This is a genomic window from Saccharibacillus sp. JS10 (assembly GCF_024436065.1).
Classification (GTDB): domain Bacteria; phylum Bacillota; class Bacilli; order Paenibacillales; family Paenibacillaceae; genus Saccharibacillus.
Window position 1 is genome coordinate 865,073 of sequence record NZ_JANFNS010000001.1, and the last position, 57,671, is coordinate 922,743.

The 57,671-nt window shown below is 46.4% G+C and carries 53 protein-coding genes and 1 tRNA gene (2 of these 54 running past the window's edge); 18 read left to right on the forward strand and 36 right to left on the reverse strand.

From position 1 onward, the window contains the following. From priA to NOM90_RS03960, 6 genes are all read right to left on the reverse strand, one after another. Nucleotides 1–2,332, reverse strand: partial view of a primosomal protein N' gene (gene priA, locus NOM90_RS03935; RefSeq protein ID WP_255940140.1) — the 5' portion only. It extends 242 nt beyond the left edge of the window; the window shows 2,332 of its 2,574 coding nt (coding positions 1–2,332); its start codon is at nt 2,330–2,332; the stop codon falls past the left edge of the window. After that, complete coding sequence (gene coaBC / locus NOM90_RS03940) at nt 2,329–3,702, reverse strand: bifunctional phosphopantothenoylcysteine decarboxylase/phosphopantothenate--cysteine ligase CoaBC (RefSeq protein ID WP_255940141.1); 1,374 nt, start codon at nt 3,700–3,702, stop codon at nt 2,329–2,331. The genes priA and coaBC overlap by 4 nt, the downstream gene beginning before the upstream one ends. A 106-nt stretch (nt 3,703–3,808) precedes the next feature. After that, entirely contained in the window at nt 3,809–4,048 is a 240-nt protein-coding gene (gene rpoZ / locus NOM90_RS03945; RefSeq protein WP_255940142.1) for a DNA-directed RNA polymerase subunit omega, read from the reverse strand. A 97-nt stretch (nt 4,049–4,145) separates the two neighbouring features. Beyond that, nucleotides 4,146–4,718, reverse strand: coding sequence for a guanylate kinase (gmk, locus tag NOM90_RS03950; protein WP_255940143.1), 573 nt, complete (start codon nt 4,716–4,718; stop codon nt 4,146–4,148). A gap of 11 nt (nt 4,719–4,729) precedes the next feature. Continuing rightward, nucleotides 4,730–4,990 (reverse strand): extracellular matrix/biofilm regulator RemA, encoded by a 261-nt coding sequence (gene remA, locus NOM90_RS03955; RefSeq protein WP_005548256.1) that lies wholly within the window; start codon nt 4,988–4,990, stop codon nt 4,730–4,732. Nucleotides 4,991–5,051: 61 nt separating this feature from the next. After that, on the reverse strand, nt 5,052–5,939 hold the full coding sequence (locus tag NOM90_RS03960; protein WP_255940144.1) for a YicC/YloC family endoribonuclease: 888 nt from the start codon (nt 5,937–5,939) through the stop codon (nt 5,052–5,054). 200 nt (nt 5,940–6,139) lie between these two features. Between NOM90_RS03960 and NOM90_RS03965 the strand changes: the two genes are divergently transcribed. Then, nucleotides 6,140–7,105 carry a ring-cleaving dioxygenase gene (locus tag NOM90_RS03965; protein WP_255940145.1) on the forward strand — a complete coding sequence of 322 codons (966 nt, stop codon included), beginning with the start codon at nt 6,140–6,142 and terminating at the stop codon, nt 7,103–7,105. Between the two features lie 182 nt (nt 7,106–7,287). Here NOM90_RS03965 and dapF read toward each other — a convergent pair whose 3' ends face one another. Continuing rightward, entirely contained in the window at nt 7,288–8,124 is an 837-nt protein-coding gene (gene dapF, locus NOM90_RS03970) for a diaminopimelate epimerase (protein ID WP_255940146.1), read from the reverse strand. Nucleotides 8,125–8,384: 260 nt separating this feature from the next. On the opposite strand from dapF, the gene NOM90_RS03975 reads away from it, so the two are divergent. Continuing rightward, nucleotides 8,385–10,139: an Rqc2 family fibronectin-binding protein gene (locus NOM90_RS03975; RefSeq protein WP_255940147.1), complete on the forward strand. Its 1,755-nt coding sequence runs from the start codon at nt 8,385–8,387 to the stop codon at nt 10,137–10,139. 59 nt (nt 10,140–10,198) lie between these two features. Here NOM90_RS03975 and NOM90_RS03980 read toward each other — a convergent pair whose 3' ends face one another. The 6 genes from NOM90_RS03980 to NOM90_RS04005 form a co-directional block, all read right to left on the reverse strand. After that, nucleotides 10,199–11,026 (reverse strand): PHP domain-containing protein, encoded by an 828-nt coding sequence (locus tag NOM90_RS03980; RefSeq protein WP_255940549.1) that lies wholly within the window; start codon nt 11,024–11,026, stop codon nt 10,199–10,201. Nucleotides 11,027–11,052: 26 nt separating this feature from the next. Continuing rightward, a complete protein-coding gene (locus tag NOM90_RS03985; protein WP_255940148.1) occupies nt 11,053–11,985 on the reverse strand; it encodes a LysR family transcriptional regulator in 933 nt (310 codons plus the stop codon). Between the two features lie 122 nt (nt 11,986–12,107). Beyond that, a complete protein-coding gene (locus NOM90_RS03990) occupies nt 12,108–12,545 on the reverse strand; it encodes a hypothetical protein (RefSeq protein WP_255940551.1) in 438 nt (145 codons plus the stop codon). A gap of 288 nt (nt 12,546–12,833) precedes the next feature. After that, nucleotides 12,834–13,124, reverse strand: a complete 291-nt coding sequence (locus NOM90_RS03995) for a YlbG family protein (protein WP_255940149.1) — start codon at nt 13,122–13,124, stop codon at nt 12,834–12,836. A gap of 40 nt (nt 13,125–13,164) precedes the next feature. Beyond that, entirely contained in the window at nt 13,165–13,602 is a 438-nt protein-coding gene (locus NOM90_RS04000) for a YlbF/YmcA family competence regulator (RefSeq protein ID WP_255940150.1), read from the reverse strand. Nucleotides 13,603–13,755: 153 nt separating this feature from the next. Continuing rightward, complete coding sequence (locus tag NOM90_RS04005; RefSeq protein ID WP_255940151.1) at nt 13,756–14,931, reverse strand: M20 family metallopeptidase; 1,176 nt, start codon at nt 14,929–14,931, stop codon at nt 13,756–13,758. Nucleotides 14,932–15,154: 223 nt separating this feature from the next. On the opposite strand from NOM90_RS04005, the gene ftsW reads away from it, so the two are divergent. After that, nucleotides 15,155–16,438, forward strand: a complete 1,284-nt coding sequence (gene ftsW / locus NOM90_RS04010) for a putative lipid II flippase FtsW (protein ID WP_255940152.1) — start codon at nt 15,155–15,157, stop codon at nt 16,436–16,438. Nucleotides 16,439–16,521: 83 nt separating this feature from the next. Here ftsW and NOM90_RS04015 read toward each other — a convergent pair whose 3' ends face one another. Then, nucleotides 16,522–16,908, reverse strand: coding sequence for an Asp23/Gls24 family envelope stress response protein (locus tag NOM90_RS04015; protein ID WP_255940153.1), 387 nt, complete (start codon nt 16,906–16,908; stop codon nt 16,522–16,524). 193 nt (nt 16,909–17,101) lie between these two features. Between NOM90_RS04015 and cax the strand changes: the two genes are divergently transcribed. Further along, nucleotides 17,102–18,253: a calcium/proton exchanger gene (gene cax, locus NOM90_RS04020; protein WP_255940154.1), complete on the forward strand. Its 1,152-nt coding sequence runs from the start codon at nt 17,102–17,104 to the stop codon at nt 18,251–18,253. Nucleotides 18,254–18,354: 101 nt separating this feature from the next. Here cax and NOM90_RS04025 read toward each other — a convergent pair whose 3' ends face one another. From NOM90_RS04025 to NOM90_RS04040, 4 genes are all read right to left on the reverse strand, one after another. Further along, the gene (locus NOM90_RS04025) at nt 18,355–18,642 is read right to left on the reverse strand and encodes an Fpa/YlaN family protein (RefSeq protein WP_255940155.1); all 288 of its coding nucleotides are present in this window, start codon (nt 18,640–18,642) and stop codon (nt 18,355–18,357) included. A gap of 162 nt (nt 18,643–18,804) precedes the next feature. Then, nucleotides 18,805–19,050 carry an HPr family phosphocarrier protein gene (locus NOM90_RS04030; protein ID WP_255940156.1) on the reverse strand — a complete coding sequence of 82 codons (246 nt, stop codon included), beginning with the start codon at nt 19,048–19,050 and terminating at the stop codon, nt 18,805–18,807. A 119-nt stretch (nt 19,051–19,169) separates the two neighbouring features. Then, a complete protein-coding gene (locus NOM90_RS04035) occupies nt 19,170–20,285 on the reverse strand; it encodes an aminopeptidase (RefSeq protein ID WP_255940157.1) in 1,116 nt (371 codons plus the stop codon). A gap of 238 nt (nt 20,286–20,523) precedes the next feature. Further along, the gene (locus NOM90_RS04040; RefSeq protein ID WP_255940158.1) at nt 20,524–22,509 is read right to left on the reverse strand and encodes a sensor domain-containing diguanylate cyclase; all 1,986 of its coding nucleotides are present in this window, start codon (nt 22,507–22,509) and stop codon (nt 20,524–20,526) included. Between the two features lie 552 nt (nt 22,510–23,061). On the opposite strand from NOM90_RS04040, the gene rpsD reads away from it, so the two are divergent. Together rpsD and NOM90_RS04050 are read left to right on the forward strand one after the other, a co-directional pair. Then, complete coding sequence (rpsD, locus tag NOM90_RS04045; protein ID WP_255940159.1) at nt 23,062–23,661, forward strand: 30S ribosomal protein S4; 600 nt, start codon at nt 23,062–23,064, stop codon at nt 23,659–23,661. A gap of 188 nt (nt 23,662–23,849) precedes the next feature. After that, entirely contained in the window at nt 23,850–27,008 is a 3,159-nt protein-coding gene (locus tag NOM90_RS04050) for a transglycosylase domain-containing protein (RefSeq protein WP_255940160.1), read from the forward strand. A 96-nt stretch (nt 27,009–27,104) separates the two neighbouring features. On the opposite strand, the gene NOM90_RS04055 is transcribed toward NOM90_RS04050, so the two are convergent. The 4 genes from NOM90_RS04055 to NOM90_RS04070 form a co-directional block, all read right to left on the reverse strand. Then, nucleotides 27,105–27,824: a 5'-methylthioadenosine/adenosylhomocysteine nucleosidase gene (locus NOM90_RS04055; RefSeq protein ID WP_370866559.1), complete on the reverse strand. Its 720-nt coding sequence runs from the start codon at nt 27,822–27,824 to the stop codon at nt 27,105–27,107. 26 nt (nt 27,825–27,850) lie between these two features. Next, nucleotides 27,851–28,861 carry a catabolite control protein A gene (gene ccpA / locus NOM90_RS04060; protein ID WP_255940162.1) on the reverse strand — a complete coding sequence of 337 codons (1,011 nt, stop codon included), beginning with the start codon at nt 28,859–28,861 and terminating at the stop codon, nt 27,851–27,853. A 139-nt stretch (nt 28,862–29,000) separates the two neighbouring features. Beyond that, nucleotides 29,001–29,342 (reverse strand): bacillithiol system redox-active protein YtxJ, encoded by a 342-nt coding sequence (gene ytxJ, locus NOM90_RS04065; RefSeq protein ID WP_255940552.1) that lies wholly within the window; start codon nt 29,340–29,342, stop codon nt 29,001–29,003. Between the two features lie 93 nt (nt 29,343–29,435). Next, entirely contained in the window at nt 29,436–29,888 is a 453-nt protein-coding gene (locus tag NOM90_RS04070; protein WP_255940163.1) for a hypothetical protein, read from the reverse strand. Nucleotides 29,889–30,167: 279 nt separating this feature from the next. Between NOM90_RS04070 and NOM90_RS04075 the strand changes: the two genes are divergently transcribed. Beyond that, nucleotides 30,168–30,692 carry a type 1 glutamine amidotransferase domain-containing protein gene (locus NOM90_RS04075; RefSeq protein ID WP_255940164.1) on the forward strand — a complete coding sequence of 175 codons (525 nt, stop codon included), beginning with the start codon at nt 30,168–30,170 and terminating at the stop codon, nt 30,690–30,692. 294 nt (nt 30,693–30,986) lie between these two features. Here NOM90_RS04075 and ptsP read toward each other — a convergent pair whose 3' ends face one another. From ptsP to aroA, 4 genes are all read right to left on the reverse strand, one after another. Further along, nucleotides 30,987–32,714: a phosphoenolpyruvate--protein phosphotransferase gene (gene ptsP, locus NOM90_RS04080; protein ID WP_255940553.1), complete on the reverse strand. Its 1,728-nt coding sequence runs from the start codon at nt 32,712–32,714 to the stop codon at nt 30,987–30,989. Nucleotides 32,715–32,767: 53 nt separating this feature from the next. Next, on the reverse strand, nt 32,768–34,645 hold the full coding sequence (locus NOM90_RS04085; protein WP_255940165.1) for a glucose PTS transporter subunit IIA: 1,878 nt from the start codon (nt 34,643–34,645) through the stop codon (nt 32,768–32,770). A gap of 154 nt (nt 34,646–34,799) precedes the next feature. Further along, a complete protein-coding gene (locus tag NOM90_RS04090; RefSeq protein ID WP_255940166.1) occupies nt 34,800–35,234 on the reverse strand; it encodes a CoA-binding protein in 435 nt (144 codons plus the stop codon). Between the two features lie 60 nt (nt 35,235–35,294). Further along, on the reverse strand, nt 35,295–36,587 hold the full coding sequence (aroA, locus tag NOM90_RS04095; RefSeq protein WP_255940167.1) for a 3-phosphoshikimate 1-carboxyvinyltransferase: 1,293 nt from the start codon (nt 36,585–36,587) through the stop codon (nt 35,295–35,297). 97 nt (nt 36,588–36,684) lie between these two features. Here aroA and NOM90_RS04100 point away from each other — a divergent pair, with 97 nt between their 5' ends. Beyond that, nucleotides 36,685–36,993 carry a rhodanese-like domain-containing protein gene (locus NOM90_RS04100; RefSeq protein WP_255940168.1) on the forward strand — a complete coding sequence of 103 codons (309 nt, stop codon included), beginning with the start codon at nt 36,685–36,687 and terminating at the stop codon, nt 36,991–36,993. A gap of 438 nt (nt 36,994–37,431) precedes the next feature. On the opposite strand, the gene gndA is transcribed toward NOM90_RS04100, so the two are convergent. Beyond that, nucleotides 37,432–38,850, reverse strand: a complete 1,419-nt coding sequence (gndA, locus tag NOM90_RS04105) for an NADP-dependent phosphogluconate dehydrogenase (RefSeq protein WP_370866560.1) — start codon at nt 38,848–38,850, stop codon at nt 37,432–37,434. A gap of 253 nt (nt 38,851–39,103) precedes the next feature. Between gndA and NOM90_RS04110 the strand changes: the two genes are divergently transcribed. Next, nucleotides 39,104–39,739, forward strand: coding sequence for a YktB family protein (locus tag NOM90_RS04110; protein ID WP_255940170.1), 636 nt, complete (start codon nt 39,104–39,106; stop codon nt 39,737–39,739). A 79-nt stretch (nt 39,740–39,818) separates the two neighbouring features. Here the strand turns inward: NOM90_RS04110 and NOM90_RS04115 are convergent, their stop codons facing one another. Both NOM90_RS04115 and NOM90_RS04120 read right to left on the reverse strand, forming a co-directional pair. Next, complete coding sequence (locus NOM90_RS04115) at nt 39,819–40,613, reverse strand: SDR family NAD(P)-dependent oxidoreductase (RefSeq protein WP_255940171.1); 795 nt, start codon at nt 40,611–40,613, stop codon at nt 39,819–39,821. Between the two features lie 186 nt (nt 40,614–40,799). After that, nucleotides 40,800–42,083 carry an MFS transporter gene (locus NOM90_RS04120; protein WP_255940172.1) on the reverse strand — a complete coding sequence of 428 codons (1,284 nt, stop codon included), beginning with the start codon at nt 42,081–42,083 and terminating at the stop codon, nt 40,800–40,802. Between the two features lie 223 nt (nt 42,084–42,306). On the opposite strand from NOM90_RS04120, the gene NOM90_RS04125 reads away from it, so the two are divergent. Beyond that, nucleotides 42,307–43,785: an aminotransferase class I/II-fold pyridoxal phosphate-dependent enzyme gene (locus tag NOM90_RS04125; protein WP_255940173.1), complete on the forward strand. Its 1,479-nt coding sequence runs from the start codon at nt 42,307–42,309 to the stop codon at nt 43,783–43,785. Between the two features lie 144 nt (nt 43,786–43,929). Here the strand turns inward: NOM90_RS04125 and NOM90_RS04130 are convergent, their stop codons facing one another. Both NOM90_RS04130 and NOM90_RS04135 read right to left on the reverse strand, forming a co-directional pair. Next, nucleotides 43,930–44,262 (reverse strand): DUF1292 domain-containing protein, encoded by a 333-nt coding sequence (locus NOM90_RS04130; protein ID WP_255940174.1) that lies wholly within the window; start codon nt 44,260–44,262, stop codon nt 43,930–43,932. A gap of 121 nt (nt 44,263–44,383) precedes the next feature. Continuing rightward, nucleotides 44,384–44,932 carry a copper amine oxidase N-terminal domain-containing protein gene (locus NOM90_RS04135; RefSeq protein WP_255940175.1) on the reverse strand — a complete coding sequence of 183 codons (549 nt, stop codon included), beginning with the start codon at nt 44,930–44,932 and terminating at the stop codon, nt 44,384–44,386. Between the two features lie 211 nt (nt 44,933–45,143). On the opposite strand from NOM90_RS04135, the gene NOM90_RS04140 reads away from it, so the two are divergent. Continuing rightward, entirely contained in the window at nt 45,144–45,872 is a 729-nt protein-coding gene (locus NOM90_RS04140; protein WP_255940189.1) for an MBL fold metallo-hydrolase, read from the forward strand. A gap of 436 nt (nt 45,873–46,308) precedes the next feature. Here NOM90_RS04140 and NOM90_RS04145 read toward each other — a convergent pair whose 3' ends face one another. Beyond that, entirely contained in the window at nt 46,309–46,683 is a 375-nt protein-coding gene (locus NOM90_RS04145; RefSeq protein WP_255940190.1) for a winged helix-turn-helix transcriptional regulator, read from the reverse strand. 282 nt (nt 46,684–46,965) lie between these two features. Here NOM90_RS04145 and hxlA point away from each other — a divergent pair, with 282 nt between their 5' ends. The 3 genes from hxlA (at nt 46,966) to NOM90_RS04160 (ending at nt 49,109) form a co-directional block, all read left to right on the forward strand. After that, nucleotides 46,966–47,616, forward strand: a complete 651-nt coding sequence (gene hxlA / locus NOM90_RS04150) for a 3-hexulose-6-phosphate synthase (RefSeq protein ID WP_255940191.1) — start codon at nt 46,966–46,968, stop codon at nt 47,614–47,616. Between the two features lie 4 nt (nt 47,617–47,620). Then, entirely contained in the window at nt 47,621–48,202 is a 582-nt protein-coding gene (gene hxlB, locus NOM90_RS04155) for a 6-phospho-3-hexuloisomerase (RefSeq protein WP_255940193.1), read from the forward strand. A 211-nt stretch (nt 48,203–48,413) separates the two neighbouring features. Next, a complete protein-coding gene (locus tag NOM90_RS04160) occupies nt 48,414–49,109 on the forward strand; it encodes a Na-translocating system protein MpsC family protein (protein WP_255940195.1) in 696 nt (231 codons plus the stop codon). A gap of 88 nt (nt 49,110–49,197) precedes the next feature. Here NOM90_RS04160 and NOM90_RS04165 read toward each other — a convergent pair whose 3' ends face one another. Then, a complete protein-coding gene (locus NOM90_RS04165; protein ID WP_255940196.1) occupies nt 49,198–49,464 on the reverse strand; it encodes a hypothetical protein in 267 nt (88 codons plus the stop codon). A 160-nt stretch (nt 49,465–49,624) separates the two neighbouring features. Beyond that, nucleotides 49,625–51,961 carry a beta-glucosidase gene (locus NOM90_RS04170; RefSeq protein ID WP_255940197.1) on the reverse strand — a complete coding sequence of 779 codons (2,337 nt, stop codon included), beginning with the start codon at nt 51,959–51,961 and terminating at the stop codon, nt 49,625–49,627. Nucleotides 51,962–52,175: 214 nt separating this feature from the next. Here NOM90_RS04170 and NOM90_RS04175 point away from each other — a divergent pair. Further along, a tRNA-Val gene (locus NOM90_RS04175) sits at nt 52,176–52,247 on the forward strand. Nucleotides 52,248–52,309: 62 nt separating this feature from the next. On the opposite strand, the gene NOM90_RS04180 is transcribed toward NOM90_RS04175, so the two are convergent. Next, nucleotides 52,310–52,519: a hypothetical protein gene (locus NOM90_RS04180; RefSeq protein ID WP_255940199.1), complete on the reverse strand. Its 210-nt coding sequence runs from the start codon at nt 52,517–52,519 to the stop codon at nt 52,310–52,312. Nucleotides 52,520–52,636: 117 nt separating this feature from the next. Between NOM90_RS04180 and NOM90_RS04185 the strand changes: the two genes are divergently transcribed. The 3 genes from NOM90_RS04185 to NOM90_RS04195 all read left to right on the forward strand — a co-directional run bounded on the left by NOM90_RS04185 (nt 52,637) and on the right by NOM90_RS04195 (nt 55,731). Further along, nucleotides 52,637–52,957 carry a hypothetical protein gene (locus NOM90_RS04185; protein WP_255940201.1) on the forward strand — a complete coding sequence of 107 codons (321 nt, stop codon included), beginning with the start codon at nt 52,637–52,639 and terminating at the stop codon, nt 52,955–52,957. 15 nt (nt 52,958–52,972) lie between these two features. Next, on the forward strand, nt 52,973–54,526 hold the full coding sequence (locus NOM90_RS04190) for a glycoside hydrolase family 32 protein (RefSeq protein WP_255940202.1): 1,554 nt from the start codon (nt 52,973–52,975) through the stop codon (nt 54,524–54,526). Between the two features lie 98 nt (nt 54,527–54,624). Further along, a complete protein-coding gene (locus NOM90_RS04195; RefSeq protein ID WP_255940204.1) occupies nt 54,625–55,731 on the forward strand; it encodes a glycerol dehydrogenase in 1,107 nt (368 codons plus the stop codon). 99 nt (nt 55,732–55,830) lie between these two features. On the opposite strand, the gene NOM90_RS04200 is transcribed toward NOM90_RS04195, so the two are convergent. After that, nucleotides 55,831–57,671, reverse strand: the 3' portion of a protein-coding gene (locus NOM90_RS04200; protein ID WP_255940206.1) for a putative bifunctional diguanylate cyclase/phosphodiesterase. 469 nt of this gene lie beyond the right edge of the window; only the last 1,841 of its 2,310 coding nucleotides appear in the window; the start codon falls outside the window, past its right edge; the stop codon is at nt 55,831–55,833.

Below are 57,671 nucleotides of genomic sequence, written 5' to 3' on the forward strand. Positions count from 1 at the left end.
GTGCTTTTTCTTTGATCATCGCCGCATAGTTTTCTGCCATACGCACGACAACCGGAAGCTGCTCATGCGAAAACGTAACTAGAATCAAACGGCAATAAGGCGGGTAGCCAAGTTTGCGTCGATGTCCCAATTCTTCACGCACGAATGAATGATAATCATGCTTCGAGGCGTGCTGGATCGAATAATGATCGGGATTGTACGACTGGATAAACACTTCGCCGGGCAAATGATGTCGCCCCGCTCGACCCGCGACTTGCGTCAGCAATTGGAACGTTTTTTCGCCCGCTCGAAAATCCGGTAAATTCAGTGCGGAATCGGCGGCAATGACGCCGACCAGTGTAACGTCGGGGAAATCCAGCCCTTTGGCAACCATTTGCGTACCGAGCAAAATATCGGCTTTTTTATCGCGGAATTGCTGCAACAACTTTTCATGCGAACCTTTTTCGCTGGTGGTATCGACGTCCATACGCACAACGCGCACACCGGGAAACAACTTCGCCAATTCTTCTTCGACGCGCTGCGTACCTGTACCGAAATATCGAATATGCTCGCTCGTACATTCCGGGCAAGTCTCGGGAAGCGGCTCGGCATGCCCGCAATAATGGCAGCGCAAATTGTTCGAACGTTGATGGAACGTCAATGAAATATCGCAGTTCGGACACTCTGCCACATACCCGCATGTTCGGCACATGACAAAGGTGGAATACCCGCGCCGATTAAGGAGCAGTACGGTCTGCTCGCCGCGTTCCAAACGTTGTTCAATCCCAAGGTGTAATTCTCGGCTGAACATCGAACGATTGCCTTCTTTTAACTCTTCGCGCATATCGACGATCTTGACGCCGGGCAACTCGCTGCCAAGCGCGCGAAGCGAAATTTCTGCAAGAACCGGCGAAAAATGCGGATCGCTTTGCGAGCGTGCCGCGTGATAAGTTTCTAACGAAGGGGTTGCCGAACCTAAAATTACGACCGCATTATGCTGTTCGGCGCGCTTTACCGCGACGTTACGCGCGTGGTATCTCGGACTTTCTTCTTGTTTGTACGAAGATTCGTGTTCTTCATCCATCACGATCAGACCAATGTCTTTAAAAGGAGCAAAAATGGCTGATCGTGCGCCAATCGCAACTTGCACTCTGCCTTCGCGAATTTTGCGCCATTCGTCATACCGTTCTCCGCCGGACAATCGGCTGTGCATGACCGCGACTTTAGAACCGAACCGGCTTTTGAATCGTTCGACCATTTGCGGAGTCAACGAAATTTCGGGAACGAGTACGATCGCTTGCCGACCTTGCGCGATGCAGCGTTGGATCGTTTGTAGATAGACTTCCGTTTTACCGCTACCGGTAATCCCGTGCAGTAAAAAGACGCCTTCTCGACGTGCATCGACTCTTGCCACGACCGAATCATAGACGCTTTGCTGCTCGCCTGTTAGCTTCGGCGGTTCGCTCGGTGTAAAATGTCTGCCCGCATATGGATCGCGGAACACTTCAACGTCTTTGATGATGACTAGACCTTTTTCTTCAAGCGACTTTACGGTACTTGCCGTCACTCCAAGCGTGCTTAGAATATCTTTCATCGCCATGGGTACGCCTAATTGAAGCAAAAACTCAAAGACTTCTTTTTGCTTTTTGGCACGCGCCGGGAATTTGTCTAGTTCCGCTTCCGCTTGTGCAGCATCGATATTCAGCTCAACCGTTTTGACCGTTTTGCGTCCCATCCGATCTCGTATTGCTTGACTTTCAAATAACAAACCGCCTCGGATCAGCGCTTGTACCGTTTTCTCAAGACCCGGGAAACTTTGGCGAAGCTGTTCGGCTTTGACTTGGCCTCGGCTGCGTACAAAGTTCAAAATTTCTGCCGCCGATGTGTAATCCGCCGATGCAGCTCCTCCGAACAACGAAAGTTCATCGGTATCTTCGGGTATTTCTTCGAGTAGCTGTTCAATCGTTTCGCGTTCTTCGTGCTCAGCGTCTGATTCTACCGCATGGATAAATCGTTCGGCTTTGCCTTTTAAAGCCGTAGGAATCATCGCTTGCAGCGCCATCGTTTTGTGACACGCATACTTATCGGCAATCCATCCGCCTAGCTCCACCAGATCTTCGGGAAGCGGCGGCACCAGATCTAACAATTCTCGAATCGCTTTGATTCGTCCATGTTGATATTCGCTTTCATCGACTAAGCCGACTACGAATCCTTGCACGGTACGTCCGCCAAAAGGCACGCCGACTCGGCTACCGACCGCAATCCATTGCTTCATTTCCGGTGGAATCCGATAATCGAACGGTCTGCTGACGGCACGAACCGGCACATCGACAATCACCTGTGCGAAATTCATCGCAAAGCTCCTTGTTCCAGACGACGCGAAGCTTCAAGCAAAATTTCTTTTGCCGTATCGTATTTAGACTGTTTCGGCAGATCGGCAATCCGCCCTTCCGGTCCGAAAAGACGTACGATATTCGTATCTGATCCAAAACCTGCGCCTGTCTGCGTCACATCGTTCGCGACTAACATATCGCAATTTTTGCGTTGCAGCTTTTCCGAAGCGTAATGATCTAAATCATGTGTTTCCGCCGCAAACCCAACCAAAAATTGATGTTCTTTTTGCGAACCGAGCGTTTGCAACACATCGACCGTTTTGACCAATTCAAGCGCCATCGTATCGCCAACCTTTTTGATTTTACGCGGCGAACTTGATTTAGGACGATAATCCGCAATCGCAGCCGACATAACAAGCATATCGGTCGTCGCCCATTCATTAAGGCAAGCTTCATACATATCTTCTGCCGATTCGATGCGCAGCGTTGGAATATCTGCCGGCAAAGGAATCTGCACTTTACCTGCGATTAGTTTAACGTCAGCACCCAGATCACGAGCAGCTTGAGCGAGCGCGATTCCCATTTTACCGGACGAATCATTCGTGATATAACGCACCGGATCAATACGTTCGATCGTTCCGCCTGCCGTTATGACGACCTTTTTGCCAAGCAGCGGATGTGATGGTGTTGTAGTTTCTGTATGTGAAGACGTCAAATGACGTGCAAGCCCAAGTTCGGCAGAGCCTCCAGCGGTCGCAAATAATTTTTCGGTTCCTTCGCTTGGCTCTCCATCTACAAGATGTAAAGTCTCGGGTCCCGGATCATAAAACTCATGCGAAGAAGGTTCTTCTGCAAAAAAGCGCTGCAATACCGCTACAATCGTCTCGGGTTCTTCCAAACGACCTTTGCCTACATAACCGCAAGCGAGCATTCCGTCACCCGGTTCGATCATCATCGCTCCGCGGTCGACTAACGTCTGCATATTTTGTACGACTGCCGGATGGCTATACATATGCACGTTCATCGCAGGTGCGATCATGACAGGAGACGTAACCGCAAGCATCGTCGTCGACAACATATCGTCAGCAAGCCCATTAGCCAGTTTGCCTATGATATTCGCAGTTGCCGGAGCAATGAGTACCAGATCCGCCCAATCCGCAAGATCAATATGGTTCACCACTTTCGGATTATGTTCTTCGAACGTATCCGTATGCACCGTATTCCGCGTCAATACTTGAAGCGTCAAAGCCGGAATAAATTGCTGCGCACCCTCTGTCATGATAACTTGGACGTCCGCTCCTGCTTTGACCAATTGACTGCATAGCGTTGCAGCTTTATAAGCAGCAATCCCTCCAGTTACACCGAGCAAAATCTTTTTCCCGTTTAACATATGCAATCCCCTCCTGAAAAAAAATAACAACCATAAGGTTGTTAGAGATGGCGCGTTCTATCTAATGGAGCTTTTTATCTGATCTTGCGTAGCAAACCGGGAACCTTTACAGGTTCCGTTTACCTTTTTGTTCTTCGACAACTTCGTTCTCGTCGCGTGCTTCAAGCTTGATGTAGTCGCCGTAGATTTCTTCGAGCGCCGTACCTACTTGCTTGCTGGATTTTGGACGTTGAAGTTCCGATTCTGCACCTTCGCGCAGTTGTCTTGCGCGTCTGCTCGATGCAACAACGAGCGAATACTTACTGTCTACTTTAGTCATGATTTTGTCGATAGAAGGATACAGCATATTTATCGTCCTCTCTTATGCCTTTAGCTCGAAAAGAATTCTCTCGATTGCTAAAGACGAAGCCCGGTTTTCCGGTAATCTGTTTTTTTAAAACAACTTATTTGGCGATACGGCAATGTTCCGCGACAATGATCGATTCGATTCGCATACAAGCTTTATCGACTTCATCATTGACAACCGAATAATCGTAATGACGCATCAATGCGATTTCTTCTTCGGCTACCGACATCCGGTTATGAATCACCGATTCTGTTTCCGTGCCGCGTCCGACAATCCGATCTTTCAACTCTTTAAGCGAAGGCGGAGTCAAGAAAATAAACACACCGTCCGGGAACGTCTGCTTGACCTTGAGCGCACCTTGTACTTCAATTTCCAAAATGATGTCATTGCCAGCTTCGATCGTTTGTTCTACAAAATCACGCGGAGTTCCGTAGAAATTCTCTACGTACTGTGCGTATTCGAGCAGTTGATCATTAGCAATCATATCACGAAATTCTTGCTGACTTTTAAAAAAATAATTTACGCCGTGTTGTTCGCCTTCTCGAGGTGAACGAGTCGTTGCCGATACCGAATACACAAGACCCGGCAATCTTTTGCGTAATGCACTACATACCGTTCCTTTTCCGACGCCTGACGGTCCGGACAATACAATCAATAACCCTTTAGACATAGTTCTCTCCATTATTCGTCGTTATCGTCGTCTTTGGTCGAGAGTCGGTGCGCGACCGTCTCTGGTTGTACCGCAGACAAAATGACGTGATCGCTGTCTGTAATAATAACGGCACGCGTTCGACGTCCGTAAGTTGCATCAATCAGCATATGTCGATCTCTGGCTTCCTGAATGATCCGCTTAATTGGTGCGGATTCTGGGCTTACGATAGAAATGATTCGGTTGGCGGATACAATGTTGCCGAAGCCGATATTGATAAGCTTGATTGCCATGTCTAGGTTTTCCCCCTATGTCATAGTTCCTCTTTCTGTAAGTCGGGTTAGCGCCCGGCCGTTATTCGAGATTCGCTGCTTGCTCTCGCATTTTCTCGAGCTCAGCTTTCATCTCGACGACATGACCTCCGAGCGCCAAATGATTCGCCTTCGATCCGATCGTATTGACCTCTCGGTTCATTTCCTGAATCAAAAAGTCAAGTTTTCGACCTTTTGTATCGCCGCTATTCAGCAGTTCCGCACATTGATCGAAGTGACTTTGCAATCTGGCTAGTTCTTCATCAATACTACAACGATCCGCAAAAAGCGCAACTTCTATACCGAGACGAGAATCATCCAATACAAAACTTCCATCTTGCAATTCGGATAATCGCTGACGAAGCTTGACTCGGTAATCTTCTACAACAGTTGGAGCAAGCATCAACAATTGTTGATGTGCTTGCTTCAAGTTGTTCAATCGAAGTTGGCAATCGCCTCTTAAATGGTTCCCTTCGGAACCTCGCATCGTTACCAGTTCAGACAAGGCTTGGCCAAGCCCTTCTTGAAGCACTTGTTCCCAGTCGATGTCTTCAACTTCTTCAAGTGAAGCTTCTGTAGGTTGCATCACATCAGGAAGCGCAAGCAATTCGGCTGCGCTCAGATTACCGGCAATTCCATACTGCTGCGTTAATTCGTGTGCCGCTAAAATATAAGACTCAGCGACTTCACGATTCAACATCATCCGAGTGCCTGAGGCTTCGCTTTCTCTAATGATGTATACGTCAATCCGTCCGCGCTTGACATGCTGCTGGACAAGCCGCCGGAGACCTTCCTCGAAACTGTTCCATTCCCGGGGCATCCGAAGTACGACTTCGCAGTAGCGATGATTGACGGATTTCACTTCAAATTGAATTTTGTATCCGCCTCGATTCATGGCGGATTGACCGTAGCCGGTCATACTGAAAGACATCCTCATCACATCCGTTATCCTATTTTAATGGATTATGCACAGCGAAACAAGAGGTTTAGCGTCTGTTTAGAAATTCATCTTTAGGGGTTGATTATCTTTGATTAAAGATATATACTTAAATTATTAAAGTTGCTTTATTATTTTCACCTTTAAATTCTTTTTTAATCTTTGTGATTTTATATAATGAGGAGCTGATTGCTATGCAATTACTTGGACAACATCACGTTTCATTAATGACCGGAAAAGCCGAACAAAACTATGACTTCTTCACTCGAATTTTAGGTATGCGATTGGTCAAAAAATCGGTCAATCAAGATAACACGACTTCTTACCATCTGTTTTACGGAGATGCGGTAGCAAGCCCGGGCACAGAGGTTACGTATTTTGATTACCCAGGAATTGGACCTTCTTATCCCGGCGTATCCAGTATTTCGTCGACTTCGCTTCGCGTACCGACAACAGATTCGCTGCATTTTTGGAAAGATCGCCTAGATACGTTAGGCATCAAACACGGCGAAATTGTGCAACGTGCCGGACGTAACACACTTGCTTTCGAAGATTTCGAAGGTACGCAGTTGATTTTGGCAGCGGATGAAGGCGAAGAAGGCGTAGCCGCAGGACAACCATGGACAGCTGACGGAATTCCTTTGGAACATGCAATCGTCGGTCTTGGCCCTGTTACGTTGACGGTTGCTGATCCTAAACCTACAGCGCTTGTGTTGACCCAAGTTATGGGATTCCGCAAAGTAGGCAGTTATGCTTCTCTTGCTGGCGATTTTGCCGATATCGAAGTATTCGCGACCGGGGAAGGCGGCTCGGGTGCGGAAGTTCATTTGGAAGCACGTCCTGATCTGCCTCAATTCCGGCTCGGACGCGGCGGAGCGCATCACGTTGCTTTCCGAATTCCGGATGAAGCCGAATATGAAAAATGGATCGACCGTATCTCCGCAAGCGGATTGCAAAACTCGGGACGCGTCGATCGCGACTACTTCCGTGCTCTGTATTTCCGTGAACCTAACGGCATCTTGTTCGAACTTTCTACCGATACACCGGGATTTGATATTGACGAACCGATCAAATCGTTGGGCGAAAAACTGGGGCTCCCTTCGTTCTTGGAACATCGCCGCGCCGATATCGAAGCCAAATTACGTCCTCTTAAATGGTAAACGAATAATAAAAAGCCGCAGGTATCCTGCGGCTTTTGTTGTCTAGAGAAGTTACGTATACGGTAGAAGCAAGGATACTGCGAGAGAAATTCGTCTCCTTGCTTCCAGTTACATTAGACTTTTTTACATTTAAAGCCGCAAATGACTACAGCTTTTTATTATTTTTTACTTTGATGCTACATTTAATCGATCAGTTTTCCTGTATACACAAACGCAGCAGGGCCCGTCATATACACATGGTTGTCTTCTTCATTCCATTCGATATGCAGGTCGCCGCCTTTCAGCGATACGGTTGCTTGGCGGTCGCTATGACCGTTAAGCACCGAAGATACAAGCGTTGCGCAAGCACCTGTCCCACAAGCCAGCGTAGGGCCCGCGCCGCGTTCCCATACGCGCATATCGATCTGTTCACGGCTATTCACCGTTGCAAATTCAACATTGATCTTTTTTGGGAACAAAGGATGCGTTTCGAGTACCGGTCCCCATTTTGCGAGATCGAAGTTGACCGCATCGTCGACATAGATGACGCAGTGCGGATTGCCCATCGATACCGCCGTGAATCGGAACGATTCGCCTAAAGCTTCGATCGGCTGATCGACTACAGGTTCTCCGTCGACCGCAACCGGAATTTTCGCTCCTTCCAAAATCGGTGCTCCCATATCAACGCGTACGGTTTGCGCGACTCCGTTTTCCGCATAGATCGTAAGCGGCTGTACGCCAGCTCCGATTGTCTCGATCGTAAGCTCTTCGCCTTCCGCTAGCTTGTGATCATAGACATATTTCGCCACGCAACGGATCGCATTGCCGCATTGCTCAGCTTCCGAACCGTCGGAGTTCATAATACGCATTTTGAAGTTCGCTTTTTCCGAAGGCAAAATATAGACAAGACCGTCTGCGCCTACGCCGAAAAAGCGATCGCATACTTGGATAGCAAGCTCTGCTGCATTTGCCGGAAGTTCTTGTTCTCCATAGACCACCACGAAGTCGTTACCGAGTCCGTGCATTTTTGTAAATTCCATCTGATTTAGTCCACTCCTTATCGGTTTCGAAACAATAGGCGTTCCTTTACAGATTCAAGCATGGATGTAAAGGACAAAAAGTTGACGAACGCCTGGGTTTCGCTCAATATAGATCATAGTGTTTCCTTTTTAGGAACCCGGTTTCATGATACCTTAACGTCCGTATGATTGCTATTGATTTTATGCGTGAAACTTTGTGTTTTTTGCGCGCAGCGGACGACAATTTACTTGGGGAAATAGAGAAAGAAGGTCGTTTATAGATGGCATTAGATGGAATCGTGACCCGAGCAATAGTAACTGAACTTTCCGCGCTTCAGGGCGCAAGAATTAGTAAAATTCATCAACCTTCCGGCAATGATATTATTTTTCAAATCCGTTCACGCGAAGGCAACAAAAAATTACTGATCTCCGCAAGCCTGACTTATCCGAGAGTTCAATTTACCGATCAATCGTATATGAATCCACCGGAAGCGCCTATGTTCTGTATGCTTTTGCGAAAACATTGCGAAGGCGGCGTAATCGAAAAAATCGAACAAGTCGGCATGGAACGTATTTTGCATTTTTGGATCAGACAACGTGATGAAGTCGGCGACGTATCGCTAAAAAAATTGGTGATCGAGCTGATGGGACGTCATAGCAATATCATTTTGCTGGATGCTTCGAACGATACGATCTTGGACGGGATTCACCATGTGACGCCCGCGATCAGCAGCTACCGTATTGTGATGCCGGGCTTCAAGTATCAAGAACCTCCGCAGCAAAATAAATGGAATCCGCTTGAAGTAACGCAAGAGCAGTTTGAGCAAAAATGGAACGAAAACTTTGTTGATCCTCCGATCAATCGACTCGTCGATTTATTTACCGGGATGAGTCCGCTGATCGCTCAAGAAATCTTGTACCGCGCTACAGGAGAAAAAACGCCTGGCGAAACTGCTCCCGATTCTTCATCTGTATGGACGGTATTTGATGAGCTGATGTCGAATGTCCGCGAAGGCAATTTTGCTCCGACTAGCGGTGTGAATGCACGCGGCAAATTAGTATTTTCGGCAATCCCGCTCACTTTGATCGAAGGCGAACAACGCAAGTTTGATTCGATTAGTCTATGTATGGAGCATTATTACGGCGACAAAGCCGATCGGGATACGGTTAAGCAAAAAGTCAGCGATCTGCTTAAGTTTATTCAAAATGAACGCGGCAAAAATGTAAAAAAACTCGATCATTTAGACAAAGATCTTGAAGAAGCCCAAGATGCCGAGCAGTACCGGATTCAAGGCGAACTTCTTTTTGCTTCGCTACATGAGTTAGAGCGCGGTATGAAAGAAATCGAGCTGGTCAACTTTTACGACGAAGAACAGCGCCCGATTAAGATTCAGCTCGATCCATTACTAAATCCTTCGGACAATGCCCAGCGCTATTTTAAAAAGTACAATAAATACAAAAATAGCTTGAGCGTGATCGATGCGCAAATCAAAAAAACGCATGAAGAAATCGTGTATATGGATAGTTTGTTACAGCAACTCAATGATGCTTCGCTTCGGGACGTGGATGAAATTCGCGCCGAGCTTGCCGAGCAAGGGTATGTGCGCAGCCGTGCTCCTCGCGGTAGCAAAAAGAAAAAGAAGAACGACAAACCGACCCTGCATCTCTACACTTCTTCGGAAGGAATCGAGATTTACGTCGGCAAAAACAATCTGCAAAACGAATTTATTACGAATCGTCTAGCTCATTCTAGCGATACTTGGCTGCATACCAAAGATATTCCGGGCTCGCATGTCGTGATACGTAGCAATGAGTACGGCGAAGATACATTGAATGAAGCGGCGCAACTAGCGGCATACTTCAGCCAAGCCAAACATTCAAGCAGCGTTCCGATCGATAGCACCCAAATTCGCCATGTCCGCAAACCAAGCGGCTCCAAACCGGGCTTCGTGATTTACGATCATCAAAAAACTTTGTTTGTCACACCTGACGAAGATCTGATCAAGTCGTTGCCAAGCACCGTTAAAAATAGCTGATTTCTTTTATGCTTGCATCAAAAAAGGTGGGTCTCTGTTATAGAGACCCACCTTTTTCGTTATTCAGCAGACGCATTTAGCCGCAAAGCTTCGACAGACGACTTTTCTACCGTATAAGCGCCTAACTCGCCATGAAAGACTTTGCCTTGTCGAACGCCGTGATAATCGGACCCGGCTGTAGTCAGCAACCTGTATTCCTCAGCAAGCTTTCCGTAACGTTCTACGGCTTCGGTATCATGATCGGGATGAGAGACCTCGATTCCTATCGGTTTCGCCGATTCAATCACTGCGCGTACAACCTGATCGTCTCCGTATAATCCTGGATGCGCAAGCACCGGTACACCTCCTGCTTCACGGATCCAATCAGCAGCTTCGCTAGGCGAAATTCTTGTTAACGACACATAAGCCGCCGCACCTTCCGCCAAATATTTATCGAATGCGTCACGCAGATCGACCGCATATCCTTTGCTTACTAATAAATCCGCCATATGCGGACGTCCGACACTTTCGCCCGGCTTGATTGGTCGACCGCTTCGTTCTTTCACTTCTTCTAGCGTAATCTGAATTCCAAGTTCCCGCAAACGACTCAAAATCATATCGTTTCGTTGATCTCGAATCCCGCGTAACCCTGATAATCGCTCCAAAAACTTCTCGTCCTCGACATTTACAAAATAACCGAGCATATGAATATCTGTATGTTGGAAGCGGATACTGATCTCAATACCGGGAATCAGATCAAGACCTACAGATGCCGCTTGTTTTGCTGCTTCTTGAACACCGGCAACGGTATCATGATCTGTCAGCGCAATCCCTGCAAGCCCTCGCTCTAGCGCAATTCGTACCAACTCCGTTGGCGTATTCATTCCGTCTGAAGCCGTGCTGTGCATATGCAGATCGTAAAACTTTTTCTCGCTCAATGAAGATCGCTCCCTTCTTGAAGTTGTTCATCGATCTGGCGTTGCCGTAAAAAATTCAAAAAAGCGACTGCCGCAATAGGAAGTAACGTCGATTTCAATCGAACCGAATAAAATTGGCGTTTGAAAGACGCATCGGAAATTTGAACGACATGTAGCAGACCCAGCGCCAGTTCATGCTTAACCGAAGAAGGCGACAACATCGTCACACCTAAGCCCGCTTCGACCGCGGATTTTACTGCGCCTGTACTCCCTAGCTCCATCACGGTTTTGAGATCAGCAGGATTTAATCCTTTGGCTTTCCATTCTTGCTCCATGACTTGCCGTGTACCCGAACCTTCTTCTCGCAAAATGAAAGGATGTTCTGACGCTTCTTCTAACGTAATGGATGATCGACTCGCAAGAATATGGTTAGCGGGCACAATCAATTGCAATTCGTCTTGCATGACCGATTCGCTAATCATATCTGGATGAACAACAGGCGCTTCAACCAGACCAAAATTAAGGGTATGCCGAGAAATGCCATCTAAAATTTGCGTCGTGTTCATCACTTGAAGAGAGATCGTAATATCGGGATGCTGCTGTCCAAAAGGAACGAGTAACGGCGGCAACGCATACTCACCTATTGTATTGCTTGCCGCAAATTGTAATCTTCCTTCTAGCTTCTGCATAAAACGCGACATCTCTAGATCCGTTTCCCGCATCAATTCAATACTACGCCTTGCAAAAGGCAACAGCATACGACCGGATTCGGTCAGCTCGATTTTTTTGGTCGATCGATTCAGCAGTTTTGTACCGAAATATTCTTCTAGCGTCTGGATTTGCATCGTCACTGCCGGTTGCGTCATGTGCATCGCAAGTGCCGCTCCCGAAAAACTTCCTTTCTCTGCAACCATATGAAAAATATGTAGTTGGTGAAAATTAAGTGCCATCGTTCATCCTCTCCTCATAAAAAAAAGCATGAAAATAAATTTTCATGCCACCCTTACGTATTTTGTTCCTGACTTTCTCCGCTTCTTCAATCATCGTCCAGCTTACGAAACGTTTCGCTCTGTTACTTTTTTTTACGTCCATTCTTCATCAGCGTCATTCTGCGCGAATGTCGGAGCCAAGAATAATAAGACTTCAAATCTCGCAACTCGATCGTTTCCGACATTTTCCCCAAAAACGTAACGATGATCATTTTGTGTAGAGGTCCACCATCGATTGGATAAGGGCCTGCCAATTCACCGAATTCGGCAACAACGACAATATCGTCATCGATCAAATAAACGTCTTCTTCTTTTCGATAATACGAAACGATCCGTTTATTTTGGAGACATTCCCAGAGCCAGTCCGTCATCTCTTCCGTACTTTTTTGTCCGCTTTCGATCCGATCGCTATAGCGGCTTTTGGCATGATTCGTAATAACGATGTCTGCCACCTTTTTGTCGCCGAGAGCGATGAAAAAAGGTTCGTAAGTGCTCCATCGTTCCGTCGCCTTATCCCGCACCATTTATCACTCTCCAGAGACTAGACTGTAGTCTTTTTTTTGGGTTCGTTACACTCACTGGAAAATCAATCGTTTTTTGCTTGAATTGTCCGCCAGTGGTGTATACACCTTCAATTATAATAGGTCTTTGTATCTATGTATATATACCCAGTATATTACATCATGCCTCATGTTTATACAAGTTAATCTCTAGGAGTTAATTATAAACGTTCGTAAAGAGTCTACGGTGTAGAAGAAGCGGCCCTTAAATGGGCCGCTTCCTAATCATCCTATGCACCTAACATTCGTTCAGCTCGACATCGCTTCGGAATCTGGCAACTCTATTTCAAGTTCAACATCTTCCGGAAGTTTACTGCCGTAGTCTGTTTTCAAATCTGTTCGATGCGATCTTTCGATTTTGCGCACATAAGAAAGTCTGCGCATATGCTTTGCCGTTTCCTCGGCACGATCGGCATTCAGATAAACGACAGCGTAGTGCATCCGGCGCGATACGTAATGAAGCGTTCCATATTTCTCTAAATTACGTGCCGCTTTGAGGTCGTTGACCCATACGATATAACCGATCCGTTCCGGAACCATAATGCTCGCACCTTCTTTCTGTAATAAACCGACCGAGCTTTTAGCCGCAGCCGCAAGAACCGCCGCTTCCGCATCCTTGCTTAGGTAACGGATTATTGCTCGGTACTTTGATATTCGAAGACACTGAGTATGCGATAGTCTCCGACATTTCAAAGAGCAAATCGTCGAGTGCTTGTTCAGCTTGTTTGAAACGCATTACAGCTTCGATACGTTCCATTTCTTGCTCGACGACTTCGACATCTTCTTTCGCAGCATGATAATTCGGATGAAAATGTCCAAAGCGCTGCGTTTCTTCAAATAATTCTTTTTTGGCGTTCAGCTTGCCCATCAAAACCTGCACTTCAGGATGCTGCTGCATCGCTTCGCGCCAATATAGATAATCCGCAACTTCGACAGAACCATTGATCATATCGCCCAATTCATATGCGCTCATAAGCACACCGGCCATGTCGACTGTTTCAATCTCCGATACGCTCATTTTGTCATCACGCTTCTTTGCTGGAACTCTACCCGTTCCCACCCGGGAAGGGCAGGTACGATTATCATAGCACAACACCGAGAAGGATGTAAGCCTTTAACAGAAGGACGTTGCGGGAGAAAAATTGGCATTAATTAGTGAGCAATATACCGTTTAGCCAACATCTTGGGACTTTAATGCAGCTTCCGCCATACCGATTAGTAAAGAAGCCGATGCCATCATCGCCGTCTCGTCAAAATCAAAACGAGGATGATGATGAGGGTACGTAAAGCCTTTATCCGCATTACCCGCTCCCACGAGCATGAAGCAGCCCGGACGTTCTTGCAAATAATAAGCAAAGTCTTCAGCCGGCATCAGTGGTGTTGCCTTTTCGACTTTGAAATCAGGCAAAACTTTTGGCGCAACTTCGAAAAAACGCTCCGCTTCTTGCGGATCGTTGACTAATGCCGGATAACCAACCAAATAATCGACATTCGCCGACGCACCGTAAGTCTCTGCAACTTGAGCGCTCATACTTTCGATTCGGCGGCGAATCAAAGCGCGGGTCGATTCATCGAATGTACGAACGGTACCTGTAATTTTTGTTTTTTCCGCGACTACATTTTGAGCCGTTCCTCCGCTAATCGTGCCGATACTTAGTACAGCAGGACGAAGCGGATCGACTGAGCGGCTTACGACCGTCTGCAATTGCATGACGAGAGCAGAAGCCGCTACCACGCTATCTACCGCTTCATGCGGCATTCCGCCGTGACCCCCGCGTCCGGTAATCGTAATAAAAAATTCGTCAGTCGAAGCCATCATTGGCCCGCCTACACTCGCTACCGTTCCGACTGGAATCGGCGTCCATAAATGAACGCCATAGATCGCGTCTACCCCTTCTAACACTCCGTTATCGATCATCGGTCTAGCTCCGCCTGGGCATACTTCTTCGGAAGCTTGGAAAAGTAACCGGATTTCTCCTTGCAAAGTGTCTTTGCGATCCGCGAAATAACGTGCGACTTCAAGTAAAGTGGCGGTATGACCGTCATGACCACAAGCATGCATCACGCCGTTTTTGGTAGAACGGTAAGGTACGTCGTTTTCTTCTTGAATCGGCAGAGCATCCATATCCGCTCGCAGCGCGATTACACGTCCCGGCAGCGCTCCACGCACGGTTCCGATCAATCCATATCCACCTAAGCCGCTTCGTACTTCGATGCCGAAACTTTCTAACTTTTCGGCTACAAAGTTTGCGGTCTCGCGTTCTTGATAAGATAACTCGGGATGCTGATGCAACGTTCTACGCCACTGCACCATGTCTTCGAACTGTTGTTTCACCGTTTCATTCATGATTTCAGGTCCCTTCAATTTGGCTTCTCGCTTGTCTTTGGGTTATTGTAGCAAAAAATGAAAGCCTCGCCCAGCACCACGTCCACTCTTGCACCGTGCTTTCAAAGCGACTATGATGAAAGATGAAGTTTTTATAGACAGATCTACGTTTATATAAATATCGGTTAAGCATTATACACATAAACGGCGCTTTTCGCAGCGGCCGCCGAAGGATTGAACTTACATGAGCACAATAAGAAGCAACAAAATGAAACAAACAGGCCGCTCAAATGTCCAAACGAAAACCAAGCCGCCTAAAGCTCCACCGGATTTTCAACTATTGATATTGACTTTTATTTTGACCGGCTTCGGTCTATTGATGGTATTCAGCGCAAGTTCGAGTTTCACTTTGTTAAGTAGTAAATTCAGCAACAATCCTTGGTTTTTCACGTTATCTCAATTTCAATATGCTTTGCTCGGAATTATCGTTATGTTAATTACAATGAACATTCCATACAAAAAATTCAAAAAATTATTTATTCCTATGTTTTTATTAACCTTTATTTTATTAATCGTTGTATTATTTATGCCGGCACGTAATGGTGCACACAGCTGGATCACAATGGGTTCATTTACCCTTCAGCCGACCGAGCTTGCCAAGATCAGTACCATTTTGTACCTTGCAGCTTTAATTTCAAAAAAAGGCGACCGATTCCGCGATCTAAAATCAGGTTTTATGCCGGTATTCGTTATCGTATCCGTCATCGCCGGGCTTGTTATGCTTCAACCTGACTTTGGTTCGTGTATGATTCTCGTTTTAGCTTGTCTGATCGTGATCTACGCAGGCGGTGCAAGTATGAAGCATATTCTCGGTTCTATGCTTATTGTCGCCATCATGCTCGGATTGTTTCTTGGAGCCAAAACGCTGCTCACGCCCAAAACGGTCGATGAAGCCAATGCGACTTCCGGATATCGGGTTGACCGGATTCAAGCGTATTTGAATCCACTCGCCGACCCGCATGGCTCTACGCAAAACTTGCTTAACTCGTTGATTGCAATCGGTGAAGGCGGCCCTACCGGAGCGGGTTACGGACAAAGCATTCAAAAACTTTCATACTTAACGAATCCGCACAATGACTTTATTTTTGCAATTATTGGCGAAGAATTCGGATTTGTCGGCACAGCCGTCTTTTTACTGCTTTATCTGTACTTCTTATGGAGAGGGCTATTGATCTCACTGCGTTGCCCAGATATTTTCGGTACATTGACAGGTGTCGGTATCGTAGGTCTGATCGGTATTCAAGCTTTTGTTAATATAGGCGGTGTTACGAATACCATCCCGCTTACCGGCGTCACGCTTCCTTTTATCAGTCACGGAGGCACTTCGCTGTTGATTACACTATTCAGTATGGGGATTCTGCTCAGTATTTCGCGCGATTCCAAAAAAGTAAATCCTTCGGTCAAGCAAGAATCAACGGAAACGGTGACAGAAACCGAACGTCGTCCTGCATTATACCGTTCACGTTAATGATTTTTGCCGCTAATCGCTGATATGACTAAAAGGCTTTCTCAGACCAATCTGAGGAAGCCTTTTTTTGAACACTTTTGGAATTAACGGATGCGGGAAGGTTCTTCAATCGAAATATCGTCTTTGAACGCAACGCCTTCAACTTTCACATTGACTTCAACGACTTTTAATCCGGTCATATTCTCTACCGCTTCGCGGACGTTTTGCTGCAACATCCGGCAAACTTCATGAATCGGCGTCTCGTACAATACGATGATTCGAAGATCTACAGCGGTCTCTAATTGACCGACTTCGACAGTTACGCCTTTCTGTACGTTTTTCCCGCTCAGACGCTTTGCCCAACCTTCGGACAATCCCCCTGACATCGCTGCGATCCCCGGTGTTTCCAGCGCAGCCATTCCTGCAATCTTAGCTACAACTTCGTTAGCGATACGTACATCTCCATTGTCCAATTGCACTTGCTCAGACATGACCATCCCTCCTAACTTCATACCTCTATTTTAAAGGCTAACCCCCTTCTAGCGCAAATACCGTTTTTGAATTTTTTTCGCTCCAGCATCTCCGTATCGTTTCATTCTCTATAAAATTGATGTATATGTGAAAAGGAGTTGTTATCTTTATTTTTACATACTTTATGCAAAATGCTGACGGAGGCTTACTTACATGAAAAAAATGCTTTCTCCAATCTTACTGATTTTAACTTTTTTGCTGAGCGCTGCCGGTCATCTTCTTCATTGGAATCCCACATTGGAATTTGTGCTATCGGCAATATCCGTTATTTTTGTCGCTGGATTTCTTGGAAAAGCTACGGAGAGTGTCGCGCATTATGCAGGTCAACGTCTAGGCGGGTTTCTGAATGCGACATTCGGCAATGCGGCTGAATTGATTATCGCGATTTTGCTTGTCAAAGAAGGGCTTTTCGACATGGTAAAAGCGAGCTTGACCGGATCGATTATCGGGAATCTGCTGCTCGTGCTGGGTTTGAGTTTATTTGCTGGCGGTGTGAAATTCAAAGTCCAGCGCTTCAACGTGTCGCTTGCAGGAATGAACGGTTCGCTTATGATCGTGGCAGTGATTGCTTTATTTGTTCCGGCAGTCTTTTTAAACACACACTCGATCGAAGGATTACAGATTAATACACTTAGTCTGATCGTCGCTGGAATCTTAATCGTCTCTTATATTGCTTGGCTTCTCTTCTCCTTGGTTACACACAAAAATTATTTGGAAGATTCCGTAGTATCGGCACCAGCGACATCAGGAGCAAGCAGGGCTTCGACGGTTGTCGGCAGCCCGGAAACGACGCCTTCTGCGTCTCCAGCTTCTTCCGAGGAAGAACACGGTCCTGCTTGGTCCAAAAAACGTTCGATCTTGTATCTGGTGATCGCTACCGTTATGGTCGCTTTTGTCAGCGAATGGTTGGTCGGCACTTTAGAGACGTTCACCACACAATTCGGGCTGAGTGAGTTATTCGTCGGTGCTTTCGTGGTCGCAATTGTCGGCAATGCTGCTGAGCATAGCGCGGCTGTTATGTTGGCTTTGAAAAATAAAATCGGCGCTTCGGTCGAAATTGCGGTCGGAAGCAGTCTACAGATTTCATTATTTGTCGCTCCGGTGCTGATCTTCGTCAGCTTCTTTATGGGTGGTCTGAACGGAACAATGGATATTGTGTTCTCGACGATTGAGATTGTGGCGATTGCCGTGTCGGTTTTCGTTGCCAAATCGATTATCCAAGACGGCGAGACCAACTGGTATGAAGGGCTGCTGCTTATTGCCGTTTATCTGATTCTCGGCGTATCGTTTTTCATGGTTCATTAATTTGTACAACTATAGCTTATAGCAAACAAAAAAAGCGCGTTAGGAGAATGTTCTCCCGACGCGCTTTCATTATGTCGAAGTCTTAAAGAAGAATTCGTCTGCTATTCTCTGTTATTCATAGCTTCGTACAGAACAGCCAGGTTCCGTTCTAATTTACTTACGATCTGCTTGCCTTCTGTTTCTCCGACAAGACCTGCACGAATCGCAAAGTCGACTTGTCTCGAAAATCCGTACATTTGCGTATCCAGCACTTCCTCATAGAGAGGACAGTAGCGGGTCGCCAGATTCTCCATCTGAACTTCAATCAATTTTTCAATTTTATCGGCATCTTCTTGAAGAAGATTGGCTGCTTTGATTTGGAACTGCTCTTGCACATCAGATGAAGTCATATTTTCTCCCCCCTATGCCTGAAAGTGTGGCCGGCGTTTCTAATCTAATATTAGTCGAATTCAAAAGGTAATACAAGAACCTACTAACAAAATGTAAACGCAAACGCACAAAAAGCATCGCCTATTGAAATAGGCGATGCTTAACTGATCGCTTAAAAACGATTATTCAGGTGCAATAACCACGTTCAAGTCATGTTTTTCGAACACTTCAACCATGCCTGCTTTTGCTTCTTCAGCGTCCGGGCCGATTACGTGCAATTCATACTGCTGATTGCTTACCAACGTTGTGAACAATCCGAGGATGCTTTTCACGTCGATATACTTGTTTTCGGCTTGAAGAACGATTGAAGAAGAATAGCGGGATGCGGTTTGCGCGATTTCAACAACCGCAGCATTGTTTTTAGCCATAAATATCCCTCCGTCTGAGATTCAAAATAGTAACAGGTTGCACAAGGTTATGATAACTTGTATCCGCTTTCTTATCAACCGTTTTCGGCTTTCCTGAAACATTTTGTACAATTAAAACCTTACTTGAGCTGGTCAGGGTTTAGACATTCCAGTTCCGGTACAACGAAAATGCCGTCTTTACGAATCAGTCGATCGTCGAAATAAATTTCGCCGCCGCCGTATTCAGGACGTTGAATCAACACGAGATCCCAGTGAATCGAAGAACGGTTGCCGTTATCGGCGATTTCGTAGGCTTGCCCCGGTGTAAAGTGCAGACTTCCTGCGATTTTTTCATCAAACAACGTATCTTTCATCGGTGTCAAAATATAAGGATTAAATCCGATTGCGAATTCGCCGATATGGCGAGCGCCTTCGTCCGAATCCAAAATTTTATTCAACTTCTCGGTGTCGTTAGCTGTCGCTTCGACAATTTTGCCATTTTCAAAACGGAACGTGACATTCTCAAAAGTGATGCCGTTGTACACGCTAGCCGCATTATAAGCAATCGTTCCGTTAACGGAATCTCGTACAGGCGCTGTATACACTTCGCCGTCTGGAATATTCGCCGTTCCCGAACATTTGATTGCCGGAATATTTTCGATCGAGAAAGACAAATCGGTGCCAGGCCCTACGATTCGAACTTTCGATGTTGCGTTCATCAGCGTTTGCAGCGAGTCTTGCGCACGATCCATCTTCGCATAATCGAGATTGCAGACGTCAAAATAGAAATCTTCGAATGCTTGCGTGCTCATATTCGCCAATTGAGCCATACTTGCGCTCGGATAACGCAAAACAACCCATTTGGTACGTTTCACACGTTGTTCGCTATGTACCGGATGGTTATAAAGCGAGTTGTACATTTTCATTTTTTCTTCCGGCACATCCGCTAATTCATTCACGTTTTCACCCGAACGAATCCCGATATAACCTTGCATTTGCTTCATTTGGTGCAAGTCCGCATCTGCCCAAGTTTTAATCATATCTTCCGTTGCATTCATTAGCAGTGTGCGCTGTACTCTTTTATCGGTTAACTTCACAAACGCATTGCCGCCAAGTGCGGTAATTTCTTCTACGACAGCTTGAAGCAGATCGCGTTCAGGGCCGATCATTTCAACCAAAATATTTTCGCCCGGCTGTACATCAACCGAATAGCCTGCTAGATTTCGGGCTAACTTTTGTACTCTAGGATCGCGCATATGATTAGTTCCTCCTATAACGAATACCGATTTTCAAATCGATCTTTCGTGTGAATTGAACGACGGTCAACTAAAAGTTGCGTCGATAACTTTATCATTGTAGCACTTCTCTTTCTTGAAGTCATGACTCATTGTATCGTTAAAAAAACCAAAAATGTTCTGTCGGCGAGTACGTGACCGGATCAGAACAATTTTGGCTTTTGAAAAGTTAAACAAGGGTTCGACGATGAAGTGACTCTTATTCAGCTAACGCTATTCGAATCCGATTACGACCGCTATGTTTGGCTTGATATAACGCCATATCCGCTCGGTAGAATAACGTCTCTACACTGATCGTCGCGTCGCTTTTGGACCATTCGGCTACTCCGCAAGACACAGTGACCGAAGGATCGGTCTCTTCTTCGACCAGACTTCGAATACGCTCTGCCACAAGCAGTGCTTCATCCAATGTCGTCTCCGGAAAATAAACGGCTAATTCTTCTCCACCCCAACGCGCAGATACATCTGTTGTCCGTATCGAAGTTCTCATAATCTCGCTAATTTGTTGCAAAATCGAGTCTCCGATCTGATGCCCGTAAGTATCGTTAACCTGCTTAAACCGATCAATATCGATCACCAGCAGCGCACCTTTGGAACCTTCCGACTGATGGACATGAATCCGTTCATCCAGATAACGCCGAACATGCAAGCCAGTCAATGTATCGCGGTTCGCTACACGTTGTAGCTCGGCATGTAACGTCGCATTGCTGACAGCCAAACCGATATGTGTCGATAACATTTGCAGCAGCTTGAAGTTTTCGTAAGAAAAATAATGAGCATCTTGTTGAGCCAATAACACGGCACCCATCACTTGTCCGTTCGAAATCAGCGGTGCTGCGATCATCGAACGAGCTTCCGTCAAATCCATAAACCGCGAAGAAATCGAAGAATCCAAATAATCCAGTACGATAATCGGTTCTTGGGTCAACAATACCTGCCCGCCGTATCCGTAATCGCGACTGAACGATACCCCTTCCAGCTCCGGCATACTGCATGCCATCACTTCAAAACAGTCTTCCGCTCGATTATCTTTTAAAATACAACAATATTGAGCGCCGAAAATTCCGCCTAATTCTTGAATCGCAAAAGAAAACACATCGCTCAATTGCAAATTTTGATTCAGTTTTTTTGTTAATTCGTTAATCAGAAGCAGTTCTCGAATCAACAAATTAGACTGTTCGTATAGTTTGGCATTTTCAAAAGCTTTTCCTGCTGTATCGGATATGCGGTTTAGCAAATCCGTATCCAGGCGTGCCGGAGGCAAATCAACCACAAAATGAAAAATGCCATATACCCCCTGATGCCCCGTCAAAGGCAATGCCACTTCAACTTTCTGAAAAATAGTAGTTGTTAAAACAGGCTGCACTTCAACACTTCCACGCATAAAAGCTGCCATACAAATATCTTGCTTGCGCTGATCCAGTAAATCCGACTTTAAATGCGGATTGCTGCTTTGATAATCTTGGGTCATTAACAGTCTGCAATCAGCAGACGGATAAAGGGCAAGTACGATTCGCAATAGTTCTTCGAGTACACCGTCTATACTGAATTTGTCATAAAGACGCCGAACCATACGAAATAAAGATAAATCTCCGCGCAAAGCATGGTCTGCATGATGTTGATTGTACAATGTATCTTGGATAAACGAATATTCCAATCGTTGATAAAAACAGGTACGAAAATGCGCCGCGCTCAGTTCAACAATATTCAGCAAATGAGCAGCCTGTGGGTCTTCGACGAAGCATCCGAGCACTGCAAATACCTCTCCGCCATTTCGAGTCAAAATCGGCACGGCTAAAGTCGAACGCCGCTTCATAAATTCGCTTTCATGTTGATCTGGCGAAACCCATACCGGTTCTCTTCGTGCAAGAGCTAACCATCCGGCGTGCTGAGGTTCTTTTTTCAATTGAGCAAGTAGCGAAGGTTCTCCTTCTGCCGGCTCACCTTCATGATTAAATAAAAACCATTCCATTTTGTTTTTTTGCAAGACTTCGACATTTTGCTTTTTCCAATCGATAAAACTTTCTCGCAAAAGGGGATCTATATAAGGAAAGTCGGTTGTGGCGATATCTACCGACTGAATCCAAAAAGATGAATCTTCACGGGATATAACCGGAAACAATGCGTCACCGATCGGATGAGAACTTGCATCTCCTACGGGGTTTTCCTCTGTACGTTCGGACATAACTTCTCTCCTTTGCCGAAAACAATACCTAACTGAAACCTCATGTACTTATTGAAGTCGATCTTCTTTAAGTGTTGAACCTGTACATGATTCGAGCTGATCGTTTTGTTAAAAATTTTTCAACAAAAATGAAGCTCAATCTATTAATACAAATACCTCTTTCCTAATATTACTCTTTTCGTCCCAGTTTTGCATCTTATTTTTCACTATTTCTACCCTTTATTGGGTCTTTCGACTCAAGATTGTTATGGATTGATAAAATTTGGTCTAAAACGTGTTTTATTTCTTTATTTTTAGACTTGACGCCTTGCTACTTATCCTATAAAATTTAACGATGTATGAACGCCGGATACCTACGTATCCGGGTGTAACGGTGCGTCACCCTCACGCGTTTTGTAGCGATCGGAACAGCGGCTGAACTCTTCCGATACGAGTACGTTGATTCGTTTCTTTTTTTATGTAAAAAGATTCGTCTCCGGCCTGCGTACACACTACAAAATACGGCGCACACGATTCCCCGGTCATTACACATGACAAAGGAGTTTTTCCAATATGGCACGTTATACAGGTCCTAAATTCAAACTCAGCCGCCGCCTCGGTATTTCCCTGAGCGGTAACGGCAAAGATCTTAAGCGCAACTTCCCACCGGGTCAACACGGTGCGAACCAACGCAGAAAACAAAGCAACTACGGCATGCAGCTTCAAGAGAAACAAAAGCTGCGCCACATGTACGGTCTGGGCGAAAAGCAATTCCGCACATTGTTTGCAAAAGCACAAAAAATGCAAGGTATCGCCGGCGAGAACTTCATGTTCCTGTTGGAAAGCCGTCTGGACAACCTCGTTTACCGTATGGGCTTTGCTAACTCCCGCGCAGGCGCGCGTCAGTTGGTCGCTCACGGTCACGTAACTGTTAACGGTAAAAAAGTCGATATCGCTTCTTACGCTGTAAGCCTTGGCGACGTTATCGGTCTTCGTGAAAGAAGCCGTAACCAAGCTTCTGTTAAAGAAGCTTTGGAAAACCGTAACCATGTACCAGGTTACATCGAGTACAACGAAGCTGCTCTGGAAGGTAAATACCTTCGTTTGCCTGAGCGTGCAGAATTGTCGCAAGAAATCGATGAGAAACAAATCGTCGAGTTCTACAACCGTTAATCGAAAGTTCTGGATCATACTCGCAAGCTTTGTGCTTGCGAGTATTTTTATATGCACCGATATTCCTCCATCTTTTTTCCTGGCATACATAAATTCATCCTTCCTTGTGCCCTCCTCCCCATTTCTTATGCAGTTTTTCTTGTTTTTGTGCTATAATAAGCCCTGTTCAAAAGGAGGAAGATACGCTAATGGCTGATGAGAATAAAAAGCCCAAAAGTAAATCTCCCGTCGAGAAAAGATCGTTTTTCCGCAAAACGTTAACCTTTTTCAAATGGGTTATCATTCTAGGATTTGCGGGAGTTCTTTTCGGAGGAGGCGCGGTAGCAGGGTATATTACCTCTGTACTCAAAGATGAGCCAGTTCGTACGCGAGCAGCGATTGAACAGGCGATCGACGAGAACGCGATCACGGGCTTCGCCTATTTCCGAGACAGCGCTCCGATCGGTCAGCTTCGTACTGATGAAGATCGAAGACCTGTTGGGTATGATCAAATCCCCGAAAGTGTGATCGATGCTCTGGTGTCGATCGAAGACAAAAGCTTTTTTGAGCATCCGGGTATCGATACAAAAGGTACACTTCGAGCAGTCAAGCAAAAGCTGCTAAACGAACCGGTGCAGACTGGCGGCAGTACCCTGACTCAACAGCTCGCACGCCGGGTATTTTTGAGTCTGGATAAAACGAGCGATCGTAAAATCAAAGAGATTTTGCTTTCCTTACGCATGGAACGTTTTTTGTCCAAAGAAGAAATTATGACGGCTTATCTCAATAAAATGCCGTTTGGCAAAGGTTCAGCTGGCTACAATTTATTTGGCGTTAAAGCCGCTGCAAAAGGGATTTTCGGCTTGACCGATCCTTCGCAGCTGAACTTGGCGCAATCCGCTTATTTGTCGGGTCTCCCTCAGCTTCCGACGACGTACTCCGCTTTTGATAGCCAAGGTCGTTTCAACGAAAAAGGCTTCAAAAACGCAGTGAGTCGTCAACACCGTGTACTTTCTAATATGAAAGAAGACGGAAAAATTACGCAAAGCGAATACGACGAAGCTTTAAATTTTGATCTGCAAGGTTCGCTCGCTGGTCAGCAACCCAGGTCGTATGCGACTTACCCGTATCTGATGAACGAAGTCGAACGCGAAGCAACCAAAATTATGATGACGTTGCAAAATCCGGGCGATGATTCGTCAACTGAAGGCAACTCGTCTTATGAAGCTGCGAATCAAATGCTGTTAACAGGCGGTTATCGCGTTTATACGACAATCGATCGAGATATCTACAAAACGATGCGTAGCGTCGCAGACAATCCATCCAATTTCGGCGCTGCCGATCCACAAGGGCTTCCGCAGCAACTTGCTGCAAGTCTCGTTGATCAAAAAACAGGCGCTGTGATCGGAATGATCGAAGGTCGTAGCTTTAGCACGTTGGAGATGAATCTGTCCACGCAAATGAAACGTCAACCGGGTTCGACGATGAAGCCAATTGCGGCTTACCTACCGGCTCTGGATGCTGGATTGATTCAACCGGCTGGCGTACTTGACGATGCACCGATCATTTTCCCAACCGGATCGACGTATCATATTCCAAAAAATGCGAACGGACGTTATCAAGGCTTGGTAACCGCTCGTTACGCACTGAATCAATCGCTTAATATCCCGGCACTTAAACTGTTTAACGAAAAAGTCGGTATTGATAAAGCGTGGGCTTTTGCGAAAAAACTGGGGATTACAACGATTACCGATACCGATTATAAAGCACAGACCGGTGTGCTTGGCGGAATGAGTCAAGGCGTAACGGTCAAAGAACTGACAGGTGCTTATGCGGCTATCGGTAACGGCGGTGAATTTAATGAAACGTATATGATTGACAAGATTGTCGACTCCAAAGGCAAAATTGTATACAAACATCAAATTAACCCGAGCCGCGTCTTCTCCAAACAAACGGCTTACTTAATGACCGACATGCTGGAGAGCGTCATCAGCGACGGAACAGGTAACGCTCGCGGCAGCAGTATTCCACAGATGTTCAATCAGTATGGAAATATTCAAGTTGCGGGTAAAACCGGTTCTACGCAAGATTACGGCGATGTCTGGTTTATGGGCTTCACGCCTGACGTCACGCTTGGCGTATGGGCAGGTTATAACGAACCAGTCAATACAATGAATGACGACAAAGGACGCGCTCGCGTATTGTGGTCGACGATCATGAACGAGTTAACTGCTTCTCGCCCAGAATTGTTCGAACACAAAACCTTCACAGAACCGGAAGGTATTGTAACGAAAACCGTATCCGGCTTTAGCGGCAAACTTCCGACCGAATTGACCGTTCAATCGGGCAAACTCGTTACTGATATTTTCAATGCCAAATATGTCCCGACCGATTATGATGACGGACTGGTAAATGCGAAGTATATCGTCTACAACGGAGTCAATTATGTTCCGCATCCGGAAACACCGGACGATATGGTTCTCAAAAAAGTAACGGTAAACCGGGAAAAACCGATTAATGAATTAATTATCGAACTCAAAAACGCATTGTCCAAAATGCGTAACGCTCAATCGCTCGAATATTATATTCCAGCCGATGCCGGGGTTGATATGCCAAAAGAAGTCGATCCGCGTAATGATGACGGATATGCGCCTTCTGCTCCAGTAAACGTCTGGATGAACAATTCAGGTACAGCGATTGCGTTTACAGCGAATCCGGAAAACGATGTCGTTGGATATCGTCTCTATAGTTCGTGGGACGGCGGTTCTTCATTCAGTTACGCAGGAACGGTTCGAACCGGAGATTTCCTACAATTCCAGATCGCCCGAAGCTCAGCTCTACATCGCGTCGTAGCTGTCGATGTAGCCGGGAACGAATCTTCGCCAAGCCGAACCGTAGGCGCTGTAGCCAGCCCTCCTCCGGTGGTGCAAGAAACTCCGGATGTTCCTCAAGACCAACCGGTTGTCGAAGGAAATGTCGTGCCGAATGAACCGGAAGAAGATTCGGAAGAATCTCAACCGATCGGCGAGATCGGAGGCGGTACGTCTGCAGAAGAACCTGAGACCCCTGCTGTGGAAGAAGAAGCGCCTCCCGAAGCAATTCCTGTTCCATCGACGCCGGGACAACTTCAAGCTAATCCTTCTGCAACAGGCGCGAAGCTAAGCTGGAATGCATCGGAAGGAGCAACATCGTACACGATCTATTTCAGTCCAACCGCTGATGGAGCGTTCAGTCCGATCGGAAGCACTTCTTCCGCTAGCTTCACGTATACGGCGCAAGCACCATTTGAAGCGTTCTTCAAAGTCTCGGCTTCAAATGAATCAGGCGAATCACCGAAGTCGCAAACGCTGCATACGGCTAGTCAATAAAGAAACGGCTTCTCGAATCTTAAGTTTGAAAAAAGAGTATCAAAAAAGCCTTAAATTCCGATAAACCGGAATTTAAGGCTTTTTTTCGTGAACCTTTTAAACATCTGTATACGAAAGGGTTTGCACCCGACTGAGCATAGTTTCGACAACAGCAAAAGATCGATTAGATGCTAACTCCGTGAACTCAGAAAAGCTTGTAGAAGCTTCTCCATTCGCTTTGTCAGACATGGAGCGGATGACGACATAAGGAATAGCATTCATTCGGCATACCTGCCCAACAGCTGCGCCTTCCATTTCTGTGCAGACTCCTTCGAATTGTTCGCGAAGCCGTTGCACGTCGCTGCGATCTGCTACAAATCGATCTCCAGACAAGACACGCCCGGTATAAAAAGAAACGTTTTGTATACGGCAAGCTTCTTCAGCTTGCGCGATCAAAGCAGCATCTGCCGGGAATATCGATTCAACATGAGCTGGAATAATGCCTGGAGCATAACCCAACGGCGAAGCATCCATATCATGCTGCATACTATCCGAAGAAATGACGATATCGCCGATCTGCAAATCAGGATGCAGCGCACCGGCAACACCCGTAAAAATCAACGAAGAAACTTTAAATTCGCTGATCAAAATTTGCGCGGTAGCGGCAGCGTTCACTTTGCCGATACCGCTACGGCATACCACGACGTTTGACCCGTGCAATCTACCTTCTGTATACGTAATACCCGCAACGGTTCGGCTGCGTGGTTCTTCCAATACATCCAGCAGCAGCATAATTTCTTCATCCATTGCTCCCATTAAAGCAATAGGACGATCCAAATTTGGGCTCATACTCATCATCGGTCTTAGTCGTTCACACGAGCGACAGACAGACGGAGAATCGTTTCGTGTGGCAAAATGACTTGCGAATTTTCAACATTTTCTTTTTTCATGAGCTTCGTGAGCAGACGCATTGCCACAGCACCGATGTCGTACATCGGCTGAGCTACAGTCGTCAACTGAGGACGTACCATCGAAGCCATATGGATATTATCGACACTGATGATCGATAAGTCATCCGGTACTTTGTATCCTTCGTCTTGCACACTATGAATAGCACCGATTGCCATTTCGTCTGTTGCTGCGAAAATCGCTGTCGGTTTTTGTTTGAGTCCGAGGAAATACTTCATCGCTTCTACGCCCGATTCATAACGGTAGTTCCCGATCCGAACCAGGTCTTCTTGGTATTCGATACCCGCTGTTTCCAGCGCGCGCTTATACCCTTGGAAACGCGAATAGCCGTTTGCAGGATCTTGCAAAGTTCCGCTAATCATTGCGATTTCGCGGTGTCCGTGACGGATCAAAGTGCTTACCGCGTCGAACGCAGCGACTTCATGATCGATATCGACAGAAGGAATCGTACCGTTTTCATCTTTGGTCGCGCAAAGAACAATCGGCACCGATGCCGTCTGGAACGCTTGAATATGATCTTCGGTAATCGTTCCGCCCATGAAAATGAGTCCGTCTACTTGCTTTTCAAGCAGGGTATTGATAACGCGAATTTCTTTGTCTTTCTTTTTGTCGGCATTACATAAAATAATATTGTAGTGATACATGTTTGCGATGTCTTCGATGCCTCGAGCGATCTCAGCGAAAATCGAATTCGCAATATCAGGAATGACCACGCCTACTGTTGTGGTCTTTTTGCTTGCTAGACCACGTGCTACTGCATTTGGGCGATAGCCGAGACGTTCAATCGCTTCATATACTTTTTTGCGAGTTTGGGGCTTTACGTTAGGATTGTTATTGACAACCCGAGATACGGTCGCCATCGAAACTCCTGCTTCACGCGCCACATCATAAATAGTTACCGTCACATCTGTTCTCTCCATTGCCAGTAAATTTTTCAATCATGTTTCAATGAATTACTTTCAAGCTTTCATTAGTACCATGATACGATAAATTTCAGTCGCGTGCAATGTTAACGCTTTAATTTTTCTATAAAAGAAAGCTGTCTTACGACAGCGCTTCTTGTAATGCGGCAGCAGTGATTTTACCATGAGAAGTGTTCCATACCGCCAATCCGTTTTTGAGCAAAATGACTTGTGGAGAAGCATGTTCAACACCTAAGCGGTCTGCGGCTTCAAGCGATACCGGACGATCTTCGACAACATGAATCAGCTTGTACTCGGCTTCTTCATTCGGCGAATCCCCTAAATAACGTTGGGCTTCGGCATACGCTCCTGCGCTAATCGGGCAACGTGTGCTATGTTTGAGTACCAATACCGGCTGCTCTTTCGATTGTTCGATGGCTGCCTCCAACTCTTCGCTGCTACTAATTTGCGTGAATGTACGCATCATCCAGTCCCCTTTCTGATTTTCAATAATTAGGTTATTTCTGTGATGGTATTAGTGTAACAATCAAGCAAAATGAAGTCAAAATTCATTTATTTATGCCCAGGAAAAACGAATTTCGTTTTCACCCGAAAGCACTTTTTGCGTGAGCTGTAATAAACGTGCTTCAATCTCAGCCATCCAAGACTGATCATGCACATCGCTCGCGCATCGATATAGATCGAGTAACGTATTGATTCTTGCTGCACAAACCGTTTGCACCTCAAGCTTAAAAGCATCTTTGGTATCGACTTCGCTACTTGTAAAAACTTTGTAGATAATGTAAGCCAACTCGTTAAAATCCGTGTAATCCAGTCCGTAAGACTTGTTCTCAAGCGGCAAACTTTGCAGCAAAAGACTCAAATCTTGCTGAACCCAAGGCAGTATTTCTTCATGTTCGCATTTCGGGCAAATCACTATTGGTACATTGTCGATGCTGATTTGCTTTTTGTAATCCACAAGCCGAAAATCCAGATCGAACCTTTGTCCACATTTGCAATATTCAAACATCTTCCAACCCCTCCAAACATGAGACATTTTTTTGGAAAAACCGTCTTTACTTTCTATCAGCCAAAATAGACATATAAGAAACAGAAATATCCACCTGATGAAATAGATTCGCTATGAATCGTGTAAATTCCTGCTTGTTTTCTTAAATAGTTAAGCGCTTTCAGTAAAAAATTGATGTGAAGCTTTCTGACACTTTTTGCGGTTGTGATTATGGACTGCTACAATAATAGACGTTATGATACGATATTTCACAAAACAATGAGAAAGGAACGGTGACTTATGCGTCTTCATGGAAAAAAAGTAATTGCATTGGTTGATGAAGAATTTGAAGATTTGGAGCTATGGTATCCGATCTACCGTGTCCGCGAAGAAGGAGCCGAAGTTCATTTGGTCGGCGCCGAAAAAGGCAAAACGTATATCGGAAAGTATGGGGTTCCTGCTCAAGCGGAATATGCGTTTGACGAACTAAACAGTGCCGATTACGATGGCATTTTGGTTCCGGGGGGTTGGGCGCCGGATAAGCTAAGACGTTATCCGAAAGTGCTTCAATTTGTCCGTGAAATGCACGAAGCCAAAAAACCGATCGGACAAATCTGTCATGCGGGCTGGGTGTTGGTGTCTGCCCGTATTCTGGAAGGGGTCACGGTAACGTCTACTCCTGGCATCCGTGACGATATGGAAAATGCGGGCGCGACCTGGAAAGATGAAGCCGTTGTGGTAGACGGGCATATTATTTCGGCTCGCAGACCGCCGGATCTTCCTCCTTATGGTGTGGCTTTTTGTGACGCCTTGGCGGGGGAGTAAATTAGGCAGAGTTTCTGTTACATGATGGAAGCTTGTGGGTGAGGCGGAGCTGCGGGAGAAATTCGTTCAAGCCGCTGTTTCACTCGGAAAGTAGAATGAGATTTCAGGAAGAAGCTTTCCGGGTTCAAAGGCGTCTTTCACTGAATTTCTCCCTCCGCTCTGACTCTGCTCGGCTTAATTGGAATAGAAACTTGGATGGAGCGCCCCGCAAAGGGCGCTTTTTTTGTGTGGGTGGGGAAAGAATGAGTACATAAAAAGGGACGTCGAAGTTTTGGATTCGACGTCCCTTTTCAATTAAGGGCTGACCGGGGTGACGAATTCGGACAGAAGGCGTTCGATTTCGCCGGAGCGAGACAAACGGAAACTTTGGCGACCGATTTCGCGGGCGACAGAAGCGTTTGTGTTCAGCACGCGGTGTTTGACTCGCAACAGAGATTGCGGTGACATACTGAGTTTGTGAATACCCAGTTCCAACCAGATCGGAATGGCGCGTTCGTCTCCGGCGAGTTCGCCGCACACGCTGACTTCGATGCCGCGTTCATTTGCGGCTTGAGCGGTCATGCGAAGCATCCGCAGCACAGCTGGATGGAAAGGATGGTACATATGCGCGATCTGTTCGTTCATCCGATCGACAGCCAAGACGTATTGTACCAAATCGTTGGTTCCGATACTGAAGAAATTCACTTCTTCTGCGAGTAAATCGGCGATAGCCGCCGCTGCCGGAATTTCGATCATGATTCCGACTGCAAGATTTCGATCGTACTCGATTCCTAATTCATCCAGTTGCTTCATCGCTTGGTATAACAGCTCTTTGGCTTGCCGAACTTCATCCACCGATGAAATCATCGGGAACAATAACCGAACTTCGCCGAAAGCACTGGCTCTCAAAATTGCACGAAGTTGCGTTAAGAAAATATCTGGTCGATCCAGACAGATTCGAATCGCGCGATAACCCAGAAACGGATTATCTTCTTCCGGCAAAGCAAAATAATCGAGCTGCTTGTCTCCCCCAATATCAAGTGTCCGAATGACTACCGGATGACCACTTGCCCGCTCTGTAATTCGGCGGTAAATCTCAAACTGTTCTTCTTCGCTAGGGAATTCGGAACGATCCATATACAAGAATTCGGTACGGAACAATCCAACGCCTTGCGCACCGTGTTTTAAAGACGTTTCCAATTCTTTGAACGAGCTAATATTCGCAGCAAGCGTCATTTTTTCTCCGTCACGTGTAACCGCATCGACTTCCGCCAACAATTGAAGTTGTTCTTTTTTGCGTTGTAACTTCAATCGTTTTTGTTCATACTGCTGTTGAATTTCGGTGTCAGGATCGACGAAGACGAACCCTTCTTCCCCATCGATCACCAGCAACTCGCCCGTTTGGAAAGCTTCTTCCCGCTTGCCTTCAAGCCCCGCAACAAGAGGAATCCCGATGGCGCGTGACATAATCGCCGTATGAGACGTTTTACCGCCGATCAAAGTCACAATCCCCAAGACATGATTCGGATTAAGATGAACCAATTGCGACGGCGACAGTTCTTTTGCCACCAAAATATAAGGCTGTGTATCTGACGGAAGCTTAATTTCCGGTGCGCCGAGTAAATGCTTCAGCAGACGGTTACCTACGTCTTTAATATCGGTCGCACGTTCTTTCATATATTCGTCGTCGAGCAGGTCAAACATCGTAACGAAATGGTCGATCGCTTCTTTGACAGCCACTTCCGCTGCTTTGTACTGACGCTCAATGATGCCTTTGATTTCACTCATAAAGACCGGATCTTCCAAAATCGCCAAATGCGCATCGAAAATACTCGACTCTTCGGGGCCGACCATTTCTTTCACTTCTTTTTTCATATCTTCGATCTCGGAGCGAGATGTGCGAATTCCTTCGGTCAGACGTTCAAACTCTCGGGTCAAATCGACTACGTCCATTTTCTGATCCGGTACATCCCACTCCCATGTTGGCAAAACAAAAGCTCTACCGATTGCCACGCCAGGTGCTGCTCCGATCCCGATGATCATGTTGTTCCCCCTCTCTTGTTTTTCAATCCATTCGTTTTTGGATTCAAGTTTATTCATGTTGGGCTTTTCTCCTTGTCATATAGCACAACCGACATGACCGACGCTTGTCCTTTTTTGACCGCTTTGAACGGTGCAAAGCTCCAAGAGCGTACACGTTCCGGGTTGGTAATTAACATAGGCGTTGCTAACGATTTGGCTTTTTCGCGAAGCAGCGGCAAATCGAATCGGATCAGCAATTGTCCCGGTTCCACGATATCCCCTACTTGTACGAAAGCTTCAAAAGCACCTTCGATATGCGAGGTATCGATTCCGATATGCAGCAATACGTCAACATCTTCGTTGGTACGAATACCCAACGCGTGTTGCGTAGGATAGATATGCAAGACCGTACCCGCTACCGGCGAAACAAGTTCGTCTTTTTCCGGAATAAAAGCGACTCCGTCTCCAACCAGCTTTTTCGCAAAAATCTGATCGGGTACTTCATCAAGCGGAATCATTCGACCTTGCAGCGGAGAAGCGAACAGCACATGATCCAACTCGCGATCAACCAATTTGTTAATTTCTTCGCGAATCAATTCGGAATACGTGCCAAATACGACTTGTACATTGCCGCCGCCCAATCGAATCAGACCTGCCGAGCCTAAAGATTTTAGCGCATGACGATCGATTTTACGATCGTTTTTGACCGTCAACCGCAGCCTCGTAATACAAGCTTGCACTTGAACGATATTTTCTCGACCGCCCAATGCTTGCAAAATCAATGGCGCACGGTAAGGAATATTGCCTGCCCAGTCTTCAAGCGTTGAACCTTCTTCACGTCCAGGCGTCGGAATTTGGAATTTACGGATCGCCCAGCGGAACAACACATAATAGCCCAGACCGTAAATGATTCCGATTGGAATCAGAAGCCAACCATTCGTAGATAAGTGGAAATTAAGTACAAAATCGATTAAACCTGCCGAATATGAAAAACCGTGATGAATATCGAGTGCGTAAGTTAACCACATCGCAAAACCTGCCAGTACCGCATGCAGCGCAAAAAGAAACGGAGACGCGAATAAAAACGCAAACTCGATTTGTTCCGATACGCCGGTGAGCAAACAAACTAGCGCTGCACGGACAAACGTTTTGCGTACTTTCGGTTTTAAGTCTTCACGGGCTTCATGGATAACTGCCATTGCCGTAGCAGGCAAAGCAAACATCATGATCGGGAATAACCCCGCCATAAATACCCCAGCTGCCGGGTCTCCTGCAAAAAATCGTGGCAGATCCCCTTGCACCATCATGCCGGAAGCCGTTTCGTAAGAACCGAATTGGAACCATACGACGTTGTTCAGGAGATGATGAAGACCGAATGCCGATAACACCCGGTACAAAATTCCGTAAATGAACAGCCCAAACCCGCCGGTTGCTTGTACTTCAAGTTGCAATAGATTAATCAGAGCTTGTAAAATCGGTCCAATCGCTAACATTGCAAAAGCAAATAACGCCGATAACAATCCCATAAATAGCAAAACAAAACGCGATCCACCAAAAAACTGGATCGTTTCCGGAAGCTTAAAATCTTTAAACCGATTGTATAAAGCACCGGCAATCGCTCCAAGCAAAATGCCGATCAATGTTGTCGGTTGAATCTGACCGCTTGCAAAATGATCAATAACTCTTTCGTAGATGGTCATACCCATCAGTGCCGCTAGCCCGGCATACCCCGCTTGATTGGCAAGCCCTAATGCTACGCCTACCGCAAAGATATAAGGCAAATAAAGAAATACGCCTGATCCTGCTACATTCAACGCTTCGGACACAGCCGGAATTCCCCAAGCTCCCCAGGGGAGACTGCCTACGCTGAGCAAGATCGCCGCAGCCGGCAAAACCATAGTAGGGATCATCACAGCACGGCCAAGCTGTTGAAGCGAACCTAACCAATTCAAAGACGTCCCTCTCCTTTCTTCCTCCAAATGTTAAGCGTTGAAGATCGCTTTGTAAAGCATTATGTACACAAATAAAGACCGCACTTTTGACTTGTGCGGTCTGCTCCAAACATAGAATGATATGTCCTGCAAAATCGATCCATTCAAGAACGAGTTATCGACGACTTCCTGCGCCGGTTACGGCGTCTTCGACTTTAATGCAGCGATCCATAATTACGGTCAACCCCGCTTCACTTGCGATTTCCGCAGCCTCTTCGTTGAAGATGCCGGATTGAAGCCAAAGGGTCTTCGCCCCGATCGCTACCGCTTCAGTCGCGACATCCACGCAATATTCGCTGCGCCGAAATACATCGACAATATCGATCGGCTCCGGAATATCGGATAACGATTCATAACACATTTCACCGAGAATCTCTTTTCCGGCTGCCATCGGATTGACTGGAATGATGCGATAACCGCGAGATTGCATCGCTTGTGACACCATATAGGAAGTACGATCAGGCTTATCGGAAAGCCCGACTACCGCAATCGCACCCGCTTGTTGAAGCAGTACACCGATCTCATCTCGACTTGGATTTTGAAAAGGCATAGCTGTTCCTCCTTCAATCTTTCAATCAATATCGCTTTTATCGATCAAAAAAACGACTCTTTATTCTTTTACCCATTCGACATTTGCGCCAAGCGCAATCATATCGTCAAAAAAGTCGGGGTACGATTTAGCCACGTGATGCGCATCGGTGATCGTCACCGGCGCGTCTGCCCGCAATCCCACGATCGTTAACGCCATAATTACGCGGTGATCATAATGCGAATCGATCCGAACACCGCCAGCAACGCCTTGCGGACGTCCGTGTACAATAATCTCGGCTTGTTTTTCCTCAACATCTGCACCTGCTTTGCGCAGTTCGTTCAGGTAATCAGTGATCCGGTCACATTCTTTGTATCGAAGATTTTCTACATTATAAAAACGTGAAGTGCCTTCTGCAAACACGGCAGCCGCCACCATCGCAAGAACCGCATCTGTCGCCGCATCTCCGTCAAATTCGATGGCTTTCAATTGCCCGGTGCCTTGAACGACTGCAATATCATTCTCATGCGTTAGCGGCGTATCCATCATCTGCAATACATCGACAACCGCGCGTTCTCCTTGTTTGCTTTTTACAGGTAGGCGGCGCACCGTTACATCAGACGGAACGACCGCAGCCGCAGACAAGATCGCAGCCGAACCCGGGTAATCGCCTTGTACCGAATACTCACGGGCTTGGTAAGACTGACCGCCTTTGATCCAAAATTTGGCGTAATCTTCGCTTGCTTTTACTTCGATTCCGGCTTGCTCCAAGACTTCCAGCGTTTGACCGACAACGACTTTCGATTTGAGATCGCCTGTTACGGTGATTTCACTGTCTTCTTCAAGCAGCGGCGTCAAAAAAAGCAATGCGCTTAAATATTGCGAACTCACTTCGCCGGAGACGGTGATTTTGCCACCTTTCACCGGGCCTTTGACGGTAATCGGCAAACGACCTTCATGGTCGTCAATCTTAGCGCCCATTTGACGTAAAGCTTCAATCAGATCGTCGTGTGGGCGTTTACCTAGAGAATCCGGGTATGTATTGACGAAATGAACGTCTTCGGACAACGCGGCGATCGCCAGCAAAAAACGCAATACCGCTCCAGCGTTCCCTACATTAAGCGTAGCTACAGATTTTGGACGACGACCGAAGCCTTTGATCACGATTTTTTCTTCGTCTTCTTGAAGTTCGGCTCCAAGTTCGGTAATGCAGCGGCGCATGGCGTCGCTATCTTCGCTATGTGCCGGGAAACGCACAGTGCTGACTCCATCGGCAAGAGCCGCTACCAACAAATAACGAGTCGTATAGTTTTTTGAAGAAAGAGCTTCGATTGTACCTTGCAACTTTTCTGTGCGTCTGACGATAACGTCCATGAACATATTCCTCCAAGCTTCTATTTAAAATTTGACACTACTTTTTGATCTTCGCTATCATGAGTATATTCTAACTCAAAGAGAGGCAGGGCTTCTGATGAATCCTATTCCACAAATACAACCTTCTGAACTGCAAGCACGAATCGAGCAAGGTCAAGCTCCGCTGATGATTGATGTACGCGAGCCGGACGAAGTCGCTCAAGGCATGATTGAAGGGGCGGTGCATATTCCGCTTGGTGAATTGGCAGGTCGCGTCGACGAACTCGACCCTGACCGTGAAATCGTGTTTATTTGTCGCAGCGGGTATCGCAGCGAACGCGCTTGCGAATATTTGCAGCAATCCGGGTTTGATCAAGTTGTAAATCTGGAAGGCGGAATGATCGCTTGGAGCGACAGCTCTCAGTGACTTTGCTGCTTTTTGTGGGGTGGTTGTGAGGGGAGGAGCTGCGGGAGAAATTCGTTCAAGCCGCTGTCTCACTGGAAAATAGATAGAAGTTTTTAATTGGAATTTTCCAGTTCAAAGGCGTCTTTCACTGAATTTCTCCCTCCGCTTGGCTCGCAACTTAACACAAAAAGAGCTTGACGTCCGAATTGAGGAGCCGTAGGCTCCTTTTTTGGTGTGTGGGAAAAGCAAACCGTTTAAACCCATTCTTTATACAAAGCTTGCCCGCTTCGTATACTATACAGGCTTTTGGGGATTTGTTCAATAATTAGACGCTGTAAAGCGTTAAAATGTATAGATTTTAAAAACGGCAACTGCGGTCTAAAAAGACGCAGTTGCCGTTTTTTTTAATAAGGTCTAGATTGTAGATCTGGATCTCAAATTCGCAATAAATGCGAAAAATTAGTTGTTGGATTGCAACCATTCGTGGTGGAACACGCCTTCTTTGTCTACGCGTTTGAATGTGTGAGCGCCGAAGTAGTCGCGTTGTGCTTGCAGCAAGTTCGCTGGCAAACGTTCTGTGCGGTAGCTATCATAGTAAGCCAGTGCGCTAGAGAAGCCTGGAACCGGGATACCGTTGGTTACCGCTGTAGCGATAACTTTGCGCCACGATTCTTGGTAGTTCTCCACGACGTCTTTGAAGTAGTCGTCAAGCAGCAAGTTCGCGAGTTTGCCGTCTTTTTCGTAAGCGTCTTTGATGTTTTGCAAGAATTGGGAACGGATGATGCAACCACCGCGGAAGATCATTGCGATGTTACCGTATTTCAGATCCCAACCGTATTCGTCGGAAGCTGCACGCATTTGTGCAAATCCTTGCGCATACGATACGATTTTACTCGCAAACAGAGCTTTACGTACATTCTCGATAAACTCAGCGCGATCGCCCGAGAAGCTTTCGGTTTTCGGTCCGTTCAACACTTTGCTTGCCGCAACGCGTTCTTCTTTCATTGCAGACAAGAAACGAGCGAATACGGATTCTGTAATCATGGACAGTGGAACGCCCAGATCGAGTGCGCTTTGGCTTGTCCATTTGCCTGTGCCTTTTTGACCGGCAGAGTCCAAGATCACGTCAACCATAGCTTTGCCTGTTTCTTCGTCTTTTTGCGAGAAGATGTCGGTTGTGATCTCGATCAGATAGCTGTCGAGTTCGCCTTTGTTCCAGTCGCCGAAGATTTGGTGCAATTCGTCTGTATCCGCGCCTACCACGTCTTTAAGCAGGTGGTATGCTTCGCCGATCAATTGCATATCGCCGTATTCGATACCGTTGTGTACCATTTTCACGTAGTGACCGGCACCGCCTGGTCCGATGTATGTGCAGCAAGGTTCGCCGTCAACATGTGCCGAGATCGAAGTCAAGATTGGCTCAACCAATTCATAAGCGCTTTTCGGTCCGCCTGGCATGATTGCCGGGCCTTTCAATGCGCCTTCTTCGCCGCCCGATACGCCTGTACCGATAAAGCGGAAGCCTTTGGATTCCAAGTCTTCGCTACGACGTTGCGTGTCAGGGAAGTAAGCATTGCCCCCGTCGATGATGATATCGCCTTGATCCAAATGCGGGATCAATTGTTCAATCGTTGCATCCGTTGCTGGGCCTGCTTGAACCATGATCAGGATTTTGCGCGGAACTTCAAGGGATTGCACGAATTCTTCGACCGAGAACGTACCGATCAAATTTTTGCCTTTTGCTTCCTCGACCAGATCGTGAGTCTTCTGCGGGGAGCGGTTATATACCGAGACGGTAAACCCTTTACTCTCAATATTCAGAGCCAAATTTTTGCCCATAACGGCAAGGCCAACTACGCCAATTTGTTGTTTTGACATTTCAGGTTCTCCATCCTTTGCAAGTGAATTAGTAAATCCATATTTGTCATTGTACTCGTTTTGTTTGGCAAAGTGAAGTCTTGCCAAACAATAATACCCTCAAAATGATATAATTAAGGCGAAATTCATCAACTCTTCATCTGTTCCCCGCTATTTTAGGCTTGTTTAAGCATCAATTGCCTATGTTATAATGACAGGCAGGTATCTTGTTGACGCTAAAAACACGGCTTATTTTTGAAAGGGGCATGACTGAATGAGTTTCACTGGCTTTAACCAAAAAGACTTTGCGGTATTCGAAATCGAAGGCTTGGAGCCTCGTATGAAAGCTTTGATCCAAAATGTTCGCCCTAAGCTGCATGAACTCGGCGATACACTCACTCCATTTTTGTCCGCAAAATGCGGCGAAGAAATGTTCCCGCACGTTGCTAAACACGCACGCCGCAGCGTTCACCCGCCTGCCGATACTTGGGTCGCTTGGGCAACGAATAAACGCGGGTATAAAGCTTTGCCGCATTTTCAAGTAGGCATGTTCGCCGATTACTTATTTATCGTTCTTGCCGTCATCTACGAAAGCCCCAATAAAATGACTTTGGCTCAACGTCTTCAACAACACGAGAAAAAAGTATTGAATATGATCCCGAAAGATCTACAAGAACAATTTTATTGGTCGGTCGATCATACGAAGCCGGGTGGCACAAAACATTCGGAACTGGGCAAAGACGGATTACAAAAAATCGCCGATCGCCTAATTACAGTGAAAAAATCCGAAGTCTTATGCGGACGCTTTATCCAAAAAGACGATCCACTGCTCCAAGACGGCGAAGCGCTGATCCAAACGATTGAACAGACCTTCGACACTTTGCTTCCGCTGTATAAAATGGCTTTTTGATTTCAACAAACCGATGTTCGGTATTTATGCAGCGTTGCATATACCAAACATCGGTTTTTTTGTACATGTAGACGGTCTTCTACATTCCTTTAAAAGATCCACCGTTAACCGGGTATTCGGCGCCAAACGCATATTCCGCTCGTTCTGACGATAAAAATACGATCATCGAAGCAATATCTTCGGGTTGTCCGATTCGACCGACAGGCAACTCACGCACTTCGTCGACAAAGAAGTCGATGACTTCGTCTTTTGGCTTATCAAATTTTTCGGAAATCGCATCAATCATACCGCCTGGCTGATCCCAAATATTCGTGTGCGTCGGTCCCGGCGATACCGTGTTGACCCGAATCCCTTTTTCGCCGAATTCGAACGACAATGCTTTGCCGACACTCAGCAGCCCTGCTTTGAACGCCGAATAATCGACAGACATCGGCTGAGGCTGACGCGCGTCTTCGGAAGCGACGCTGATAATGACGCCTTTGCCTTGCTCCGCCATATGCGGGATCGCGGCGCGAGACGTCCGTACCATGCTCATTAAATTATTCCAGTACGTCTCTTCCCACTGCTCATCGGTTGTGCCTAAAAATCCATCCAAGCGCGAATGAGAGATGCCTGCGTTATTGATCAGAATATCGATTTTGCCGAATTTTTCGATCGCAGCTTCTACGAGCTTTTTCGGCCCTTCCGCTGTGCTGAGATCGGCTTCTACTGCCAATACCTCTTCTTCGTTACCGAGTTCGCGAATCTTCTCAGGATGACGGCTAGCTCCAACTACATGTGCGCCTTCTTCCAAAAACAACTTCGCTGTCGCTAGCCCGATGCCCGAACTTGCTCCTGTGACGATGACAACTTTCCCTTTCAAATTCAACTGCATCTTGTTTCCTCCTGTCGCTTCAATCCCGAAGTATGAATGTCGTTCGTTCTCTTATCGTTTCCTTTGTTTCTTTAACCGTTTTGAGCAAATTTAATCGTCAGATCAGAAGAGGGAAATACAGGAAAAACAAAAAACCGCCAGAGCGGCGGCTTTTAATCATGTCTCGACATCTCGTTTTTTGAAACGCTAAGGAGTTAGACGCGTTCTTTTGGACATCGGGGCATGAATAATCAGAAGCAGCGCCATCGAGATCGCACTTGCCCAAAATGGTGCTTGCGGCCCGATATAATCCCATGTCCAACCGCCTGCTATCGGTCCAAGTACAGTTCCTAAACCTTGCAGCGTCAAAAATACTCCCCAGATCGCACCACGTTCTTTTTCAGGGACTAATTCAGCCAATAACGTATTCCATGCCGGAAGGATCATCGCGAAGCCTACACCTGCTGTTAAAACAAAGCCCCAGACCAGCGACATCGCATGCGTTGAAGCAATACCGCAAAGCGCGATCACCGCAAGCAAAAAGCCAATATGCAAAAACCAACGTGTGCCGAACTTATCGACTAATTTGCCTGTTGGAATCATACCAATCACGGCTACGCCGCCACCTACGATCAACAACAGATTGAATTGCCCGGGTGTCATGCCCAATTCATTGCGAATATAGACCGTAATAACCGGCGACAAAATCCCGATCGCAAAAGATTGCAAAAACATCGCTGGATACAGCAGAGGCGTTAATTTGAGTTCGATTAAAGCACGAAAGACTTTGCGTACGGAGTAGACCGAACGTACTGTATGACGTTTGACCAGACGCCGCACTTTTTTCGAAAATGAAAATCCGGCATGAGGTCGGCGGATGATTTTTGGGGTAAGGGGTGTAATCATATGACGCGGCAACAATAAAGCGGCAGCCGTGACGATCGCCATCACTCCAAGCAGCACCCAGAAAATAATACGATACGAATCCCCGATCAGCAGATTGGATACTAGCGGCCCTGCTCCTGTTCCAGCAAGCGTCGCGATTTGGATACTGCCCATTTTTGACCCGGTACCTCCATCTTGCTGAGCTTCCATACTAATGGTACTCATGACCACAGGCCAGATCGGCGCTGTGCCGATTCCAAGCAGCGTACAAGCGACGATTAGCGAAGTTCCGGTCATCGAGAAGGCAATCACGCCCACAGCCGCCCAAGACAATAATAATCCGGCTGTGATCGTACCGCGAAGACCCACATGTTCGGCTAACCACCCGGTTGGGCTCCGCAGCAAGTTATCTCCTACATATTGAAGAGAAAAAGCGAGACTGATCGTGAGCGCAGGCAAACCGAGTATATTTTTCATATAAACAGGCAGCACGGTGACCAGCAGCGCTCCTTTGACAAATTCGGTTAAAAACACAATAATCCATAAACACACAAATACAGAAAACCACTTCGGCATCGACTTGGAGCCAATAAATCGGTTACTCATACTTCTTGCTCCTTTCGAGCTGTGATCTAAGATGCACGTCTTATTATATCGGTACTTTTTACAAGAAGTCTAACGATCGGGATCCCTTTTGCCGTTATTGATCGAAGTGAGTGCAAAATTGCCTTCTTGCAATCCAGCACCATTTTGCTATACTCTATTTTGCTTGATTTTTTTATCAGTGCTTCAATATACTCTACGCACACGAAAGGTTGTGACAACCCTAATGGATCATGCTCGTACTCCGCTTTTCACTGCGCTTAAGCGCCATGCGGATCAAAATCCGGTACAGTTTCACATTCCAGGTCATAAGAAAGGAATGGGAATGGACCCGGAATTTCGTGAATTTATTGGGGAGAATGCCCTTTCCATAGACCTGATCAATATCGCACCGTTAGACGATTTGCATCAGCCAATGGGCGTGATCGAGGAAGCGCAGCAGCTTGCCGCAGACGCATTCGGCGCTACGCATACATTCTTCTCGGTTCAAGGCACCAGCAGCGCGATCATTACGATGATCTTATCCGTATGTGGACCGGGCGACAAAATCATTGTCCCGCGCAACGTACACAAATCGATTCTTGGCGCGATTATTTACGCAGGAGCCAAGCCGGTCTTTATTGCACCGGAACGCGATACCAACCTCGGGATCGATCACGGTATTACGGTAAGTTCGGTGAAAAAAGCACTGAAATTACACGGCGATGCCAAAGCTTTGCTTGTTATTAACCCGACTTATTACGGTGTGTGTGCCGATCTGCAGCAGATCGTGGCATTGTCGCATAGTTACGGCGTTCCTGTATTGGTCGACGAAGCGCACGGCGTGTTGATTCATTTCCACGACCAATTGCCTTTATCCGCGATGCAAGCAGGTGCCGATATGGCGGCAACTAGCGTACACAAATTAGGCGGTTCGATGACACAAAGTTCAGTCCTGAACGTGAATACGCGCAATGGCTATATCAATCCAAAAAGAGTTCAGACCGTCATCAGTATGCTGACGACAACTTCAACTTCTTATATTTTGCTTGCTTCACTCGATACCGCTCGTCGTCAATTGGCGCTGAACGGGTATGCGATGGCAGAACGTGCACTTGATTTTGCCGACTATGCTCGAAGCGCGATCAATCAGATCGAAGGGCTGTACTGCTTCGGCGAAGAAATTCTCGGCAGCGAAGCTACTTACGATTATGATCCGACAAAGATCACGATTCAAGTTCGCCGCCTTGGCATCACGGGATACGAAGCAGAGAATTGGTTACGCGATAACCATAATATCGAAGTCGAAATGAGCGATATGTACAATGTGCTTTGCCTGATCACCGCAGGTGACGACGAAAACACGGTACGCATCTTGCTTCAAGCGCTTCGTGAAATGGCTCAAGAATTCCGCGGTCAAGGCAAGCAAGTCAAAGAATTGGTTGTTAAAATTCCGGAAATCCCGCATTTGGCTTTATTGCCACGTGATGCTTTTTACGGAGAAACAGAATCGATTCCGTTCAAAGATTCGGCAGATCGCATCATCGCTGAATTTATCTATGTGTACCCACCGGGTATTCCGATCTTGCTTCCAGGCGAAGTCATTACCCAAGAAAATATCGATTATATTACCGATCATGTCGAAGTTGGCTTGCCGGTAAAAGGCCCTGAAGATCGCAGCGTTCAATTTGTGAAAGTTATTGTTGAACCGGGCGCGATTCGCTAGATTTATGGAGGGACGGACTATAAATTTAGTTGTATAATCTTGACGAACCGAAGACCGCGAATCGCGGTCTTTTTTTCGTGCCATAACGCAAAGAAAAAGCAGCCTCGCTTTAAGCGGACCGCTTTTTGACTTCATGCTCTGTAATTACTCTTGCTCAGCTTGCGCTGCAACCAGCTCATTGTAAGCCGCTTCGACTTTCGCCCACTCTTCTTCTTCTTCGATATTGACGAGAACGGTTTCGCCGTCTTCTTCTTCGAGACGAAGGATAAAGCCGTCAGCTTCTGGGTTGTTGCGCTCAAGCAGCAATGCGTATACATCTTCGCCTACGTCGAAAGTTTGGACGAGAACCATTTCTTTCTCGTTACCTTCTTCGTCGCTGAATGCAACTACAATTTCTTCTTCGTCGTGGCTATGGTCATGACCGCAATCTTCGCCGTGCTCGTGATTGTGGGTGTGTTTGTGTTCATGTTCGCTCATCGTGGTAAAACCCCGTTTCTATAGCGTATCGATACCGTTCATCTTTACGCCCTGAATTTAAAAGACACCGTTTATCCTACCACTTCGCTTGCCCGAGGTCAATTTGCGAGTTTCAGTCTTTTTACTGCACGGCGTTAATGGTTTTTTGTGCCACCATATAGTACGCACTATTGCTTTTTTTGATATAAAATTCGACGTAATATTTACCGGCGCGATTAAAATCGTAAGTAAAATCGTACGTTTTGAACCAGAAATTATCTTTACGAGATTTCAGTTCTTGCGACTGAATATCTTTGACTTCTCCGGCAGGGTTACGAATCGATACTTTTACCCCTTCAATATCGGTATTCAGATTATCGATTTGTGAAAAGATATAAAACTTCAACTTACCTACGCTTACATTGCCAAACGGCGTATCGCCTTTGAACAAAAAGATATCCACATTCGGTTTGGTAAACGTCACGGACCTTGTACTTTGATTATATTCCGCTAACCCATCGAATTCGCGAACAGGTACGTATGTAGTTCCATCGATTAAATAACCACCTGTGCTTACAGGACTTCCGTTGATTAACACGCGTATTTTTTGAAAAGCCGTATCGGCAAAAGCGACAGATCCGCTGAGCAGCGATAAAGCCAATGTACAGACTGCAATTCTTCTCCACCTCATGTTCCGGCGTCATCCTTTCTCTATGGTTGGATTGTTCGCAAGTCGAGGCGTTTCCCCTCTGCATCGCTTGCAGGCTTTTTTCAAAAAAACCTTTCTTATCTATGTATACTCAAGCTCTGCTGTCAAGTTGCGCTACAATGATTGATTCTATGAAGGAAATCGTCCATACTTATTTCGAAGAAAACGGATTCCAGAAAAGGAGGCACTCTCTATGAAATTACAAATGATTGGCACCGGAAATGCTTTTGCCAAAAAATATTTCAACAACAATGCCTTAATCGAACAAGACGGCTTTAAATTGTTGATTGATTGCGGGATTACCGCTCCTCTGGCGCTGTATGAACTGGGAATTGGAATGGAAACATTAGACGCTGTACTGATTACGCATATGCACGGCGATCATGTCGGAGGTCTCGAAGAATACGGATTTCAAATGAAGTTCAAACACGGACGTAAGCCGGTATTGTATCTGCCCGATACGCTTGTCGAACCGCTATGGAATCAGACGTTATCCGGCACGATGACGCAAGAAGGATTGGAAAAGCTTGAAGATGCGTTCGATGTAAGACCGCTACGAGCGGGTGAAGTGCATGAGCTTGCGCCGAATCTGAATGTCGAACTGATCCGTACTCAGCATATCGCGGGCAAAAAAAGTTATTCGCTGCTACTGAACCGCGATGTTTTCTATAGCGCCGACCTGACTTTTGATCGCGATTTGATTACGACCCTTGTCCGCGATCGCGGCGTACGCCATCTGTTCCATGAAGTGCAACTTGAAGGCGTGGGTCAAGTTCACGTGACACTCAATGAACTACTTTCGCTGCCTGAAGAGATTCAAGCCATGACTCAACTGATGCACTACGCCGATAACAAAAACGACTTCGAAGGCAAAACCGGCAAAATGACTTTCTTAGAGCAGGGGACCGTTTATTCGATATAAGCTCGGATTCGAGTTTGAGCTCATGTTCGTGCGTGGTGGCGGGGCTACGGGGATATCGTTTCGGTCGCTTGTTGAACTCGGGAAAAAGGATTGGATTTTGATTGGAATTTTCCCTAGTTCAAAGGCGAACATTTCATTCCTTCACAACATCCCCTACGCCCCTACTACGCCGCTTTCACATCTCGAATGCACGGGGGTATGGGTGGTGGAGTATAAAAAAAGAACCGACATATTTGTCGGTTCTTTTTTGAGGTCTTTAAAACACTCTACTCTAGCTGGGGAAGCGAGATGGCGAAGAGAGGGATTTTGTGTAGGAACGAAGTGATCGCCTTTGAAATTGGGAAAATTCCTTATTAAAATCAAATCACTTTTCCCAATTTCAACACGCGACCGAAACAAATCCCTCTCGCAGCCTTCTCGCTTCCCCCGCTCCCCCTCACTTGGCTTCCTGATCAGGGCTTTTCCAAATTACTTCTTCGCCGTACTTTTTGCCCCAATCGTACATCATCCGAAGAACAGGCGTTAAGCTTTCGCCATAAGCGGTCAATGAATATTCGACTTTCGGAGGAACTTCGCGGTACACTTCTCGGTGCACAAGCAGATCTTCTTCCAGTTCACGAAGTTGATTCGTTAGCATTTTTTGCGTGATATTCGGGATCAGCTTTTTTAACTCGCTAAAACGCTGCGTGCCTTCAAGCCCTAAATGCCACAAGATGATCAGCTTCCATTTTCCGCCGATCACAGCTAACGTCAATTCTTTCTCGCAGTTAATCGCTTGTAGGTCAATCCGTTTTTTCACTTCGCTTGCCATCTTCGGTTTCCTCCAGTGGATTCATCTTTTATCACAATATTCGAGCTTGATTATTCCAATAGTATACATTAGAAACGTACCCTCCTGCAAAGAATGTACAATTCTCTTTGATCCTTCATCTCGCAAACCCTTGCCCCGCACAATAGTATCCTCCAAGTAACTTCGCCACTTCAAAGTGCCTTCTTCCGTAAGTTTTATTCGTCTTTTACAATAAGACATAGACGTTGCGAAATACGTCAGTATGTGAATAAAACTTACCTAACTTATAAGGAGTGTTTGAATATGAAATTACAATTGGCATTAGACTTGGTGGATATTCCTGGAGCAATCGAGATTGTCAAAGAAGTTCAGTCTTCGATCGATATTGTTGAAATCGGTACGCCGATCGTGATTAACGAAGGGCTGCATGCAGTAAAAGCACTGAAAGAAGCTTTCCCTCAGTTAGACGTTCTTGCCGATCTGAAAGTCATGGATGCAGGCGGTTACGAAGTAATGAAAGCAACTGAAGCGGGAGCAAGTATCGTAACGGTACTCGGCGCTTCGAACGATTCGACGATTCGCGGAGCGGTCGAAGAAGCGAAAAAACACGGCACGCAAATCTTGATCGATATGATTAACGTACCGAACTTGGCAGAACGCGCCGCTCAAGTTGACGCACTGGGCGTCGATTACATCTGCGTTCACACCGGTTATGATCTGCAAGCTGAAGGCCAAAGCCCATTCGAAGATTTGCAAACAATCAAATCCGTCGTGAAAAATGCGAAAACAGCGGTTGCCGGCGGAATCAAACTCGATACATTGGCAGGCGTTGTCGCAGCGCAACCGGATCTTGTTATCGTAGGCGGCGGTATTGCTAGCCAAGACGACAAAGCCGGTACAGCCGCTGAAATGCGTCGTCTGATTCAAGAAGGCTCGGCTGCGGCTCAGGTCTAAAGAAATGAATCGTCAAGATTCGATGCCGGACACTTTGACCGCTTACGCAGCCATTGTTGCCGCCGAACTCACAGAAGCAGTACGCGGTATCGATTCGGCTGAAGCGGAAAAGTTCGCCGAAGTATTAAGCAACGCCGGTCAGATCTTTACCGCTGGAGCCGGACGTTCAGGGTTGATGGGCAAAGCATTAGCGATGCGCCTGATGCACAGCGGCTCCGACGCTTATGTGGTCGGTGAAACGACGACACCTGGGATCGGAGCAGGCGATGTGCTCGTGATCGCTTCCGGTTCAGGCGAAACACGCACCTTGATTCCGATGGCTGAAAAAGCCAAACAGCTTGGCGCAGAAGTCGCTGTTGTCACGTTGAATCCAGATTCGACGTTAGGCAAGCTTGCTACGATGGTAGTGCGTCTACCCGGTGCATCCAAATCGCGCGAAAACGATCATTACGAGACGATTCAACCGATGGGTTCGTTGTTTGAGCAGACATTGCTGCTATTCTTCGATGCAGCGGTGCTTCGCTTGATGCAACGGCGTGGACTGGATAGTCAGAAAATGTATGGTAAACATGCGAATTTAGAATAAAGTTGGATAAGAGAATAACCCTATATTCGCTCCAAACCATGAGTCGATTCTTCTTCGTGAAGAGTCGGCTTTTTCTATCCTTCCTTTCTTTTTTTCAGGAAAATGATCGGTAAAAAGGTTCCGAGTGCTTTTTTCGGTTTATTTTTAAGATATAGATTCCTTGCTATCCTTCTCGCAGCTCTATTTCATACCAAAGGAGAACAACATTTTTATGACTATAAAACCTATGACGCATTCGATTCAACAAACTGTTTTTTCACTTTTCGAAAAAAATTTCGGTAAAAGACCTGAAGCGGTTCGCGTTTCAGCTAACGAAAAATGCTTGATTATTCGAATCGAAGGCTTTTTAGGCAATATTGTCGAAACGATGATTACCGAGCAATCATATGGAGCATTAAACTCTACGCGTGAACTAATCGTCGGTTATATGCTCAATCAACTCGATGAAGATTTGAGTAACGAACTCAATTTGTCGGTCGCCCATTTTTATTACGATTGGAACGACGAAGATCTAAGCTGCATCATCTCGGTCATTCTCCAAGCCGACGAACATTACGAATTGGATGATCCTTATGTAGGCAAAAAAGAAATCCATGATCAAGTCGCGCAGATTACAAGTCGTGTGCAGAAAAAACCGGAAAATATTCATTCGTTTTGGGTCGATCAAGATTTCCTTGTGATCATTCGTCGCGGCTTAATGAGCGAATTGGAAAAAGCTCTTTTGGAAGATGAACATGAGAGTGCTTTACGCATCGCGAAAAGAAAAGTCGAAAAAAAATATTTTACGGATCAAATCGATTTGACGCAGTGGGTCGGACGTAAGCCGATCGGCGTATATGTCGACTGGGCGTTCGAGCTAGATTGCAGTATGTTAGTCTATGCGTTCGATCAGGAGAAACCAGCTTAATCGAAAGTTATTGCGTATAAATAAAGAACCGGCTAAGATAGCCGGTTCTTTATTGTATTCACTTGCTTTTTCGCTTAACCCTTACAACTTATTCGTTCTCACCCGTCATTTCGATTCGGTCAATGCCTTGCACCGTAATCGAAACCTCGAACTGCCCGTCTGAAGCAGGGCTCATACGCAGCAACCCTTTTTCCGCAAGATAACGATAAGCAAGCTTACGTTCGACGTCTCCGTTAATCTCTTCACCCGTCAAGATGATTGGCTCGCCAGCAAGCTCAAACCAACTGTCATACAGTCTGCCTAGCACTTCTCGTCGAAGACCGCGCCTACGGTTGAACTGTCCCATGCGTTCCAAAGCACTCTCCTCCTTCGGATATCGATCGCGGGGCTTTGTCGGTACGAATGATAAGATGAACGAAAAAGCCCTCCCTTTCTATTACACGGTTACGATGAGATTCGACGCTTCTGTTCTTTTTGCAAAATCTTTGTAGTTTGCTGTTCTAAAAAAGGAATGATCAAGCATTGAGTTTTTGCAGAAGCTGCTTGAGTTTTTCTTCGCCGTCTGGCTCAGCAGCGAATCCGACAGCCGCCCGCAGTGGCAAATAACGACCAACCGCTTCCATCATGCCAGCATTGCCTTCATCTTCTTCATCGTTATCGCTTTGTTGCTGGTTAGAAGCTTCATCGTCCGCAGGCGGCGAGAACAATCCACCTTTCAAAAATTCGTCCAGCACCGCTTTTTTATCCGGCGATAGTCGTCCCGGCTGCATTAGATCTCCAATCAGCGAGTTGCGATGAATCGGCTCCATGACTTCCGGATCGCCTTGCACTTGGACTTCCGCAGTTAGGTCGATCGCACGCGAACACGTACCTACGCGGATTTCGAAAGCTCCACTTTCTACATGCCAATCTCGTTGTTCAACATCGTAATAAGCAAAAGCACGACGATCCAGCGTAAACGTAACGGTCTTTTTCTCACCTGGTTCCAACTCGATTTTTTCGAATCCTTTTAACTCTTGCTGTGGGCGATCAATCGTACTTTCTACATCACGAACATAAAGCTGAACGATTTCTTTGCCTTTTACTTTGCCGGTATTTTCGACTTGTACCGTTACGGTCAAACCTTCATCTGCTTTTACTTGCGAAGAACTGAGTTTGAGGTCGGAATAAGCAAAGCTTGTATAGGATAGACCATATCCGAACGGGAATAACGGCTCGACCGCTTTTTTGTCATAATAACGATAGCCCACGTAGATCCCTTCTCGATATTCAACGCGGTCACCTACGCCCGGGAAATTCAAAAAGGCGGGTGTATCTTCTAAGCGCATCGGGAAAGTCTCTGCCAATTTGCCGGAAGGGCTGACGTTGCCGAATAAAATATCCGCAATCGCGCCGCCTAAAGCTTGACCGCCGAGGTACGCTTCCAGTACCCCTTTCACCTGACCAAGCCACGGCATTTCAACCGGCGAGCCATTGCTTAGTACAACGACCAGATTAGGCTGTACGCTCGAAAGTTCTTGGATCAATCGAAGCTGGTTGTCTGGCAACCGAAGATGCGTACGGTCGTATCCTTCCGATTCATAAGCATGTGGCAAGCCTGCGAACAATACCGTTACATCGGACTTGGATGCCAGTTCTACTGCTTCCGCGATTTTGTTTTCTTCGATCGAATCGTTTTTGAGACTGTAGCCGCTGGAATAATCCACTTGAGCATCGCCGGATTCTTTGAGCAATTCGTCGTAAATGACTTCAAGCTTCGTTGGCTTAATATGCGAACTACCGCCGCCTTGATAACGTGGACGCTTCGCAAGTTCGCCAATTACAGCGATTTTTCCAGAACGCTTGAGCGGTAAAAGGTCTTGTTCATTTTTGAGCAGCACCATACTTTCACGCGCGACTTGGCGAGCGAGCCGATGGTGTTCGTCTTTATCGTAGGAAGCATTTTCAACTTTTTCTGCAACGGCACGGAACACGATCCGCAACATACGTTCTACCGCGGCATCCAGTTTTTCGAGCGGCAGACTGCCATCGTTTACGGCATCGATAATCTTGCGCTCGCCGATTCCGCCGCTTGTCGGCATTTCAAGCTCTAGCCCTGCCGCAACGCCTTCGGCACGTTCATTCACTGCGCCCCAGTCCGATACGACAAACCCTTCCAAGCCCCATTCTTCTTTCAAAATATCGTTGAGCAAGTATTGATTTTCCGACGCATACGTGCCGTTCACTTTGTTGTAAGAACTCATAACGGTCCACGGTTGACCTTTTTTAACGGCGCCTTCAAAGCTTGCCAGGTAAATTTCGCGGAGTGTACGTTCATCCACAATCGCATCTACCGACATCCGCCGATGTTCCTGGTTATTGACTGCAAAATGCTTAAGCGAAGTGCCGACGCCTTGACTTTGCACGCCTTGAATATGACTTGCCGCAATCTCCGAAGACAAATACGGATCTTCCGAAAAGTATTCAAAGTTACGTCCGCACAGCGGTGAGCGCTTAATATTCGCACCTGGGCCAAGCAGTACCGCTACATTTTCCGCCTGACATTCTTCCCCGAGCGCCGTTCCCATTTGCCGGATCAGATCGCGATCCCATGACGAAGCAATGCCCGCCGCCGAAGGAAAACAAGTCGCGGGTACGCTGTCGTTAAGTCCCAAATGATCCGCACCTTGCGCTTGCTTCCGAAGCCCGTGCGGGCCGTCAGTCATCATAACAGAAGGAATCCCAAGTCGCTCGATCCCTTTGGTATGCCAAAAGTCTTTGCCCGAGCACAAGCTCGCTTTTTCCTGCAACGTCATTTGTTTGATTAATTCTTTAATTTGCGTCTGATCCGTGGTCGATTGTGGTGTAGTCATCATCTTTCCCCTTTCGATTTTAAATCACAGAATAGGTCAGTTATTAAGCAAAATGCTTGTTAAGCACATTAATTATTATTTAGCCGATTTGGAGAAGTTTTAAACGATTTAGAATTTAGATAAAAAGGAAATGGATTGAATATGAAAGTGCTTGCTATGCTTCTGAATGTTATGGTATGATCTTTCTTGTCGACATTAGTAAAACTTAATATGAAGGACGGTAGCTCAGCGGGAGAGCACTATCTTGACAGGGTAGGGGTCATGGGTTCGATCCCCATCCGTCCTATACGCGAAAACCACTTGAATATTCAAGTGGTTTTTTGTTGCCTACTCATCTATATCCGAGGATTATTCGTCTCCCCCATCCTCTTCCCGAACATCGTAAAACCAAAAATACTTAATCGTCGCCGTATTAATCGTATTGCCGTCAATTTCGACCCAGGCGTTCGATGTCATGTCTTCGGGCAGTCGTTCGAAGTCTTCTTCACCGATTCCAATCTCTAATACTTCTCCGTCTGTAAAATGAATCGCGATTACGGTTGTAACTTCCGTTTCCATCGAATACGCCTCCTTGATCTGACTCTTTATTTTTGGTTACGCTTTCTTTTTCGACATTCACTCTCCAATTCCTTTCTGTTACACTAAAAGAGACTTTTTAATCTAAGGAGGATATTCATGCAGCTGACTCAATTGACTCGTCAAGGAGAAGAACTTCGCGATTCGGTGCAAAAAGGCGAAGATTTCCGCAGTATCACGCAATGGCTATCCAGTGCCGCTGTTTATTTGGAAGCTCGGCATAAAAACTTAAAAGAAAGTGCATCCTTTTTTACGGAAAAAGATAAATTCAAAAGCCTTGTTCTTGATAAAAACGAGTATTCGCTCCTTTTATTCGATTCTCTGATTGGAGCTTTAAAAGCAATCGAAATGTTAGAAGACATGCAGTCTAGCGAGCGGAATGAATCGAACCGTGGCGCACGGAACTGGAACGATTTTTAAGGGGGACTTGGTCGGATGCACTCTTTTCAATCTCAGCATTTGGAAGCGTTAGCACGCGCCGAAGCTTCGCTCGCTGCTGCTCAAGAACGCGTCGCACAAGATCGCTGGAGACTTCGGTATCATGTTGCGGCTCCTGCTTATTGGATCAATGATCCGAATGGTTTTAGCTTTTACCGTGGCGAATATCATTTGTTTTACCAGCATCATCCTTATTCCGTCGAATGGGGGCCTATGTACTGGGGACACGTAAAAAGTAAAGACCTTGTCCATTGGGAACATCTGCCGATCGCTCTTGCTCCAAGCGAAGATTATGATCGGGACGGTTGTTTTTCGGGCAGTGCAATCGAGCATGAGGGCAAGCTGTGGCTTATGTATACCGGCAACGTATGGACAGGCGAAGATCGAGACGAAGATTTGAAGCAAGTCCAAGCGTTGGCATATAGCGAAGACGGGGTTCATTTTGAAAAATATATCGGAAACCCTGTGATCGAAGCCGCACCCGAAGGCAATATCCACCCTTTCCATTTCCGTGACCCCAAAATCTGGCAACATGAAGACATCTATTATTGTATACTCGGTTCGCAAACGACGGATCGACAGAGCGGTCAAGTATTGCTGTATCGCTCGGCAGACTTGATCAATTGGACATTTATCAGCGTAATCGCAGGCGGGCAAGAAACGACCGAAAAGCTTGGCTACATGTGGGAATGCCCGGATCTTTTTGCGCTTGGCGATCAGGATGTCTTAGTCTGCTCTCCGCAAGGGATGGCAAAAGACGGCGATCTGTATCACAACCTCCATCAATCCGGCTGTATGCTTGGCAAATTGGATTATGCTACCGGAAAGTTCGAGCATGGGGATTTGCAGCTTCTGGATTACGGATTCGATTTTTATGCGCCGCAAACGACACTGGACGAACAAGGACGCCGAATCGTAATCGCCTGGATGGCAATGTGGGAAGATAAAATGCCGGAGCAAGCTCGGGGCTGGGCAGGAGCGATGACGATTCCACGTGTACTGACTATAGAAGATGGGCAAATTCGCACGCGTCCGTTACCTGAGCTAAGTAAACTGCGCGGCAAAAGTGTGCATTATACCAATGAAAAGCTACTTTCTTCCCTTGCAGCAAACAGTCAATCGGTAGAACCCGATTCATCGATCTATACCGGACGACAATTTGCAGGCGTTTCTGGCGAATATACCGAACTGGAAATCGAGTTTGAAGCCGGCACCGCCACGTCGTTTGGAATTGCGATGCGAGTCGGTGAAAGTTCAGGCGAAGAAACAGTGTTGAGTTACGATTGCCAGCAGCAAAAATTAACTTTGGATCGTGAACGTTCGGGTGCCGGTTCAGGCGGAATACGCCGCGCTCCTCTTTCTTTGCAAAATGGAATTTTGAAGCTACGAATCTTTATCGATCGTTCATCGGTAGAGGTATTTGCGGGTGACGGAGAAGTTGCGATGTCTGCGCGAATCTACCCCGGCGTAGACTCTACAGGCATACGTTTTTTTGCAAAAGACGGCGAAACCCTTTTAAAATCGGTAGATTGCTGGACACTTGATCAATAAACGTTTTCGAGGACTTCTTCTTTCCAGTCCGTGTCAGAACACGGCTTTTGCGGGTAATGCACATGTTGTACGCCCAAATGGAAAGGAGCCCAAAACCGATGAGTGAAAAAGTATTTATCAGCCCGGGCAAATACGTGCAGGGCAAAGATGTAGTCGACAAAGCTGGAGAATATGCAAAAGTGCTAGGTAAATCTGCACTGGTGATCGCCGATTCCATCGTATGGCCCATCGCAGGCGATCGCGTCGTCAAAAGTTTCGAAGAATCCGGTATTTCAGTAACGAAAGCCGAATTTAAAGGTGAAGCTTCACGCGGAGAAATCAAACGAATCGCTGAACTTGGACAAAATATTGATCTGGTCGTTGGTGTAGGCGGCGGTAAAACGCTGGATACGGCAAAAGCGGTCAATGATGTTTTAGGCGCATTTTGCGTCATTATTCCGACAACGGCTTCGACTGACGCGCCAACTAGCGCACTGTCGGTTCTGTATACCGATGAAGGCGCATTTGACGAATATTCGTTTTACAAAAAAAATCCCGATCTGATTTTGGTGGATACCAAAGTCATCGCCGGTGCACCGCCGCTATTCCTGACTTCGGGGATTGCCGATGCGCTTGCCACATGGGTAGAATGCCGCGCTGTAATTGAAGCACGTGCAACGACAATGGCGGGTGGTCTTACAACGCTTGCTGCCGAAGCAATCGCGCGCAAATGTGAAGAAACCTTGTTCGATTACGGATTGTTGGCTTACGAATCGGTAAAACGTAAAGTCGTAACGCCAGCACTCGATGCGGTTATCGAAGCCAACACCTTGCTGAGCGGTCTTGGCTTCGAAAGTGGCGGTCTTGCCGGAGCGCATGCGATCCACAACGGATTCACCGTACTCGAAGGTGATATTCACCATATGACGCACGGTCAAAAAGTCACATTCGGTACGCTCGTGCAGCTCGCACTCGAACGTCGTCCGATTCATGAAATCGAACGTTATATCGACTTCTACTTGAAGCTCGATCTGCCGGTCACACTCGAAGACTTGCATCTCAAAGACGTCTCGAACGAAGACCTGTACCGCGTAGCGGAAGCTGCGACCAAAGAAGGCGAAACCGCGCATAACTTGCCGTTCCCTGTAACCGCAAGCGATGTGCTGGATGCGATCTTGGCAGCGGATCAATATTCGCTCGCATACAAAGCAAAATTCCAAAAATAATTTCGTCCTGAAGTGAACCAAACAGACCTTGTTTCCGTATCATTGGAAACAAGGTCTGTTTGACATTTTAACTTTGAAATTAAGGGCTAACCCGATCGCTTACATCATGCCGACTAACGGAAAAGGACCTTGCAAAATACGTTCCACGCCTTCAGACGGCAGCGGGCGACTCAGATAATATCCTTGTATTTCGTCGCATCCTGCCGCACGTAAAAACTCTAATTGTTCTAACGTCTCTACCCCTTCTGCCAACACTTCCATATTTAAGCTGCGTCCGATTGCAATGATAGCTTGAACCATACTGCCACGCTCTGTATCGACATCGATTCCATCGACAAAAAAACGGTCGATTTTCAATAGATGAGGTTCGAAAGTACGCAAATATTTCAACGACGCATAACCGGTTCCAAAATCGTCGATGGCAAGCTTTATGCCGTAATCTCGCAACAAACGAAGCTGCGCCGATACTTTTTCGACTTCACGGATAGCCAGAGACTCTGTTACTTCTATCGTAATATGGGTAGCATCGACTCCGGTTTCGCGTAAGGTATGCAAGATTTTTTCTACAAATAGTTCATCTTGGAATTGATAGGGCGAGACATTGATACTCATGCGTAAAGCTCCATACCCTTGCCGCTGCCATTCCACTTGTTGCAAGCAAGCCGTTCGCATCACCCATTCCCCTATCCGAATAATCATTCCTGTTTCTTCTGCGACCGGAATAAATTCAACAGGCGAGATCGGACCAAGTTCTGGATGATTCCAACGAATCAAAGCTTCCACGCCGATAATACGTTCATTTTGAATATTTTTTTGCAATTGATAATGCAACGACATTTCCCCGCGCTCGATCGCTCCGCGAAGTTCATGTTCCAATTCGACTTTATAAGCAAGCCGCTCGCCCATATTCGGTTCGAAAAACAAACTTTTTTGATGCCGGTTTTTTTTGGCTTCGTGCATCGCCATATCGGCGCTTCGCATTAACTCGTCCGCCGTAACGCCGTCGCGAGGATACAAAGCTGCACCAATACTCGCTGCTCCATAGACGACAACGCTGCCCAATGTAATTGGCTTTTTGAACACTTCTTCAATCGCTGCAATCGTTCGGTACGCTTCTATTTCCCCTTCTAGCGGATCGACCAATACCGTAAATTCGTCACCGCCTTGACGCGCGAGCAGGCGCGAAGCCGGAATATATTCACGGAGCCGCTCCGCAACCACTTGAAGCATCTGATCGCCTACCATATGACCGAGACTGTCGTTGATATGTTTAAATCGATCCAGATCGAAAAACAGCAAAGCAAGTTGATGACCTTGTTCCGATGCCAATTCGACTGCTTTACGTAATTCCGTATCGAATTTGCGGCGGTTCGGCAAGTTGGTTAACGAATCATGGTTCGCTTCGTGTTCTTTGACTTCTAACGCATTCGTCAATCGACCTAGCAAATAATCGTTCTCGATAAACGTCAAAATCAGCCGGATAATAATCAGCATCACAGCAAAAGCACTTCCGATGACCATCACATTAAACTCGGATAACTGTTGGAAAATAATCGCGAATAACGCAACCAAACTCACATAAGGAAGCAACCGACGCAACCAGCCCAGCCGTGTCATCAACGTTGCAGTAAATCGGCTTTTAGGCTGTCCATTCGTGTTATCCAAAGAATGAATACCTGCAAAAGTCAAACAAATGATCGAGGTCACCCATGTCAGATCGATTGGACTTCCATCAGGATACGCCCCGTTTAAATGCGTGTAAGCAAACACCGAATCGCCCAATATCAAAAGAAACACACTAGCAATTAATCCTACGTCGGTTCGAGCATTCCCCAATGTCTGATTGGCGAACAAAAGTAAACTCAGCAAAAACAGATTTCCTAAATCCAAAACCGGATAACTAAGATTGATAAAAGCTTCAAACCAGTTATCATCCAGCG

What these genes read in the sequence shown, in the direction of transcription:
- NOM90_RS04050 (WP_255940160.1), top strand. Translation starts at nt 23,850, where the DNA reads ATGGCTGATGAGAATAAAAAGCCCAAAAGTAAATCTCCCGTCGAGAAA.
- NOM90_RS04130 (WP_255940174.1), bottom strand. Translation starts at nt 44,262, where the DNA reads ATGAGCGAACATGAACACAAACACACCCACAATCACGAGCACGGCGAA.
- NOM90_RS04110 (WP_255940170.1), top strand. Translation starts at nt 39,104, where the DNA reads ATGAGTTTCACTGGCTTTAACCAAAAAGACTTTGCGGTATTCGAAATC.
- NOM90_RS04005 (WP_255940151.1), bottom strand. Translation starts at nt 14,931, where the DNA reads ATGAATGAAACGGTGAAACAACAGTTCGAAGACATGGTGCAGTGGCGT.
- hxlB (WP_255940193.1), top strand. Translation starts at nt 47,621, where the DNA reads ATGAATCGTCAAGATTCGATGCCGGACACTTTGACCGCTTACGCAGCC.
- NOM90_RS04140 (WP_255940189.1), top strand. Translation starts at nt 45,144, where the DNA reads ATGAAATTACAAATGATTGGCACCGGAAATGCTTTTGCCAAAAAATAT.
- remA (WP_005548256.1), bottom strand. Translation starts at nt 4,990, where the DNA reads ATGGCAATCAAGCTTATCAATATCGGCTTCGGCAACATTGTATCCGCC.
- gmk (WP_255940143.1), bottom strand. Translation starts at nt 4,718, where the DNA reads ATGTCTAAAGGGTTATTGATTGTATTGTCCGGACCGTCAGGCGTCGGA.
- NOM90_RS04075 (WP_255940164.1), top strand. Translation starts at nt 30,168, where the DNA reads ATGCGTCTTCATGGAAAAAAAGTAATTGCATTGGTTGATGAAGAATTT.
- NOM90_RS04090 (WP_255940166.1), bottom strand. Translation starts at nt 35,234, where the DNA reads ATGCCTTTTCAAAATCCAAGTCGAGATGAGATCGGTGTACTGCTTCAA.
- NOM90_RS04120 (WP_255940172.1), bottom strand. Translation starts at nt 42,083, where the DNA reads ATGAGTAACCGATTTATTGGCTCCAAGTCGATGCCGAAGTGGTTTTCT.
- rpsD (WP_255940159.1), top strand. Translation starts at nt 23,062, where the DNA reads ATGGCACGTTATACAGGTCCTAAATTCAAACTCAGCCGCCGCCTCGGT.
- NOM90_RS04000 (WP_255940150.1), bottom strand. Translation starts at nt 13,602, where the DNA reads ATGAGCGTATCGGAGATTGAAACAGTCGACATGGCCGGTGTGCTTATG.
- NOM90_RS04100 (WP_255940168.1), top strand. Translation starts at nt 36,685, where the DNA reads ATGAATCCTATTCCACAAATACAACCTTCTGAACTGCAAGCACGAATC.
- NOM90_RS04195 (WP_255940204.1), top strand. Translation starts at nt 54,625, where the DNA reads ATGAGTGAAAAAGTATTTATCAGCCCGGGCAAATACGTGCAGGGCAAA.
- NOM90_RS04135 (WP_255940175.1), bottom strand. Translation starts at nt 44,932, where the DNA reads ATGAGGTGGAGAAGAATTGCAGTCTGTACATTGGCTTTATCGCTGCTC.
- gndA (WP_370866560.1), bottom strand. Translation starts at nt 38,850, where the DNA reads ATGTCAAAACAACAAATTGGCGTAGTTGGCCTTGCCGTTATGGGCAAA.
- dapF (WP_255940146.1), bottom strand. Translation starts at nt 8,124, where the DNA reads ATGGAATTTACAAAAATGCACGGACTCGGTAACGACTTCGTGGTGGTC.
- NOM90_RS03995 (WP_255940149.1), bottom strand. Translation starts at nt 13,124, where the DNA reads ATGGTTCCGGAACGGATCGGTTATATCGTATGGGTCAACGACCTCAAA.
- NOM90_RS03965 (WP_255940145.1), top strand. Translation starts at nt 6,140, where the DNA reads ATGCAATTACTTGGACAACATCACGTTTCATTAATGACCGGAAAAGCC.
- ytxJ (WP_255940552.1), bottom strand. Translation starts at nt 29,342, where the DNA reads ATGCGTACATTCACGCAAATTAGTAGCAGCGAAGAGTTGGAGGCAGCC.
- NOM90_RS04170 (WP_255940197.1), bottom strand. Translation starts at nt 51,961, where the DNA reads ATGACTACACCACAATCGACCACGGATCAGACGCAAATTAAAGAATTA.
- ptsP (WP_255940553.1), bottom strand. Translation starts at nt 32,714, where the DNA reads ATGATCATCGGGATCGGAGCAGCACCTGGCGTGGCAATCGGTAGAGCT.
- hxlA (WP_255940191.1), top strand. Translation starts at nt 46,966, where the DNA reads ATGAAATTACAATTGGCATTAGACTTGGTGGATATTCCTGGAGCAATC.
- coaBC (WP_255940141.1), bottom strand. Translation starts at nt 3,702, where the DNA reads ATGTTAAACGGGAAAAAGATTTTGCTCGGTGTAACTGGAGGGATTGCT.
- NOM90_RS04125 (WP_255940173.1), top strand. Translation starts at nt 42,307, where the DNA reads ATGGATCATGCTCGTACTCCGCTTTTCACTGCGCTTAAGCGCCATGCG.
- rpoZ (WP_255940142.1), bottom strand. Translation starts at nt 4,048, where the DNA reads ATGCTGTATCCTTCTATCGACAAAATCATGACTAAAGTAGACAGTAAG.
- NOM90_RS04070 (WP_255940163.1), bottom strand. Translation starts at nt 29,888, where the DNA reads ATGTTTGAATATTGCAAATGTGGACAAAGGTTCGATCTGGATTTTCGG.
- NOM90_RS04115 (WP_255940171.1), bottom strand. Translation starts at nt 40,613, where the DNA reads ATGCAGTTGAATTTGAAAGGGAAAGTTGTCATCGTCACAGGAGCAAGT.
- NOM90_RS03975 (WP_255940147.1), top strand. Translation starts at nt 8,385, where the DNA reads ATGGCATTAGATGGAATCGTGACCCGAGCAATAGTAACTGAACTTTCC.
- NOM90_RS04025 (WP_255940155.1), bottom strand. Translation starts at nt 18,642, where the DNA reads ATGACTTCATCTGATGTGCAAGAGCAGTTCCAAATCAAAGCAGCCAAT.
- aroA (WP_255940167.1), bottom strand. Translation starts at nt 36,587, where the DNA reads ATGGACGTTATCGTCAGACGCACAGAAAAGTTGCAAGGTACAATCGAA.
- NOM90_RS04030 (WP_255940156.1), bottom strand. Translation starts at nt 19,050, where the DNA reads ATGGCTAAAAACAATGCTGCGGTTGTTGAAATCGCGCAAACCGCATCC.
- NOM90_RS03980 (WP_255940549.1), bottom strand. Translation starts at nt 11,026, where the DNA reads ATGCACAGCACGGCTTCAGACGGAATGAATACGCCAACGGAGTTGGTA.
- NOM90_RS03960 (WP_255940144.1), bottom strand. Translation starts at nt 5,939, where the DNA reads ATGTCTTTCAGTATGACCGGCTACGGTCAATCCGCCATGAATCGAGGC.
- NOM90_RS04145 (WP_255940190.1), bottom strand. Translation starts at nt 46,683, where the DNA reads ATGGCAAGCGAAGTGAAAAAACGGATTGACCTACAAGCGATTAACTGC.
- NOM90_RS04180 (WP_255940199.1), bottom strand. Translation starts at nt 52,519, where the DNA reads ATGGAAACGGAAGTTACAACCGTAATCGCGATTCATTTTACAGACGGA.
- NOM90_RS04190 (WP_255940202.1), top strand. Translation starts at nt 52,973, where the DNA reads ATGCACTCTTTTCAATCTCAGCATTTGGAAGCGTTAGCACGCGCCGAA.
- cax (WP_255940154.1), top strand. Translation starts at nt 17,102, where the DNA reads ATGAAAAAAATGCTTTCTCCAATCTTACTGATTTTAACTTTTTTGCTG.
- ftsW (WP_255940152.1), top strand. Translation starts at nt 15,155, where the DNA reads ATGAGCACAATAAGAAGCAACAAAATGAAACAAACAGGCCGCTCAAAT.
- NOM90_RS04035 (WP_255940157.1), bottom strand. Translation starts at nt 20,285, where the DNA reads ATGCGCGATCCTAGAGTACAAAAGTTAGCCCGAAATCTAGCAGGCTAT.
- NOM90_RS04015 (WP_255940153.1), bottom strand. Translation starts at nt 16,908, where the DNA reads ATGTCTGAGCAAGTGCAATTGGACAATGGAGATGTACGTATCGCTAAC.
- NOM90_RS04040 (WP_255940158.1), bottom strand. Translation starts at nt 22,509, where the DNA reads ATGTCCGAACGTACAGAGGAAAACCCCGTAGGAGATGCAAGTTCTCAT.
- NOM90_RS03985 (WP_255940148.1), bottom strand. Translation starts at nt 11,985, where the DNA reads ATGGCACTTAATTTTCACCAACTACATATTTTTCATATGGTTGCAGAG.
- NOM90_RS04160 (WP_255940195.1), top strand. Translation starts at nt 48,414, where the DNA reads ATGACTATAAAACCTATGACGCATTCGATTCAACAAACTGTTTTTTCA.
- NOM90_RS04185 (WP_255940201.1), top strand. Translation starts at nt 52,637, where the DNA reads ATGCAGCTGACTCAATTGACTCGTCAAGGAGAAGAACTTCGCGATTCG.